We start from the raw sequence: 57,671 nt of genomic DNA, 5'->3' as shown, positions 1-57,671 counted from the left end.
ACGCGATGCAAAAACTCACGCAGTTAGCCCTGCCGCCGGTATTAACCCTCCCACAAACAACCCGCCGCTCTGACCTGGATTGGCAGGTGACGGTGCTGCCAGATGGCTTTAAGCCTGTATACAGTAACCGCCATCGTTTAATGATGACTAAGCGGGCAGTGGAAAGCCAAATGTTTAGCGACGGCCTTTTTAGTTTTTCTGTTTATTTAGCCAAAGCCGACGATGTCTCCGTGCGTAAACAGATAGTGCGCCAAGGCCGACGGACGCTGCACAGTGTTATCAATGGCAACGCCGAAATTACAGTGGTGGGGGACATTCCACCGGAGACCGCTAAACGGATTGCTGATTCGGTTCGTATTAATCGCATGCCAACATCACAGACAGAGTAAAAGGTTGCACCATGATTAAAGCACTGGCGGAGGTAACAGGGTACCAAGACGGCTGGCTGTCCCTTGCCTGTCAGCAGCAAACCAGCTGTGGCAGCTGCAAATCGCAAAGCCAGTGTGGCACTGGCATTGTGTCCAAGGCCCTACCCGGAAAAGTGAACCATGTCAGCGTTCGTTCGCCAGAACCGCTGCCGACAGGAACTCTCGTTGAAATTGGCCTCGGTGAAGCCACCTTGGTACGCTCGGCGCTCGTGGTTTATATGGTGCCATTAATGATGATGTTCGTGGGCGCCTTACTGGGACAATTTTTCTTTGCCGCGTTGGCAGGCAGCGGTGAAGGAGGTGTTATCGCACTGAGTCTAGGCTTCGGTGCCCTTGGGGTCGGTATCGCACGACGTTTAGCGAGATATGTCGGGAGTGCCGAACAGCAGCAACCTGAGCTTCTGCGTATCATGGGAGAGCCAATTTCCGAGTTGGCAGTGATAAATACCAGACACCASGATAGCGACTAGCCACTATTTTCGGTAGAATCCAGCCCAATTGATCTTAGGATCCCATTCTTATTGATAACGAGTAAGTCACACCCACTTATGAAGCATATTCGTAACTTTTCGATCATCGCCCATATTGACCACGGTAAGTCGACGCTTTCTGATCGACTCATTCACGTATGCGGCGGCCTTACTGACCGGGAAATGGCAGAGCAGGTCCTTGACTCCATGGATCTGGAACGTGAACGCGGTATCACCATCAAAGCACAAAGTGTGACACTGAACTATAAAGCCAAAGACGGCAATGAGTATCAGTTGAACTTCATCGATACGCCAGGACACGTCGACTTCTCTTATGAGGTGTCGCGCTCACTGAAGGCATGTGAAGGTGCTTTGCTGGTGGTGGATGCAGGACAAGGGGTTGAAGCACAGACGCTCGCCAACTGCTACACCGCAATGGATATGGACCTTGAAGTGGTCCCTGTCCTGAACAAAATCGATTTACCGGCCGCCGATCCAGACCGTGTGGCGCAAGAAATCGAAGATATTGTTGGTATTGAAGCCATTGAAGCCACGCGTTGTTCAGCCAAAACAGGGGTTGGAGTCGATGACGTACTCGAAGATATTGTTCGCCTTATTCCACCGCCAGAAGGTAACCCCGACGCCCCCACTCAAGCGTTGATTATCGACTCTTGGTTCGATAAATACCTTGGCGTCGTCTCGTTAGTGCGCATTCGTGAAGGCTCGCTCAAAAAAGGCGACAAAGTGAAAATCATGAGCACGGGCCAAGAATGGAACGTGGACAGCATTGGCATTTTCACGCCCAAGCGTAAAGAGCTTAATGGTTTGCAAACCGGTGAAGTAGGCTGGGTGATCTGTGGGATCAAAGATATCCTCGGCGCACCCGTGGGCGACACCATCACCCATGCCAAAAACGGCTGCGAAAAACGGATTGAAGGGTTCCAAAAAGTTAAGCCTCAGGTGTACGCGGGCTTATTCCCGATTTCATCCGATGATTATGAAAACTTCCGTGATGCCTTGGATAAGTTAAGCCTCAATGATGCGTCGCTTTTCTTTGAGCCAGAGAGCTCTGCGGCGCTTGGCTTCGGTTTCCGTTGTGGTTTCCTTGGCATGCTGCACATGGAGATTATTCAAGAGCGCCTGGAACGAGAATACGACCTTGAGCTGATCACCACAGCCCCCACGGTTGTTTACGAAGTCACGCAAAACGATGGTGAAGTCATCTATGTAGACAGCCCAGCCAAGCTGCCCCCAGTGAATGACATTCAAGCCATTGGTGAGCCTATCGCGCGTTGTAATATCTTGGTGCCCAATGAATTCGTCGGCAATGTGATCTCCTTGTGTGTTGAGAAGCGTGGTGCCCAAGTGGATATGGTTTATCACGGCAATCAAGTTGCGCTGACCTATGACATACCGATGGCGGAAGTCGTGTTGGACTTTTTCGACCGTATTAAGTCAACATCGCGCGGTTATGCCTCGTTAGATTATAACTTCGAACGTTACGATGTGTCTGACATGGTACGGGTGGATATCTTACTGAATGGCGAGCGTGTCGATGCACTGGCGATTATTACGCACCGTGCTCATGCGCAACCGCGTGGTCGCGAGCTAGTGGAAAAAATGAAAGAGTTTATTCCGCGTCAGCAGTTTGATATCGCCATCCAAGCCTCGATTGGCAATCACATTATCGCCCGTTCAACCGTCAAGCAGTTGCGTAAAAACGTCACGGCAAAATGTTACGGCGGTGATGTGAGTCGTAAGAAAAAACTATTGCAAAAACAAAAAGAAGGTAAGAAGCGCATGAAGCAGGTCGGTAATGTCGAGCTGCCGCAAGAAGCTTTCTTGGCCATTTTGCATGTGGGCAAAGATAAATAACAACGGATTCCATGATGGCCAATACGTTTTCTTTAATTTTAGTGCTGGTGACCTTGGTCACCGGCCTGGTTTGGGCGTTAGATAAATACCGCTGGGCGCCGCGTCGCCGCCAGGCTGCAGGCAAAGCACTGAAGGTCGCACAGACTGATTTGGATGCCGAACAAGTCGCGAAAGTGATGCCACAACCGAGTTGGGTTGAGAATATGGCGTCTATTTTCCCGGTGATCGCGGTGGTTTTAGTGTTGCGATCATTCATTTATGAGCCTTTCCAAATTCCGTCCGGTTCGATGATGCCAACCTTATTGGTTGGCGATTTTATTTTGGTGGAAAAATTTGCCTATGGGCTGCGTGATCCGGCTTTTCACACTGAACTGGTTGATACTGGCAAACCTGAGCGCGGTGACATTGTGGTGTTTAAATATCCGCCGCAGCCGAATATTGACTACATCAAGCGTACGGTGGGGCTACCCGGCGATACCATTGTGTATGAAGATAAGCGCTTGTGTATTCAGCCTAAAGGCGAAGCGCAGTGCCAGCCTGTCGCGATAGATAACATTCAGCCTAGTGAATTTGCACAAGGTGGTGTGAATCTGGTGCAAGCGCAAGAGCAGCTGGGTGAGCAAGCGCATCAGATCCTTGTCCATCCGAATAAGCGCGATCGAATCAGTGCCTATCAGCCACGTCCGGGCGTCAATCGTTGGGTGGTGCCGGAAGGGCATTACTTTATGATGGGTGATAACCGCGATAACAGTGCGGATAGCCGCTTTTGGGGCTTTGTGCCTGAGCGCAACTTAGTCGGCAAAGCGGTGGCTATTTGGGTCAGCTTCGAATTCGAGCGCAACAGTGACAGCTGGCTACCATCGTGGATACCGACAGGGATACGCTTTAACCGTATTGGTGGAATTGATTAATTCTGGACTATGATGACAAAACTAACAGATAAATTGCAGCGAGAGATCGGCTATCAGTTCAGCAGTGCTGCATTGCTTGAACTGGCGTTGACGCACCGTAGTGCCAATGGCACACATAATGAGCGTCTCGAATTTTTGGGTGACTCAATTCTTAGCTTCGTGATTGCCGAGGATCTTTAYCATCGCTTTCCGAAAGTGGATGAAGGGGATATGAGTCGGATGCGCGCGACCTTAGTGCGCGGTAATACACTAGCCGAAATTGGGCGGGAGTTTTCTCTGGGCGAAGTCATGCGCCTTGGCCCAGGAGAACTTAAAAGTGGCGGTTTTCGCCGCGATTCGATTTTGGCTGACGCTGTAGAAGCATTGATTGGCGCCATCTTTTTAGACAGTGATATCAACCGGGTACGAGATATTATCTTGCAATGGTATCAGCAGCGACTCGAAACCATTGAACCGGGTGTCAGCCAAAAAGATCCGAAAACCCGTTTGCAAGAGCTCTTGCAGGGAAAACGTAAACCGTTACCGTCTTATACGGTGATGAAAGTGAAGGGTGAAGCACACAACCAAGAGTTTACGGTAGAGTGCCAGATATCAGGACTGGAGCGTTCTGTGATTGGAAAAGGCAGTAGTCGTCGCAAGGCAGAGCAAGCGGCTGCAGAACTCGCACTACAGAAGTTGACATAATGACTGACACACAGCGCTGCGGCTTTATTGCCATTGTTGGCCGCCCGAACGTAGGAAAATCAACATTGCTGAACCGCTTGGTAGGGCAAAAGTTGTCGATTACCTCGCGTAAACCCCAAACCACGCGTCACCGAATCATGGGCGTGGATACCCGGGATAACTACCAGGCGGTGTATGTCGATACGCCTGGGCTACACATTGAAGAAAAGCGCGCCATTAACCGTCTTATGAATCGGGCTGCAAACAGCTCGTTAACCGACGTTGAATTAGTATTGTTTCTCGTGGATGGTACACATTGGACCAATGACGATGAAATGGTGCTTAATAAGCTAGCGCGTTCAGAGTTGCCGACGGTTTTGTTGGTCAACAAAGTGGATAACGTTAAAGAGAAGACGGAGCTGTTTCCGCATCTACAAGCGTTGTCAGAGAAGATGTCGTTTGTCGACGTGATCCCGGTTTCAGCGAAAAACGGGACCAATATTGATGTGGTCGAGCAGCGTGTTCGTGATGCGTTGCCGGCGTCTGAATTCTACTTCCCTGAAGAATATGTTACCGACCGCTCTCAGCGTTTTATGGCCTCAGAAATTATCCGTGAAAAGCTGATGCGTTTTACCGGTGAAGAGCTGCCTTATTCAGTGACGGTTGAAATTGAACGTTTTGACTACAACCCTGAAACCGATGGCTTTCATATTAATGGTTTGATTTTAGTTGAGCGTACCGGCCAGAAGAAAATGGTCATTGGTAAAGGCGGCGAAAAGATCAAACGCATTGGCCGTGAGGCACGCTTAGACATGGAAGATCTCTTCGAACGTAAGGTCTATCTTGAGCTTTGGGTGAAAGTGAAATCCGGCTGGGCTGATGACGAACGCGCGTTGCGCAGTTTAGGCTATATCGACGATCTTTAATTGGCCCGAACATCGGGTCCATGCACTCAGGAGAGGGTGAGTGGACGGCTTTCAACGTGGTTTTGTGCTGCATTCTCGCCCCTATAGTGAATCGAGTCTGCTCTTAGATGTGTTCTCTGAGTTCGAGGGGCGTATCACGCTTCTCGCCAAGGGAGCACGTCGTCCCCGTTCGGCCATAAGAGGCGCACTGCAGCCTTTTACTCCCTTGCTGCTCAAGTGGGGGGGACGCGGTGAATTACGTACATTGCGCAGTGCTGAGGCCACAGGCCTCGCGCTGCCTTTATCAGGCAATGCTCTGTATTCCGGCTTTTACCTCAATGAGTTAGTTATGCGTGTGCTTGAGCCTCATACGCCTTACCCAGCGTTATTTTTCGATTATGTCACCGCCTTAACCCAGCTTGCCCGCTATCACAACCCAGAGCCTGCATTACGCTGCTTTGAGCTTGCGCTGTTAGAAGCACTAGGCTATGGCGTTGATTTTCTTCATTGTGCTGGTAGCGGCGACCCGATCAACGATACTATGACGTATCTATATCGTGAGCAGCAAGGCTTTGTCGCGTCGATCATGAAAAGCCAACATCGGCAATTTACTGGCGCTGATCTACGAGCGTTGGCGACACGACATTTTGAAACGGTGGCACAGCTGCGCGCCGCCAAGCGTTTTACACGTATGGCGCTCAAACCTTATCTTGGTCCTAAGCCGCTAAAAAGCAGAGAATTGTTTAGAAGGAAATAATCATGGATAAAATTTACCTCGGTGTGAACATTGATCACGTTGCGACGATACGTAATGCACGTGGTACCGCGTATCCGGATCCGGTTCATGCGGCGGAGTTAGCTGAGCGTGCTGGAGCGGCAGGGATCACCGTGCATCTTCGTGAAGATCGTCGCCACATCACTGATCGCGATGTCCGTTTACTCAAAGAAACGCTACAAACGCGTATGAATCTGGAAATGGCGGTGACCGATGAAATGGTTGAGATTGCGCTCGAGATTCAACCTGAATTTGTTTGTTTGGTCCCGGAAAAACGTGAAGAGCTCACCACCGAAGGGGGCTTGGATGTCGCGGGCCAGCTGGATAAAGTGAAAGCGGCAACCCAGCGTCTAAGCGAAGCTGGGATTAAGGTTTCCCTTTTTATTGATGCTGATCGCAATCAAATTGAAGCGGCTCACCAATGTGGTGCGCCCTTTATTGAGCTGCATACGGGCCACTACGCGGATGCAACCAATGACAACGATCGTCAATCGGAGCTTAAAAAGATCTCCGCAGCGGCAAGCTCTGCTGTCGATTTGGGGATCAAAGTGAATGCGGGCCATGGCCTGACGTATCATAACGTCACTCCCATCGCGGCGATGCCTGAAATGCATGAGCTGAATATTGGTCATGCAATCATAGGTCGTGCAATGTTTGATGGCTTGCAAAAAGCGGTGGCGGATATGAAAGCGATTATGGAAGCGGCGCGTCGCTAAATGGCCATTGTTGGAATTGGTACAGACATTGTTGAGATTGCGCGTGTTGAAAAAGCGTTTGCACGCCAATCGCGCTTTGCCGATCGGATCCTAACCGATAGTGAGCGGGACCATATGGCAACACATCATGCGCCTGCTCGTTACTTGGCCAAGCGCTTTGCTGCGAAAGAAGCCGCGGCGAAAGCGCTAGGAACCGGGATTGCCGACGGTGTCACGTTTCATGATTTTACCATTACGAATCAGACTTCCGGCCAGCCAGCCCTAAGCCTTTCTGGCCGTGCTGCCCAATTGGCACGCGAGCGTGGCGTTGCGCACTGTTGGCTGACCTTATCGGATGAAAAGGCCTACGCGGTCGCGTATGTTATCTTAGAAACGGGTTAACAGCCCTGCGCGTTATCGAGATATTGCGGTGCCAGTTGCTCAATATGTGCAATCTCATCTTGGAGCTCTAACAGCTCAGGTTCGACAGCTGCGATATCTGCCCCGGCTTTTAATTGCGTTTCTAACTCGTGACACAGGCTTTTCAGTTGAGGCACACCGCTATAAGCACAGCTACCGTGGAGCTTGTGGATGGCTTGCCATAAGCTATCGGTCTCTGACTCTCCCGCCAACGCACTAGCGACCACCTTCTTCACTGACGTAAAAGAGGCGAGTAACATTTCTAGCATTTCTTTGGCGAGATCGGCCTTGCCTGCTGCTTGGTTGAGCGCCCGCTGCCAATCCAGATGACGCGCACTGTGATCCTGGTTAGCCGAATAAGTGGGTAACGGTGCGGCTTGATGAGGTGCTACCGTGTCATCAAAATGCAGCCAACGACTCAGGGTGCTTTCTAACATGGCCTCTTCAATGGGTTTGGTGAGGTAATCGTCCATCCCGGCATCAATAAGGCGCTCACGCTCACCAGGCATCGCATGAGCGGTTACCGCTACAATCGGCGTTTGCTGGTTGAGTCCCGCTTTACGGATTTCTTGGCTAGCGGTGACACCGTCCATTTCAGGCATTTGAATATCCATCAAAATGATATCAAAGGCGTATTGGTGTGCCAGTGACAGGGCTTTGACGCCATCATCTGCGGTCACGACTTTCTCTACCCGCTCAGCCAACAAGGCCGTGATCAGTTTCAAGTTCGCGGGATTATCATCGACAGTCATCACGGTGTAGGGCGCTTTTTGCGTGGTGTTAGGTTGAGGTAGCGGCAAAGGCGCCGGCTCGGGTGAACCAAGCAGTGTTTCCAATAGTTTACGCTGCGGGATCGGCTTGGCGACACACGCTCGTACACCGGCTTTCAAAAGATGCTCGGATGCTTCGAGTTCGGTGGTGGGTAAGCAAACCACCACTGACTGCGCTTGCTGCTCACAGAGACTGACTGCATCTTGCATCTCACTGAGCGCAGGCATGCTCCCAGCATCAAAACAAAGGAGAGCAAAATGATACTGACGGTCAGTGAGCACATGGGTGCCGGACGCGGTATCAACGTTTAGGCCCACCTGGCTCAGTCGTTTGCGCAAAATCTCTCTGGTACGCGCATTGGGCTCCACAATCAGAATATCGCGCCCGACCAAAGGCTCGATGTCGAGTGGCTGCGATACCGGTAAATCAGTTTGTGTCAGCTGCAGCGTAAACCAGAATGATGAACCTTGGTGAAGGCGACTGGTAAAGCCAATATCGCCGCCCATTTGTTGGACTAATTTTTGCGTGATCACAAGCCCGAGCCCAGTACCGCCATAACGGCGCGAGATACTGGCATCTGCCTGTCTAAACGCTTGGAAAAGCTGCGCTTGTTGACGTTCAGAGATCCCAATGCCGGTGTCTTTGACCATCAAYTGCAGTTCGACGGTTTCATCGTGTAGCTGTTTAAGATCGACACTGACATCAATATTACCTCGCTCGGTAAATTTCGCCGCGTTGCCAATCAAATTGATTAAAACTTGTTGGATACGAAGCGGATCGCCAACCGCTCCCGCAGGAATCCGAGCATCGGTGCGCAGGGTTAGCTCTAGCCCTTTCTCATGCGCCATAGGCGCGAGTAGGCGCATCACTTCGTCGAGCATCTCTTGCACGTCGAACGGAATGTTTTCTAACAGCAACTTACCCGCTTCCAGCTTAGAGAAATCTAAGATGTCATTGATGATCGTCAGCAGGTTATTGGCGGATTTTTCAATGGTGAGAAGGTAATCTCGTTGACTACTACTGAGCTCGGTTTTTAGCATTTGTCGCGTAAAGCCAATCACCCCGTTGAGCGGTGTACGCAGCTCATGGGACATATTGGCGAGAAACTCGGATTTAACCCGTGCCGCTTCTTGCGCGTTTTTCTTGGCAATGTCTAACTCAACGTTTTGGATCTCGAGCTGCTCTAAGGTTTCGCGTAGATCACTGGTCGCCTGATCAATACTTTGTTGCATTTCCAAATGGTATTCGGACAATGAGATTGCCATTGCATTGATGCCATTTTTTAAGGTATCCAGCTCGCCGAGCAGCTCACCTTCAATCCGCACGTCAAGATGGCCTCGTCGAATTCTATCGACCAAGGTCACCATGTTGCCGATTGGATGAGTCACATCGGCAATCAAACGGTAAGCGAAAAAGCAGGAGAGAATCCCGCCCAGCGCGACCATAACCAGCGCTGTGATCATTTCCTGGTACTGTTTCAACCGTACTGAGCTAAGGTCCAACTCCATCGCAATATACCCCAAAGGGCGCTCGACATTGAGTCCGGGGGTAAAGCGTCCAATTTCTAAAATCGGTGCACGCAAAATCAAGGTATCTTGCTGTTGGCTAACCTGTAATTGTGTGGGAATAGGTTGGCCACTATCGACGGAGAGCATGGCTAAATTGCGGTGGTAATTCGAGGTCACAAACAGCTCGTTACGACGATCGAACACGGCAATACTTCGCACAAACTGAGAATGCTGGCGGTGAGCAAAGCCGATGAGCCGGCGCACGTTTTCACGACTATCATTTTTCAATCCCACTTCGCTGGCAATGGCGAGCGGTTCTATAATCGCAGAACCGGTTACCGTGAGTTGCTGCTCAAGGTCTTGATAGCGGGTGCTGGTGAAAAATGCACTGAGTAATAGCCCAACGATGAGTGTCGGTGCAATAGTGAGTACAGAAACACGAGTGCGGAGGCCATATTTGGTCATGCTAGATAAACTATGGGAAAATAATCACGACAATTAGCGCCAGTGTACATGATTCAATCACAAAATAGTCAGCGAACTATCACAACTCCCACTGGCAGGATCTCTTGACTGGCTTGGCAACAAGCTTTAAACACTGGAATACGACATGGCGCGCTTTTTTAAGCCCGAAAAAAATAAAAAGGTTGAGCAAAAGCATCAGCTGATAACCATTAAACGCTTAGACCATCATGGCGATGGCGTTGGCTTTTTGGATAAAAAACCGGTGTTTGTCCCAGGTACCTTGCCGGAAGAGCAAGCCTTGGTACAGCTGACCGAACAAAAGCGGCAATATGCGCGCGGCCAATTAATTAAACTCGATAGCCACGCCACACAACGTGTTGAGCCAGGGTGCCCGGTTTATCAGCAGTGCGGTGGTTGCAGCTTGCAGCATCTAAGCCATGAAGGGCAGGTTACGCATAAACAGCAAACGTTGAATGAGCTGATGCAAAAATTTGCTGGGGAAGAGGCAACACTCTCGGCACCTATTACAGATAGGCCATGGCAGTATCGGCGTCGTGCACGCATCAGTCTTCAGGTTGATAAAAAGGGGGCATTGGCAATGGGGTTTCGTGCTCGCCAACGCAGTGCGATTATCAATGTTAGCCATTGTCCGGTCCTGAGTGAGTCATTGAATACTTTGCTTGCGCACTTGCGTCCGTGTTTGGATGGCCTGCGTGGTCGACGTATTTTGGGTCATCTTGATCTGATTGAGGCTGACAACACCACGGTAGTGTCGTTGCGTACCACCAAGGTATTGCACAGTGATGACCGTCAAGCATTGTGCCACTGGGCAGAAACTCAAGGCTGCACCTTTTATCTTCATCAAGGCGATGGCGCACCTGAACGTCTTATCGGCGCCGCGCCAGATTACCAAGTGGCGGGATGTCGCCTTGCGTTTCAACCGAATGACTTTATTCAGGTCAACCCGACGGTCAATCAGGACATGGTGTCACAGGCACTGGATTGGCTAGCGCTAGAGAAAGATGATCGTGTCTTGGATCTCTTTTGTGGATTGGGTAACTTTAGTGTCCCCGCTGCCAAACTGGTTGGGCACGTTGTCGGGGTGGAAGGCGTGCAAGCCATGGTGAATCAGGCGGCAGATAATGCGAAGATAAATGGTTGTGATAACACCGGTTTTTATCAAGCTGATTTAAATAGCGACGCGTTAGAGGGAGAGTGGACCCATTTCGATTTTACCAAAATCTTACTCGATCCGGCACGCGCAGGGGCTGCGGGTGTTATAGACTTTGTGGCACAATCGAGGGCTTCACATATTGTTTATGTGTCCTGTAATCCTGCCACCCTGGCGCGCGATGCCCGCGTGCTGCTTGATAATGGTTATGCACTTGTCAAATTAGGGATGCTGGATATGTTTCCACAAACAGGACACATGGAATCGATGGCCTTGTTTAAGCCGGTGACGAACAAGCGGGCATAAGCGTTTAGTGGCTTGTCGTTATCGACATGCCTCTCTTGTCAGTAAGAGAGTTAAGGATAGGAACAGTTATGGTTGCGGTACGAGAAGCCCACCTACACGAAGATGAAACATTTGAGCTTAACACCTGGGTTAAGCGACTCGGGCAAGACGCATCGACGACACAAGCCTTGTTAGACGGCTACCAATATTGTCGAGCATTGAGTGACGATGAATCAGCACTCAGCCAGCCTTTGTGGCGAGGCCGAGAGATGATCGAAATCCTCGTGACACTAAGCATGGATGCCGACACCTTGCTGGCCGCGCTATTATTTCCGATGGTCGACGCCGAACTGGTCACCCTGGAGACACTGGCGGACGACTATTCGATGTCGATAGTCAACCTGATTCGCGGTGTGCAGCAGACCGCTGCGATTCGGCATTTAAATACCCAAGCCGACGATGAGGCCACGTCCTCGCAAGTTGATAATGTGCGCCGTATGTTGCTCTCTATGGTGGAAGACTTTCGTTGCGTGGTGATTAAACTCGCCGAGCGTATTTGCCATTTACGTGAAGCGAAAGATGCGCCAGAGTCTGTGCGTCAGCAAGCAGCGAAAGAGAGCGCTAACATTTATGCGCCTTTGGCTAACCGATTGGGAATTGGTCAGCTAAAGTGGGAGCTTGAAGATTACGCGTTCCGTTACCAACATGCGCAAACCTATAAACAAATCGCCAAGCAGCTGGCCGAGCGACGCATTGACCGTGAAAACTATATCAGTGCCTTTGTCGAAGGGCTCCAGCAGGAAATGGAAGCGTCGCATATTAATGCACAGGTATATGGACGCCCGAAGCATATTTATAGTATCTGGCGCAAAATGCAGAAGAAAAACCTGGAGTTTGATGAGTTGTTTGATGTGCGCGCTGTGCGCATCATTGCGGATCAACTTCAGGATTGTTACGCCGCATTAGGTGCCGTCCATACCCAGTTCCGTCATCTGCCCAAAGAATTCGATGATTATGTTGCCAACCCCAAGCCGAACGGTTATCAGTCAATTCACACTGTGGTGTTGGGGCCGGAAGGCAAGCCCGTTGAGATTCAAATTCGCACCAAACAAATGCACGATGATGCAGAGCTAGGTGTAGCGGCCCATTGGAAATATAAAGAAGGCTCAGCCAGTGGCCGCAGTGGCTACGATGAAAAAATCACCTGGCTGCGTAAGCTATTGGCATGGCAAGAAGAAATGTCTGATTCGGGCGAAATGCTTGATGAGTTGCGTAGCCAAGTGTTCGACGATCGGGTGTATGCGTTCACCCCGCGCGGCGATGTCGTCGACTTACCTATAGGGGCAACGCCACTTGATTTTGCCTACCACATCCATTCAGAAGTGGGTCATCGTTGCATTGGTGCCAAAGTAGAAGGGCGAATTGTTCNGGCTGATTCGGGCGAAATGCTTGATGAGTTGCGTAGCCAAGTGTTCGACGATCGGGTGTATGCGTTCACCCCGCGCGGCGATGTCGTCGACTTACCTATAGGGGCAATGCCACTTGATTTTGCCTACCACATCCATTCAGAAGTGGGTCATCGTTGCATTGGTGCCAAAGTAGAAGGGCGAATTGTTCCGTTCACCTATCACCTACAAATGGGCGACCAGGTTGAAATCATCACGCAAAAAGAGCCTAACCCGTCGCGAGATTGGCTCAATCCCAGCCATGGATTTGTTAACTCAAGTCGTGCGCGCGCCAAAATAAATGCTTGGTTCCGCAAGCAAGACAAAGACAAGAACATTGCTGCCGGTAAAGAAATCTTGGATACCGAGCTACAAAAAATTGGCGGCATCAGTAAAGATGCCAATTTGGCGCTAAAACGCTTTAACGTTAACACGCTGGACGAGCTTTATGCCGGCGTGGGCAGTGGTGATTTGCGCATTAATCAGGTAGTGAACCATATTAATGGCCTGATTAATAAACCGAGCCTGGAAGAAGAAGAGCAGCAGTTGTTAGAAAAACTGCAGCAAAGCGAACAAAAACCGAGCACCGGCAAAGCCCASCGCGATGCCGTGGTTGTCGAAGGTGTTGATAACCTGATGACGCATCTCGCGCGCTGCTGCCAGCCGTTGCCGGGTGATGACATTAAAGGATTTGTTACCCAAGGGCGTGGTATTTCGGTCCATCGTGCAGATTGCGAGCAGCTCAATGAGCTTAGCCATCATGCACCGGAGCGGATTATCGCCACGGTGTGGGGGAAAGGCCATATTGGTCAATACCATGTACGCATTCGCCTTTCGGCAAACGAACGAACCGGGCTGGTCAAAGATATCAATAACGTGTTAAGCAATGAGAAAGCACGGGTAGCCGGGATGCAAAGCCGGGTTGATTATAAAAAGCAAATGTCGATCATGGACTTTGATCTCGAAATCTCTGATTTAGATACCTTAAGCCGCGTTGTAAACCGGCTTGAACAAGTGAAAGATGTGGTCGAAGCGAAACGCCTCCGCTAATACATTCGCCCTGTTTCGACAGGGCGTTTTTTTCATGAAGGAACCTTCTTATGGCGTCAATTGACAACTTACTGACGATCATGGCGACCTTACGCGACCCTAATCATGGTTGTGACTGGGACAAGGCACAAACCTTTGCCTCTATCGTGCCTCATACCTTAGAAGAGGCGTACGAAGTGGCTGACGCCATCGAGCGTGAAAACTGGTCGGACCTAAAAGATGAGTTGGGCGACCTTCTTTTTCAAATTGTGTTCTACAGTCAATTAGGGCGCGAACAACATCGATTTGATTTTGACGATGTCGTCAGTGCGGTGTGCGATAAGCTCACGCGTCGTCACCCTCACGTATTCGGTCCTAAAGATGCGGACGGGAAGCCATTAAGCTCGCCTGATTGGGAAGGTATTAAGGCGCAAGAGCGCGCAGAGAAAATGCCCTCAACCCAATCCTGCAGTCTATTAGATGGCGTGACTCAGGGGTTGCCCGCGTTAACTCGCGCCCACAAGCTACAAAAACGATGTGCAAGGGCAGGGTTTGATTGGCCAACCGTGGCGCCGGTTATCGCGAAAGTGCGAGAAGAGCTGGAAGAGGTCGAACATGAATTGGCACAGACACCGGTTGACGCAAGCCGTGTGGAAGACGAAGTTGGCGATCTTTTGTTTGCTGTCGTCAATGTCGCGCGCCACCTAGGCACGGATGCTGAGCAGGCGTTGCGCGCAGCCAATCAGAAATTTGAACGTCGCTTTCGTGGCGTTGAAAATCAATTACGTGATAATGGAAAAAATATTCAACAATGTCAGCTGGATGAACTAGAATCGGCGTGGCAAGCGGTTAAAAAAGACGAGTAAGGCAATATCCTGTAATTGGCATAATTGATTTGTGACAATTAAAAACACCAGGGTGTGTGGTAGCTTTCACATTGTGGGAGTCAGTGGGGTCTGGTATCATAATATCCCGTCCAGAACTTCATTTATTTCCTCTAAATCCAACTCTCAGGTTTAGCATGACGACGAACTACATTTTTGTTACGGGCGGTGTTGTATCCTCCCTCGGTAAGGGTATTGCTGCAGCCTCATTAGCAGCCATTCTTGAAGCGCGTGGCCTTAACGTCACCATCATGAAACTCGACCCTTATATTAACGTGGATCCAGGGACAATGAGCCCTACCCAGCACGGAGAAGTATTCGTCACGGAAGACGGCGCAGAGACCGACCTTGATCTCGGTCACTATGAGCGCTTCATTCGCACTAAAATGACCAAGCGTAATAACTTTACCTCTGGCCGTGTTTATGCGGATGTACTGCGCAAAGAGCGCCGTGGAGACTACCTGGGGGCGACCATTCAGGTGATCCCACATATTACCAACTCGATCAAAGATCGCATCGTCGCAGGCGGTGAAGGTCACGATATTGTGATCGTCGAGATCGGCGGAACGGTCGGTGATATTGAATCATTACCATTTTTGGAAGCGATTCGTCAGTTGACGGTAGACGTGGGCCGCGAACATGCCATGTTCATGCATCTGACATTAGTGCCTTACTTGGCTGCGGCAGGCGAAGTAAAAACCAAGCCGACCCAGCACTCAGTAAAAGAGCTTCTGTCGATTGGTATTCAGCCGGATGTGCTGGTATGCCGTAGTGAGCGTCCAATTCCTGCCAATGAACGCGCTAAGATTGCGCTGTTCTGTAATGTGGCGGAAAAAGCGGTGATCACCATGAAAGACGTCGACTCTATCTACAAGATCCCATCGTTGATCCGTTCGCAAGGGTTGGACGATTTGGTCTGCAAGCGCTTTGGCATTGAAGCCGTAGAAGCTGACTTGTCTGAATGGGAGCAAGTGAGCTACGAAGAAGCCAACCCAATGGGTGAAGTCACCATTGGTATGGTCGGTAAGTACATTGAATTGCCGGATGCGTACAAGTCCGTCAATGAAGCGTTAAAACATGGTGGGTTGAAAAATCGCCTGACCGTCAACATCAAGTACGTGGATTCACAAGATCTTGAAACCCGCGGCAGTGAAATGCTGAAGGACTTGGACGCGATTCTCGTCCCTGGTGGATTTGGTGACCGCGGCATTGAAGGTAAGATCCTTGCGGCACAATATGCACGTGAAAACAATGTGCCGTATCTTGGTATTTGTCTTGGTATGCAGGTGGCGTTGATTGAATACGCACGTAATGTCGCCGGCATGGAAGGCGCTAACTCGACTGAGTTTAGCCAAGCAAGCCCTTATCCTGTCGTTGGCCTGATCACTGAGTGGGTCGATGAAGAAGGCAAAGTGGAAGAGCGTAGCGAGACGTCAGATCTTGGTGGCACCATGCGCCTAGGCGCGCAGCTTTGCCACTTAGCTGAAGGTTCGAAAGCGCATCAGCTCTACGGCAATACCCAAATCCATGAGCGCCATCGCCACCGTTATGAAGTGAATAATCTGCTACGTCCTAAGCTAGAAAAAGCAGGATTGTCAGTTTCTGGTCTTTCTGCCGATAAAAAGCTGGTAGAGATCATTGAAAACCCAGCACATCCTTGGTTCGTGGCGTGCCAGTTCCACCCGGAATTCACTTCAACGCCGCGTGATGGCCATCCACTGTTTGCTGGATTTGTTGCTGCGGCAGGCAAAAAACAGCGCGGTGAGCTATAAACGACATTCGAGCGGTAGCCCAGAAGGCGGCCGCTCATTATTTTTAAAAACAATGACAGACGAGAGGAATCACAATGTCTAAGATCGTTAAAGTTCTAGGTCGTGAAATTATTGATTCACGCGGTAACCCTACCGTTGAAGCGGAAGTTCACCTAGAAGGTGGTTTCGTTGGTATGGCAGCAGCTCCTTCTGGTGCATCTACGGGTTCTCGCGAAGCACTAGAACTGCGTGACGGTGATAAGTCACGTTTCATGGGTAAAGGCGTACTGAAAGCGATTGAAGCTGTGAATGGCCCAATCGCAGAAGCATTGCTGGGTAAAGACGCTAAAGCGCAAGCGGATATCGACCAAGTGATGATCGATCTCGACGGTACCGAGAACAAATCTCAGTTCGGTGCTAACGCTATCCTCGCGGTTTCTTTGGCGAACGCCAAAGCGGCAGCAGCGGCAAAAGGCATGCCTTTGTTCGAGCATATCGCTGAGCTAAACGGTACTGCAGGTCAGTTCTCTATGCCTCTGCCAATGATGAATATCCTGAATGGTGGTGAGCACGCGGATAACAACGTTGATATCCAAGAGTTCATGATCCAGCCAGTCGGTGCTAAGACGCTAAAAGAAGCGCTGCGTATCGGTGCAGAAGTATTCCACAACCTTGCCAAAGTACTGAAAGCCAAAGGCCTAAGCACTGCTGTTGGTGACGAAGGTGGTTTTGCGCCTAACCTAGAGTCAAACGCAGCAGCACTCGCTGCGATTAAAGAAGCGGTTGAGCAAGCAGGCTACGAGCTGGGTAAAGACATTACTTTAGCAATGGACTGTGCAGCGTCTGAGTTCTATGACAAAGAGCAAGGCATCTACAACATGAAAGGTGAAGGTAAAACCTTCTCTTCAGAAGAGTTTAACCACTATCTTGCTAAGCTGGCTGAAGAGTACCCAATCGTGTCTATCGAAGACGGCCTCGACGAGTCTGATTGGGACGGCTTTAAGCACCAAACCGAACTGCTGGGTGACAAGCTTCAGCTGGTCGGTGATGACCTGTTCGTAACTAACACTAAGATCCTGAAAGAAGGCATCGACAAAGGTGTGGCGAACTCTATCTTGATCAAATTCAACCAGATCGGTTCGTTGACTGAGACGCTGGCTGCAATCAAGATGGCGAAAGACGCTGGTTACACGGCGGTTATCTCTCACCGTTCAGGCGAAACTGAAGACGCAACCATCGCTGACTTAGCGGTGGGTACTGCAGCAGGCCAAATCAAAACCGGTTCGATGAGCCGTTCAGATCGCGTTGCTAAGTACAACCAGCTTATCCGCATCGAAGATGCGCTGGGTGAAAAAGCACCGTTTAACGGTCTAAAAGAAGTGAAAGGCCAATAATCGGCACTTAGACACTTTTATTAGAAAAGCCGCGCCGTTTAACGGCGCGGCTTTTTTTCGTTTAGGAAAACCATGACACCAGCGACCTGATCCGCTAGCCTATGCGACTAGAATTCTATTGTGCAAATACGTCGAGCCGATATAGGAAGGAGTAAGGTATGAGGCTGCTATCGGTTGCGCTGTTTCTCACGCTTGTTTGGCTACAATACGATTTATGGTTAGGCAAAAATGGCGTGACAGATTACTGGCAAATTGAAGCCAATGTCGCCGTGCAGCAGCAGGCCAATCAAAAACTCGTGACGCGTAATCAACAAATGTACGCGGAGATTGCGGATTTAAAACGCGGTCAAGAAGCGATTGAAGAGCGCGCACGTAACGAGCTTGGCATGATCAAACCCGACGAAACATTTTTCCGATTGGTCGATACAAGACAATAACCGATTACCGCCTGCAGGCGGTACTAACAAAGAAGATAACTTGTGGTCGAACAAACCTCTTTGCAGCCTGGCGCTTTGCGGTCGGGTATCAGTGCCGTGGTCCCTGCCGCCGGGGTGGGACGGCGAATGCAGGCTCACTGTCCTAAACAATACCTTACTTTAGCAGGCAAAACGCTGCTTCAACATACCGTTGAGCGCTTGCTGGCACACCCTGCGATTAGTTCGGTGGTGATTGCGATTAGCGCTAACGACGGTTACTTTGTGCAAACTGGCCTTGGTGAGCATGCCGATGTGCAGGTTGTGACCGGGGGGCTAACTCGCGCAACCTCTGTACAAGCTGGATTAGCAGCGGTGACAACTCAGTGGGTCATGGTGCATGATGCGGCACGACCGTGTGTGACGCATGCAGACATTGATGCGCTGATCGCGCACGCGCAATCTCATCAAGACGGAGCCTTATTGGCGGCGCCAGTGAGAGACACGATGAAGCGCGCGAATGACGATGGACAAGTGGCACATACGGTTGAGCGCGAAGCGCTTTGGCATGCCCTGACGCCACAAATGTTTTTAACTCAAACACTAAAACGCGCACTGGAAATAGCCGGTGATCAGGTCACCGATGAAGCTTCCGCGATTGAAGCGATCGGCGGACATCCGATTTTGGTGCCTGCGAGTGCTAGCAATATTAAGGTCACCCATCCAGAGGATCAGTGGCTTGCAGCGTTTTACCTTTCACAACAAGAAGGCCAAGCATGATGCGAATTGGACACGGCTTTGACGTGCATAAATTTGGGGGCGATGGCCCGGTTATTATCGGTGGGGTGGCAGTGCCTTATGAGCAAGGACTGATCGCGCATTCAGACGGTGATGTTGCCCTCCATGCGTTATGTGATGCTTTACTGGGCGCGATTGCCGCCGGCGATATTGGCCAGCATTATCCAGATACCTGTGAAGAATGGGCTGGGGCCGATAGCCGGATGTTACTGCGAGACGTTTACACCAAAGTACGAGCGAAAGGCTATCAGCTCGGGAATGCGGATATCACCATTATTGCCCAAGCACCTAAAATGGGCCCGCATATTCAAGCGATGCGCGCGGCGATCGCAAAAGACTTGTGCGTGGAAACGGGCGCGGTCAACGTCAAAGCGACGACGTCAGAGCGTCTTGGTTTTACTGGCCGTAAAGAAGGCATCGCGTGCGAAGCCGTTGTCTTATTGAATAAAGAGGCTCTATGACAGACTTACTGGCACCTTTAGCGTACTTACATGGTCAGCCGACACAGTCCGGGACCTTAAAAGCCTCTCCAGACGATTTTATTGTCTCAGAATCCCTCGGTTTTACGCCATCTGGTCAAGGCGAGCACTTTTTAGTCCGAATTAAAAAGCGGGGTGAAAACACGCAATACGTGGCTAACGAGCTGGCAAAAGCCTGTGGTGTTACCTCGCGCCAAGTCAGCTGGGCCGGTTTAAAAGATCGCCATGCGGTAACAGAGCAATGGTTCAGCGTTCACCTGCCAGGAAAAGATGATCCGGATTTAGCGGCGTTTGTCGAGACCCATCCGGGTGTTGTCAGTATCGAGGGCACCGCACGGCATCAACATAAACTACGTCCGGGTGATTTGATTGGTAATCAGTTTACGCTCTGTATTCGTCAGCTTACCGATCCGCAAGCATTGCTCCCTCGTCTTGAAGCCATTGCTAAAGAGGGCGTCCCTAATTATTTTGGCGCTCAGCGATTTGGTCGCGAGGGCAACAATGTGGCGATAGCTCGTGCTTGGGGGCGTGGAGAGCGCAAAGTCCGGGATAAGAGTAAACGTAGTTTTTATCTCTCAGCTGCGCGTGCGTTGTTGTTTAATCAAGTGGTTTCTGCGCGATTAAAGGCTGGCTTGTTTGACCAGACACTGGCTGGTGATTTATGTATGGACGAGCAAAAACAAACGTATACGGTCGAGGCCGGTCTTCAAAAGCCAACCATTACTGCACCGATGACGGGTGATAATGCTTTACCGACCACCGCTGACGCCGAGCAGTTTGAGTTAAATGTGGTAGAACAAGAGCCAGATTTATTGGCGGTGATTCGCGATAATCGCATGCGTCATGACCGTCGCCTAATACGTTTACTGCCTCAGGCCATGACGTGGTCGCACGATACTGATACCTTGACCGTCAGTTTCTTTTTACCTGCGGGGGCATTTGCGACAGCAGTGATGAGAGAAGTTGTGATTGCAAATGAACAAGGAGAGCGTGATGCGCATATTGATTAGTAACGATGACGGCTACCATGCGCAAGGGATCCAAACATTGACCGAGGTGTTATCGAGTATTGCTGATGTCGTAGTCGCCGCGCCGGATCGTAACTGCTCAGGGGCCTCCAACTCGTTAACGTTGGAAAATCCATTACGGGTACGTGAACTGGGTCCCCAACGTTATGCGGTTCAAGGCACCCCGACGGATTCGGTCCATTTAGCCCTGCGGGAGCTGTTGCCGTGGGAGCCCGATTTTGTGATTACAGGGATCAATCATGGGGCGAATTTGGGTGATGACGTACTGTACTCGGGGACGGTCGCTGCGGCAACAGAAGGCTTTTTCCTCGGCGCGCCAGCAATCGCAGTCTCACTTTGTGGTCATCAACACTTTGACACTGCGGCACATGTGGTTAAACAGTTTTTAGCGAAAAACCAGCGTCATGAGGCGCCGAACCATCGTTTGATCAATATTAATGTGCCGGATGTGCCTCTTGACCGTCTTGCGGGTTGGAAAGTGACCCGTCTTGGCGCCCGCCACCACGCAGAAGATGTGATAAAACAAGGCGATCCGCGAGGTAAACCGATATACTGGATTGGCGCGCCGGGTAAAACACAAGACGCAGGACCAGGAACCGACTTCCACGCGATTTCTGAGCAGTTTGTCTCTATCACACNCGCTCATGATACGCTAGGTGTGTTTTCGCAATGGCTGACTGAGTAGTCCCCTCGCGTGCCATACTGGGCTAGCCGCAATGAGGCGGCAGCCTTATTTATCGATTCAAACTCAGTGATAAAGGAAGCAGACGTTGAGTCAAGCGCAATCACTTATTCAATTTTTGCAACAACAAGGTGTGACAAACACTGACGTTTTAGATGCCATGCAAGCCGTGCCCAGACATTTATTTGTCTCTGAAGCCATGACCCACCAGGCCTACGGAAACAATGCGTTACCGATTGGTTGGGGACAAACCATTTCACAACCTTATATTGTGGCTAAGATGACATCGCTACTCAATTTGCAACGAGATAGTCGCATTTTGGAAATTGGCACTGGGTCCGGTTATCAAACCGCCATCCTCGCGAACTTGGTCGATCATGTTTATTCTGTCGAACGGATTAAACAATTACAAATGCTGGCCAAACGGCGCCTTAAACAGCTGGATATTTATAACGTTTCCACCAAGCATGGAGATGGTTGGCAAGGTTGGCCGAGTAAAGGACCGTATGATGCTATTATGGTCACCGCGGCAGCCGCCAACATTCCGGAGGCTTTGTGTGAACAACTTAATGATGGCGGTGTGATGTTGATTCCCATTGGTGATGCTGAGCAAACGCTGATGAAAGTCACGCGTGACGGAACGAGATTCGACACCGAGATGGTTGAATCGGTTAAATTTGTTCCCCTTGTTGCGGGCGAATTGGCATAAACTGCCTGAGCGATGGAGCTGTGTTTTAAAATAGATGAAAATCGCGCTTTTTCTGTCACTATTAGTTTTTTTATCTGGTTGTTCCTGGCGAGGACCGGCACCGGTATCCAGTGTGACGCCCGATTACACCAGTGTGGATAGAGGCAGCTACCGCGGTAGCTATTATGAAGTGAAAAAAGGCGACACGCTTTACTACATCGCTTACATCACGGATCGCGATATTGACGATATCATCGAGCATAATAATTTACAGCCTCCTTACACCATTTATCCCGGGCAGACACTGGCATTGTGGAAGCCCGCTTATCAGCGTCCCGATGTGGCTAAATCGCCCACTAGGGACCAATCTTCCTCATCTWCTTCTGCTGCCGAGGTCGTCGCCAATGGCGCTTCTGTGGCCGCTGCCACAAAAGCCACTGCAAGTGCTGCGTCGGTAGCAGCATCTTCTAGAAAAGGCGCCGATCCTGGCAAATTCGAGGGGAAAAAGAAGTCAAAAACCGCGACTCAACGCACAAAAGACGTTGAATCGGACCCTTCAGCGGGGTACAGTCAAGTAAAAGAAAAAAGTAAAAAAGTTGTTAATAAGCGGACCGCTAGCGTATCTAACCAACAGATTACCTGGCAATGGCCAGCAAAAGGCCGAATGGTGTCCCGATTTTCTAGTACAGAGCGAGGCAATAAGGGCATAGATATTGCTGGGCAACGAGGACAACGTATTCAGGCAGCGGCAGATGGAAAAGTCGTTTACGCCGGAAGCGCGCTTCGAGGTTACGGTAAATTAATAATAGTGAAACACAATGATGATTATCTGAGTGCGTACGCGCACAACGATTCGTTTTATGTTTCAGAAGGCCAAGCTGTCACGAAGGGGCAAAAAATAGCTTCAATGGGCAGTTCTGGTGCAAACAGTGTTCGGTTGCATTTTGAAATTCGCTACAAAGGAAAATCGGTCAATCCGTTGCATTATCTGCCAAAGCGTTAGCACAGGGGCAAAACCAAAGTGATAACGCTGCAGCCACCGATGTGACGGGGCCGGTTAAAGCAGAAACACATTCTGCTTTGCTGCTACGTCATAAGGGAGGCGCTATGAGCCAAACAAATACCGCAAAAAAACTGGACGGCTTGAATCAAGACGTGGAATTGGACACCGTTGAGGCGCAAGCCCCAGAGGTGGCCGAAGAAGTCGAAGAGGCTGTTCAGCAACAAGCAGCCACGTCCAAAGCCTCTGATGCCACCCAACTTTACCTAAGTGAAATCGGCTTCTCACCACTTCTTACTGCCGAAGAAGAGGTGCTTTACGCACGTYGAGCGCTACGGGGTGATGAGGTTGCGCGTAAACGTATGATTGAGAGTAACTTGCGATTGGTGGTTAAAATCTCGCGTCGTTACTCGAATCGGGGGCTAGCGTTATTGGATCTGGTTGAAGAAGGGAACCTTGGCCTGATCCGTGCCGTAGAAAAGTTTGACCCAGAGCGCGGCTTCCGTTTTTCAACCTATGCAACCTGGTGGATTCGCCAAACCATTGAGCGTGCCATTATGAACCAGACGCGTACCATTCGTSTGCCTATTCATGTCGTCAAAGAGTTGAATGTGTATCTGCGTACTGCCCGTGAATTAGCGCAAAAGCTAGATCATGAGCCGACAGCGGAAGATATTGCCGCGCAGCTTGATAAGCCGGTTGAAGATGTAAATCGTATGCTCCGCCTCAATGAACGTATTGGCTCCGTGGACAACCCGATTGGTGGTGACTCAGAAAAAGCGCTGTTGGATATCATCCCTGACGAAAAGCAGGATGGCCCTGAATACACCACGCAAGACGATGATATGAAGAAATCGATTGTGCAATGGCTGCAGGAGCTGAATCCGAAGCAACGCGAAGTGTTGTCGCGCCGGTTTGGTCTTCTCGGGCATGAAGCCTCTACGCTGGAAGATGTTGGGCGTGAAATTGGCCTAACCCGTGAGCGGGTTCGTCAAATTCAAGTGGAAGGCCTACGTCGTTTACGCGACATGCTGACCCRTCAAGGGCTAAGTATTGAGTCGCTCTTTAATGTCGAACAATAGACAATACTACCCAAATCATAGAGCAACATTAAAACGGGACAGCAAAGGCTGTCCCGTTTTTTGTTGTGCGGTCATCGATGCTTTGGTGATGATTAACGCGCGATAATCAATGCGAATGGCTTCACCTGGCGTGATTAACGTGATTGCTGCAATGCTTTAAGGGCATAAAGTGCATCTAAGGCCTGACGCGGGGTCATTTCATCTGGATTGAGTGCATCAATTGCATGATCTAATTCACTGGGCTCGGGGAGCAAAGGCAATTGCGTCGGTGTTATTTTACCGACCGACTGTTCGGTATTTGCCGTGTGCTGGCCGCTTTGCTCGAGTTGGGCCAACTTATGTTTGGCGCGGCGAATGACGGGTTTGGGAACCCCGGCCAGGCTTGCGACTGCTAAACCATAAGATTTACTGGCTGCTCCCTCTTGTACCGCGTGCATAAAGGCGATTTCATCGCCATGCTCCATCGCATCTAGATGAACGTTGACCAAGCCTTCCATTTGTCCTGGCAGTTCGGTGAGCTCAAAGTAATGTGTGGCAAATAGGGTCATGGCATGGATTTTTTCTGCCAGCCACTCGGCACTGGCCCATGCTAAGGACAAGCCATCATAAGTACTGGTGCCGCGTCCAATTTCATCCATTAACACCAAGCTGTTGGCCGTGGCATTGTGAAGAATGTTCGCGGTTTCTGTCATCTCTACCATAAATGTCGAACGCCCTGAGGCAAGGTCATCGGACGCGCCAATACGGGTAAAGATACGATCAACAGGTCCAATGGTGGCGTGCTCGGCGGGCACATAGGCACCGATATGACTTAGCAAGGTGATCAAGGCTGTTTGACGCATATAGGTAGATTTACCCCCCATATTCGGACCGGTAATGATCAGCATGCGGCGTTCAGGATTTAATGTGATCGGGTTGGGGATAAACGGATCCGTCATGACCTGCTCAACCACCGGGTGTCGACCCGCTTCGATATCGATCCCCGGTTGTTCGGTCAATGTTGGGCGATGATAGTTGAGGCTATCAGCACGCTCCGCGAGGTTACACAATACATCTAACGCGGATAACGCCTCTGACGCTTGCTGTAATCGCGCCAAATGTGGCAGTAACTGATCAAACAATTCGTCCCATAAGCGTTTTTCGAGCGCCAACGCATTAGACCGAGAGCTTAATACTTTGTCTTCATGCTCTTTTAATTCTGGGATGATGTAGCGCTCGGCATTTTTAAGCGTTTGACGGCGAATATAGTGCGCAGGTACCCGATCACTTTGCGCGCGGCTGATTTGAATATAAAAACCATGTACTTGGTTATAACCCACTTTCAGCGTGTCGATGCCATGTTGCTCGCGCTCGCGGGTTTCTAGTTCTTCTAAGTAACGTGATGCGCCTTCGGACAAGTCGCGCCACTCATCCAGTTCCGCGCTGTACCCTGGCGCAATCACGCCGCCATCACGGATCACTACCGGTGGATTGTCGACGACGGCCCGCGTGAGTAGATCGTGTAACTCCGGCATCGGAGTGGTGGCTTTTTGGTGATCGGAGAAGGCACTGTGGTCAAGCTCGGTGAGCAATGTTTGCACCTCAGGTAGCTGCGCCAATGCAGTACGTAGCCTTGCCATATCACGCGGGCGCGCTGAACGCATGGCCAAGCGAGCAAGGACACGTTCAATGTCTCCCACCGGCTTGAGGGCGTCGCTAAGATCCGTGTACAAGCTATTGTCTAGCAGGGTGCCAATGGCATCTAAGCGCTGATTGAGCACTTGGCGATCGCGCAAGGGTTGATGTAACCAGCGTTTGAGTAAACGGCTGCCCATCGGTGTCGTGGTTTGGTCTAGCACCTCGGCCAGCGTGTTATCGGTGCCACCGGCGAGATTTTGGGTGATTTCTAAATTACGTCGTGTTGCAGCATCAAGCACGACAGAGCTATCTTGCTGATCTTTAACAATGGCACGAATGTGAGGCAGTGCCGTACGCTGCGTTTCTTTAGCGTATTGTAATACACAGCCTGCCGCGCTTAGCCCAAGAGAGCAGTCCTCGACGCCAAAGCCAACTAAATCGCGCGTACCAAACTGGCCGGTCAATTGGCTGCGTGCCGTGTCTAAATCAAACTCCCATATTGGACGGCGTCTTGCACCACGGCTCACCGATAAGAGGTCGGGGTAGGGGAAGTCCTCTGGATACAAGAGTTCGACAGGCTGAGTACGCTGCAATTCCGCCTGCATCTGCTCATAGGTTGTCGGCTCAGTCAGAACGAATCGCCCAGAGGTGATATCTAAAGTTGCAAAGCCAAACTGGTCGTTATCGCACGTCAATGCGGCCACTAGGTTGTCGACGCGTTCACTCAGCAATGCCTCATCAGAGACGGTACCCGGTGTCACGATGCGTACCACCTGGCGCTCAACCGGGCCTTTACTGGTGGCAGGATCACCAATTTGCTCGCAAATGGCAACGGGTTCACCCAATTGCACCAACTTGGCTAAATAGCCCTCCACGGCATGATAGGGCACGCCTGCCATGGGGATCGGTTCACCGCCTGAACTGCCGCGTTTGGTCAACGAAATATCTAATAATTGAGAGGCGCGTTTGGCATCGTCGTAAAAGAGTTCGTAAAAATCTCCCATACGATAAAAGAGCAGCTCTTCAGGATGCTGCGCTTTAAGTTTGAGATACTGTTGCATCATGGGAGTGTGCTTTTCGAGCGCTTGTACTGTCACGACTAGACCTGCAAAATGGAACGTTAAGGGCGTTAGAATACGTGATCGGACCGCAAGGGGTAAAGTTGTGGTGCAGGTTTCTCAACCCAATAAAAAGGAGTGCGCAGTGGACCCTTTATTCTCATTGGCAAAGCGTTTGGGTGATGCCCTATTGGATACAGAATTAACCGTGACTACCGCGGAGTCATGCACCGGCGGTGGTATTGCCTATTGCCTGACCGATGTGCCAGGCAGCTCGCAGTGGTTTCAGCAGGCATGGGTTACCTATAGCAACACCGCAAAGCAAGCATTAGTTCATGTCCCCACGGATTTACTGGCCCAGTATGGCGCAGTGAGCGAGCCTGTGGTCAGCGCGATGGCGGAAGGTGCATTGGCCGAGGCTAACGCAGGATTAGCGATTGCGGTCAGTGGTGTTGCAGGACCGAGTGGTGGTAGCGATGATAAACCGATCGGTACTGTTTGGTTTGCTTGGGCGTGGCACAATGGTGAAACGGATAGTGAAGTATGTCATTTTGATGGTGATCGGCGCGCCGTGCGTGGGCTAGACACTGTATAAATGGACAGTATACTTAGCCCCATTAACGATAGCTTTTATCTCATAGAGATAGCGTTTTATTTCCTGGAGACCGAAATGGACGATAACAAAGAAAAGGCGCTCGCAGCCGCACTCGGGCAAATCGAAAAGCAATTTGGCAAAGGCTCAATCATGCGTCTGGGTGATGACCGTACCATGGACATCGAAACCGTATCGACCGGCTCTTTGTCTCTGGATATTGCGCTAGGCGCCGGTGGCCTACCATTTGGTCGTATCATCGAAATCTATGGACCTGAGTCATCAGGTAAAACGACATTGACCCTAGAAGCCATCGCTGAAGCACAAAAAAAGGGCAAGACTTGTGCGTTTATTGACGCGGAACACGCACTCGACCCAATCTATGCGCGCAAGCTGGGTGTCGATATTGATAACCTGTTGGTGTCTCAGCCCGATACTGGCGAACAAGCTTTAGAAATTGCTGATGCGCTGACGCGTTCCGGGGCCGTTGATATGATTGTTATCGATTCGGTCGCAGCCTTGACGCCGAAAGCTGAGATTGAAGGCGAAATGGGCGACTCCCACATGGGTCTGCAAGCGCGTATGCTGTCACAAGCAATGCGTAAGCTGACCGCCAACATCAAAAACAGCAATACCATGATGGTCTTTATCAACCAAATTCGGATGAAGATTGGTGTGATGTTTGGTAACCCAGAAACGACCACAGGCGGTAATGCATTGAAGTTCTATGCATCGGTCCGTTTAGATATTCGCCGCATTGGTGCGATTAAAGAAGGCGATGAAGTGGTGGGTAACGAAACCCGCGTCAAAGTGGTAAAAAACAAAGTCGCCGCACCGTTTAAACAAGCAGAGTTCCAAATTCTTTATGGTCAGGGTATTAACTTGCAGGGCGAGCTGGTGGATCTGGGTGTGAAACATAAGCTGGTGGAAAAAGCCGGTGCCTGGTACAGCTATAAAGGTGACAAAATTGGCCAAGGTAAAGCCAATGCATGTAAATACCTGAAAGAAAACCCCCATATTGCTGAAGAAATTGACACCACCTTGCGAGAGATGTTGCTGCAGCCAGGCCTGAACAACGAAGCTGTAGACGCCAACGTTGAGGCAGATACTGAGGACGAGAAGCTGTAATGGCGGCATCGTGCCAAGAAATAGCGGTGGGCCTGTTGGCTCGCCGCGATCACTCTGTCCACGAGCTAACACAAAAATTGTCTCAACGCGGGTTTGATGACGACGCAATTACCCTCACTATTAATGACTGCTTAGAACGAGGCTGGTTAGATGACGCGCGCTTTGCTACCAGCCTGTTGCGTCAGGGAATAAACAAACATCATGGCTGGTTGCGTATCTGCCAAGATGCGAAACGTAAAGGCGTTGATATTGAGCTACTCGCCCGCGCAGAGCAAGACGCTGAAGTGGATTGGTACCTAGTCGCCAAAGAAACAGCGATACGTAAGTATGCTGACCTAGATGGCCGTCTTCCTCCTGTTGAACACAAGGTGAAAGCGAAACGCATGCGTTTTTTACAATCGCGCGGTTTTAACTTTGATCAAATCCAATACGCGCTGAATGACGACGATATCGACCCGCATTTCTAAACCAATCCTACTCTGTCTCTTTTCCCCACGCGATCGGTTGTTTACAATGGCGTAAACAATACGATGCTCCCATCGCGTCATTACCATAACCGGTTGCTAACGCAATATTCGATTATCAGGATTAGCCAATGTATATGAGCACTGATGAGATCCGTACAGCGTTTCTCAAGTTCTTTGAAAGCAAAGGGCACCAGATTGTGCCTAGCTCATCGCTCGTCCCTGCCGACGACCCAACACTGTTGTTCACTAATGCAGGCATGAACCAATTTAAGGACACCTTCTTAGGGGCCGAGAAGCGAGACTACACACGTGCGACCTCAGCACAACGTTGTGTGCGCGCCGGCGGTAAACATAACGACCTTGAAAATGTAGGCTTTACCGCTCGTCATCACACCTTTTTTGAAATGCTCGGTAACTTTAGTTTTGGTGACTACTTCAAAAAAGACGCGATTGCTTATGCGTGGGCGTTTTTGACCGAGACGATCGGTTTGCCAAAAGAAAAACTGTTGGTGACCATTTACCACACTGATGACGAAGCGTTTGATCTTTGGCATAACACCATCGGTGTACCGGCGGATCGCATTGTGCGTATCGGCGATAAAGAAGGCGGAAAGCCGTATGAGTCAGACAACTTCTGGCAAATGGGGGATACCGGACCTTGTGGGCCTTGCAGTGAAATTTTCTACGACCACGGTGAGCATATCTGGGGAGGACCTCCAGGTACGCCTGAAGAAGACGGTGATCGCTTCATTGAGATCTGGAACATCGTTTTCATGCAGTTCAATCGACAAGCTGATGGCACCATGGAGAACCTCCCTAAACCGTCAGTTGACACGGGAATGGGGATTGAGCGTATCGCCGCGATTAAGCAAGGCGTGCACTCCAACTATGAAATTGATGTTTTCCAGCAATTAATTAAGCAAGTGGCTGACATCATCGGAGTTGAAGACCTGACCAATCAGTCTTTGCGTGTGGTCGCTGATCATATCCGATCTTGTGCGTATTTGATTGTCGATGGTGTGATGCCTTCTAACGAAGGGCGCGGCTACGTGTTACGTCGAATTATTCGTCGTGCGGTGCGTCATGGTAATAAGTTAGGCAGCAAAGACACCTTCTTCTACAAGTTGGTGGGGCCGTTGGCCACCATCATGGGCACGGCCGGCGAAGATCTGCGTGCGCAGCAAACCATGGTTGAAAAAGTCCTAAAAATTGAAGAAGACAACTTTAGTCGTACTCTTGAACGCGGCATGTTAATGCTAGAAGAAGCGTTAGATCGGTTACACAGGCACAGAGGCGAAAGGTCAGATCACTGAGATTTTCGTGGAGGGTGAATCGGTCGACCATCTGGCATCGGGCGATCACGCGGTGGTTATCCTCGACCACACCCCTTTCTATGCCGAAGCCGGTGGTCAGTGTGGCGATACAGGCATCATTGATACCGAGCAAGGGCGTTTCACGGTAACGGATACCCAGAAGATCGGGCAGGCGATTGCTCATTATGGTGCTTTATCCGACGGACAGTTAAGTGTTGGCGCGCAGGCAACCGCGCAAGTCGATGCCAAGCGTCGTCATGCGGTGGCCATGAACCACTCAGCCACGCACCTGTTACATGCAGCGCTCCGTGACGTGCTCGGCGATCACATTGCGCAAAAAGGGTCCTTGGTGCGCGCTGATGGTTTGCGCTTTGATTTTTCTCACTTAGAGCCTGTGACTGCCGATGAGCTAAAAGCGGTAGAGCGTATCGTTAATGAGCAAATTCGCGCTAACAATGCAGTACAAACGGGAGTCATGGATATCGACGCTGCGAAACAAAAAGGCGCGATGGCATTGTTTGGTGAGAAATACGACGACGAAGTGCGCGTATTGAGTATGGGCGACTTCTCCATCGAGCTTTGCGGTGGCACGCATGCCAATCGTACCGGCGACATTGGTATGTTCAAAATCGTTTCAGAGGCAGGTATTGCAGCTGGAGTGCGTCGTATCGAGGCCATTACAGGTCAAGCGGCGATAGATAATGTGTACCAAACCCAAGCCGACTACGAGGCCAAATTGGATGAAGTGCATGGCAAAGCTAAAGGGTTGGAGAAGCAAATCCAACAACTGAAGCAAAAGCTCGCAGCACAAGAAAGCGCTGGATTGATTAACCAAGTGCGCGAAATCAATGGCACTAAGGTACTGATCAGCCAACTCGATGGGGCAGATAACAAGGCACTGCGTAGTATGGTTGATGATCTCAAAAACCAAATGGGGAGCGGGATTGTGCTTCTCGGCAATGTCGCCAATGATAAAGTAGGCCTGATTGCGGGTGTGACCAAAGATCTCACCGGTACAGTGAAAGCGGGTGAGCTGGTCAATGTTGTCGCGCAACAAGTCGGTGGTAAAGGCGGTGGTCGCCCTGATATGGCGCAAGCGGGTGGTAGCGATGTAAGCGCATTACCCAGTGCGTTAGCCGCTGTCGATGCTTGGCTTGCCGAACGGTTATAATTCGCTAAAAAGCATTTAAGAAAAGTCAAGAAGGTCGCCATGCGCGGCCTTTTTTTGTGATCTAGATTAATAATTGCACTTTTTTTTTGATTCTGTATAGTGCAACGCCTTAGGCGATGTGTCGGTGCTGAGCGGTGATATCGCTTACATTTTATCGCTTTGCTGACCAGTGCAACACTGATTTCTCTTACTCTGTTGTCTCAGATCACGCGCCTTTATGGCTAACGGTATGATGATAAAACAGTAAATTTCTCTGCCCTTTTCTGGATATGGTGTGATAATTCGGCCATAGTGTGAAGTGCGGGTAACAAAACCTCCCGCATTGGCATCACGAGCAGGGAAATAATCCAACGATTGCAGATAGCGAGCCGATACGCTGGCGGGTTATCTGGCTCAGAAACTAATTGAATAAATAAAAGATTGATACTCAAGGAGTAGAAGCATGCTGATTTTGACTCGCCGTGTTGGCGAAACCTTGATGATTGGTGATGAAGTCACCGTCACTGTGTTGGGTGTAAAAGGTAACCAAGTACGTATTGGTGTGAATGCACCGAAAGATGTCTCTGTACACCGCGAAGAGATCTACATGCGTATTCAAGCCGAAAAAGGCGCGCCAGCCGGTAGTCAAAACGACTACTAACAAAGCAAAAGAGGTCGACCAGGGTCGGCCTTTTTTATGGTTGGTTTTCCCATAAAATCAAAATGAAACGGCGATAAAACCAACAATAAAAACACCTGGTGGGTGATAATTGTCCATTTGTTAGTAACAAGGCGACTTTTCCCCGAAAAGTGTTTGACATATATCTGGCTCAAAGTAATATGTGCACCCGCAGCGACGGTGAGGTGGCCGAGTGGCTGAAGGCGCTCCCCTGCTAAGGGAGTATACGGTTTGTAGCCGTATCGAGGGTTCGAATCCCTCCCTCACCGCCATGTTGTTGCAAGCAAGATAGATGCGCGTCCGTAGCTCAGCTGGATAGAGTACCTGGCTACGAACCAGGCGGTCGGAGGTTCGAATCCTCCCGGACGCGCCATTTTGCATTACCTCTTCCTTCTCCTTATTTCCATTTCGCTATCTTTTCATTGTCACCCAAATCGACTTTTCTGTTTATTATTTTCGCTATCGCTATCGCTATCGCTATTGGACAGCGTGTTGTGATACTGGAAAAACGCTTTTTCCAAAAATGGCATAGTGCGCCTCTATTAATAGCCAAACCGTCAAAACCCTCTATGTACCAGGACGTTTCATCGCGCGATTAACGGACTTGGACGAGATAAATACGCCTTTACGAGTGGCGGTTGTTCGCGTGCGATGAGTGCATCATGACCCGTGTTGTCAGGTAACAAAAACACAACACGAGATTGTCATTTATGCGAATTGTTAGTATTTTGAACGCCGATGATGAAATGGCCACCAAGATAAATGAATAATAACGGGCCATCCGCGCATCATTGCCAGTAAGAGTGAGTAACAAGGAAGACAACCATGGATTTAGGCCCGCTTTTAGAACAAGCACTGACGCTGATGCTGACCGGTATGGTTGTGGTGTTTGTGTTTGTCCAGCAGTACCGCCAACGCCATCGTTGAGTGGTAAGGCACATATAAAAAGGAGTTTGTTATGTCTACGCCGTTAGCTATTACCGATGTGGTATTGCGTGATGCCCATCAGTCGTTGTTTGCCACACGTCTGCGTTTGGACGATATGTTGCCGATTGCCGCCGAGCTCGATCAGATTGGGTTCTGGTCATTAGAAACATGGGGTGGCGCGACCTTTGATGCCTGTATTCGCTATTTGGGTGAAGACCCTTGGGTACGGTTGCGAGAGCTTAAAAAAGCCATGCCTAATACCCCGATGCAAATGCTTTTACGTGGGCAGAATCTTTTGGGTTACCGCCACTACGCCGATGATGTGGTATACAAGTTCGTTGAACGTGCTCATGCCAACGGTATGGATGTATTCCGCATCTTTGATGCCATGAATGATGTGCGTAACTTTCAAGCCGCTGTGGGTGCGGCAGTGGACGTAGGTGCCCACGCTCAGGGAACGATTTCTTACACCACTAGCCCTGTGCATACCATGGATACCTGGACCGATTTAGCCAAGCAGTTGGAAGATCTTGGCTGTCACTCTCTGTGCATCAAAGATATGTCCGGCCTGCTTAAACCTTATGAAGCGTATGAGCTCGTGAGCCGCATAAAATCGACCTGTGATATTCCCCTGTCGCTGCATTGTCATGCGACCACAGGGTTATCAACAGCAACGGCGGTTAAAGCAGTAGAAGCGGGGTTAGATGTCCTGGATACGGCCATTTCCTCAATGAGCCAAACTTATGGGCATACCCCGACTGAAACCGTTGTTGCGATGCTTGAAGGCACCGAGCGTGAAACTCATCTTGACCTGAATAAACTTGAATCGATTGCGGCTTACTTCCGTACCGTGCGGAAAAAATACGCCCAATTTGAAGGGCAGTTAAAAGGCGTCGACTCACGTATTTTGATCGCGCAAGTGCCCGGCGGTATGTTGACCAACATGGAAAGCCAGCTTAAAGAACAAGGCGCGGCTGACAAAATGGATGAGGTCTTAGACGAGATCCCGCGGGTGCGTGAAGACTTAGGATATATCCCCTTAGTTACGCCGACCTCACAAATTGTCGGATCGCAATCGGTCATTAATGTATTGACCGGCGAGCGTTATAAGAGCATTACTAAAGAGACTGCTGCGCTGTTAAAAGGCGAATACGGAAAAGCCCCCGCACCGGTCAATGCAAAATTACAAGCGCGCGTGCTTGACGGTGAACAAGCGATTACCTGCCGTCCGGCGGATAAATTAGCCCCCGAAATGGAAAACTTGACGCAGGCATTAACCGATAAAGCGTCGACAGAAGGTGTGAGTTTGGCGGAAGAGACGATTGACGATGTCCTCACTTACGCCTTGTTCCCACAAGTGGGTTGGAAATTCCTCCAAAATCGTGGCAATCCTGATGCGTTTGAACCGGTACCCACCGGAGACTCCACGCCGCCAGCAACGCCCGCGGCGAGCCCAGCGAGCCAAGTTGAGGTTGAAACTTACAGCGTGCGCGTTAATGGCCAGGTGTATCAAGTGGATGTCGGTCCCGATGGCGCACTAGGCGCGATCCAAACTGCTAACGATGTCGACAATGCGCCTATAGCACCGCGTGCCCCGGTGTCACAGCCGGCATCTACCCACGCAGAGCCAGTCACCGCACCGTTAGCGGGTAATATCTTTAAAGTCATGGTGACCGCCGGTGAGCATATACAAGAAGGTGACGTTCTGATCATCCTAGAAGCGATGAAAATGGAAACCGAAGTCAGGGCTGCGCATGCTGGCACTGTCCAAGATGTACAAGTAAAAGAAGGCGACGCCGTGACTGTCGGCATGCCGCTTTTACATTTAGGATAAGAGGGCAGCATGGAAGGATTAATGATCCTGTGGTCGGAAACTGGACTGGCGAATTTCCAGTGGCCACAGCTGGTGATGATGGCCGTCGGTTGTCTGCTGCTCTTTCTTGCGATCCGACGTGGGTTTGAGCCTYTGCTTCTGTTGCCCATCGGGTTTGGGGCAATCTTGGCGAATATTCCCAACGCGGGTTTTAACGAGCCGGGCGGTTTGTTGTATTACGTCTACCATGTCGGGATTGATACGGGGGTTTTCCCGTTATTGATCTTTATGGGAGTGGGGGCGATGACCGACTTTGGTGCCTTGATTGCTAACCCGCGTACCTTGCTTTTAGGGGCGGCGGCGCAATTTGGCATTTTTGCTACCTTGTTCGGTGCTATCTTGCTCAACTTGGTCCCAGGCATGGAATTTAGCCTTCAAGATGCAGCATCAATTGCGATTATTGGTGGTGCGGATGGGCCGACGGCCATCTTCTTGGCTAGCCGACTATCGCCGGATCTTCTTGGCGCGATTGCAGTCGCAGCCTATAGTTACATGGCGTTGGTGCCAATTATTCAACCGCCGATCATGAAGTTGTTCACCTCGCCACAAGAGCGCCAAATTGAAATGAAACAGCTGCGTCATGTCTCGAAAACGGAGAAAGTGCTGTTTCCTTTAGCGGTCTTGATGATGACGATCTTATTCTTACCCTCCGCAACGCCCTTGGTTGGTATGTTTTGTCTGGGCAATCTGATGCGTGAGTGTGGCGTCGTCGATCGGTTATCGAGTACTGCGCAGAATGAGTTGATCAACATTGTGACCATTTTCTTGGGGCTTGCCGTTGGTTCCAAGCTAGAAGCGGATAAGTTTCTTCAGTTTGAAACCTTGGGGATCTTGGTGCTCGGAGCGGTCGCGTTCAGCATCGGCACCGGAACGGGCGTCTTAATGGCGAAGCTGCTTAACCGGTTTAGCCGCGATCCTATCAACCCACTGATTGGCGCGGCCGGCGTCTCTGCCGTGCCAATGGCTGCGCGCGTGGTGAATAAGGTTGGACTGGATGCCAATCCACATAACTTCCTGCTGATGCATGCGATGGGACCGAATGTGGCTGGCGTGCTTGGCTCGGCTGTCGCAGCGGGGATATTGCTGGCGTTAGTCGGATAGCCGTGCGATGTGAATGTAGAGACAAACCGTAGCAAAAACAAAACACGTGAACAGTGAAAAGAAAACAGCGGCAGGCATTGAGTCTGTCGCTGTTTTTGTTAAGACTAGGGGTTTACGCGTTGCGATGACCCTGTGCTTTTTTATTATCTGCGCTATCAAATTTATTACCTGCGCCATGAAAGCATAATGGCATGCGAAAGGAGTCAATATGTCGAATAACTTGTCTCTTGCGATTACCGAATTCGGTGCGCCAGAGGTTCTCTCCCCAGTAAACCGTGCTATCCCCTCACCGTCGGAAGAGCAGGTGTTAATTCAGGTAAAAGCCGCGGGCGTGAACCCAATCGATGCTAAAACCCGTGCCGGACTGGGTTGGGCGGCGGAACATAACCAAGATAAGCTGCCTTGGGTACCCGGTTACGATGTGGCCGGTGTGGTGGTGGCAAACGGCACCAACGAAAGTAAGTTTGATGTGGGGGATCGCGTGGCAGGAATGATTGGCTTCCCGACCGAGGGAGGGGGATATAGCCAGTATGTGGCTGCCGACGCCGGACTGCTTTCCACGGTACCACCAAGTGTCCCAATGGTGGATGCTGCCGCGGTACCACTTGCCGGGCTCACGGCGTGGCAAGCGCTCGAGCATGTCAAACTCGCCCGTGACGAAAAAATACTGATTTTGGCGGGGGCCGGGGGAGTGGGCCACCTTGCGGTGCAATTAGCAGTAAGAACGGGGGCTGAGGTGTATGCGACAGCATCGCCGGGCAACCATGAATTTTTGCGCCAGCTGGATGCGAAACCGATAGACTATCACCAGGCACATTGGGCGACAGCGCAGGGCGAGTTTGATGTACTGATTGATTTGGTCGGTGGCGATACGGGCATTGAAGCACTTGCGAGCCTAAAAACCGGTGGACGTGTGGTCACGGTGCCGACCAATACACGTGATATGATCACCGCTGCTGCGGCCGAGCGAGGATTAAAAGCCACGGGGATGCTGGTTGAGCCCAACACCTGGCAAACTCAGCGCTTGCTTGACATGCTTGATCAAGGCGAGCTTCATATTGATATTGCCGCTGTCTACCCTCTAGAACAAGGGGCGCAAGCCCATAAAGCGCTCGAGTCTGGTCATACACGCGGTAAGCGAGTATTAGAAATGCCGTCGTCGTAACAACCATGGACGACTGGTCGGCGTTGGCGACACTGTTTGTCACCAGCTTTTTGAGTGCCACTTTGTTGCCAGGTGGTTCAGAAGCGAATTTGGTTTACTTATTAACTCAGCAACAGTTTGCTGATGGCGTAATTGTAGCTATTGCGACCGTCGGAAACACCCTTGGAGGCATGACCAACTATGCCATCGGCCGTTGGATTCCGGATTATCAGCCGCACCAACGCTGGCATCGTCGTGCGCACTTGGGACTACAACGTTATGGTTATGCGGCTTTATTATTGAGTTGGGTCCCCATCATTGGCGACCCTTTGTGCGTGGTCGCCGGTTGGCTACGTTTGCGTCAATCATGGTGTTGGGCGGTTATCTTTATCGCCAAAGCATCGCGTTACATGGTTATTGTTTGGTCATTTAATTGGGTCACTGGGTAGGAATCATCATATGCAACGCTTATTGTTCGTCGCTGTTCTCGTTTTATCCGTTCTGACAGGGTGTCAGCGACTGGAAACATCGCCTCCTGCAACGCCAAAGGGGGTGACCTGGATAAAAACAGTCTCGCCACCACCGGGCAGTGCCCAAGTGCCTTATCAACAGTTTACGCTCGATAACGGGCTGACTGTTTTGCTGCACCAAGACCACTCCGATCCCTTAGTCAGTGTCGACATGCGCTATCATGTTGGCTCTGCGCGTGAGGAGCCTGGCAAATCCGGCTTTGCGCACTTTTTCGAACATATGATGTTTGAAGGCTCAGAGCACGTTGACGATCATGGTAAGCGTATCAAAGAAGTCGGTGGCTATAACAATGGCTCGACCAACCGCGATACTACCCAGTATTATCAAACGGTGCCGGCTAATGAATTAGAACGTGTACTTTGGTTAGAATCCGATCGCATGGGTTTTCTGTTGGATGCCGTGTCGCAGCGTAAGTTTGAAGTGCAGCGTGATACGGTGAAAAACGAGCGAGCCTTTCGGATAGACAATGTTCCCTATGGCCGCGTTAACGAAACCATTAATCAAGCGCTATACCCCGAAGGTCATCCTTATTCATGGCCGGTGATTGGTTACGTGGAAGATTTAGACCGCGTTGATGTCGATGACCTCAAGCAATTCTTCTTACGTTGGTACGGTCCCAACAATGCCACCTTGACCATTGGTGGGGATATTGATGTACAACAAACCTTAGCGTGGGTGAAAAAGTACTTTGGTGACATCCCGCAAGGGCCAACTATCCCCGCGGCAGACCCTCAGCCTGTCACTCTGGAAGCCGATCGATTTGTCACTTTAGAAGATAAAGTGTCGCAGCCTGTTTTGATCATGAGCTTCCCCACCAGTACGCCTGAGACAGACACCAGTACGCGTCTGAGTGTCCTGGCCAATGTGTTGGGACAAGGGCGAGATAGTGTCCTTTACCAATCATTGGTGCAAACGGGAAAACTGCTTAGTGCAGGCGCATCGCATCAGTGCGGTGAGCTTGCATGCACCTTCGAGATCTATGGTGTCGGCAGTCAAGATCAGTCGTTAGCTGAGGTGCGCACGCTACTGCGCCAGAGCATGGCGACATTTGCGGCGCAAGGCGTTGACCAAGACGACATTAGCCAAATCAAAGCCATGGTAGAAGCGGATAACATTTTTGCCCTACAAAGCGTCGATGGCAAAGTAGAACAACTGGCCAGTGACTATACGTTACATGGCGACGCAAGCATACTGACACAACGCCTAGCCCGTTTGGATGCTGTAACGCCTCAAAAGGTGATGGACAGTTATCAACAGTGGGTAAGCAATCAACCTGCGGTTAACCTCAGTGTGGTGCCTGAAGGGCGTCAAGATTTGGTCGCTCATCCGGCAAACTTTGTCTATCAGCGCCCTGATTATCGCCACGTCGCTAGCCAAAATAATGCGGATACACTGGCGTTACGCAACACGCCTGAACGCTTTGACCGCAGCCTGATCCCGCCCCCGAATGGAAGCGTGACTGTCCATGTTCCTACTATTTATCGCGCGGAGCTCGACAATGGTATTCACCTGGCAGGCACCGTCAGTCGCGAGACCCCCACGGTGACCTTGCAACTTCGCTTGCCGGCAGGTGTGTTGATGGAGCCGAATGATAAGCGTGGTATCGCCGAGCTCACGGCTAGTATGATCACAGAAGGCGGCGCGGGAATGTCGGCCGCGGAATTAACCCAAGCGCTAGATAAGCTTGGCAGTCAGATGAGTGTTAATCCAGAGGCTTATCATACGACATTGACCGTGACATCCTTGAAAAAGCATCTGGGAGAGACGCTTCAATTAGTGAATAAGGTGATCAGTGCACCGACGTTTGCGGAGCAAGATTTTGAGCGGCTCAAAAAACAAGCATTAGAGGGAATGGCGTCACGCGCCGACGATGCGGGCTGGTTGGCAGATCAGGCTATTAGCCAATTGCTTTATCAAGATGCAACCTTCCGTGCCCCGCAAGGTGGTGTGGCAGAAGACGTTGCCGCACTCACCCTTGCCGACGTTAAACGCTTTTATCAACAGCATTATGTGTTGAAAGAAAGTCAGCTTGTCGTGGTGGGTGATTTGTCCCGTGAGCATGCGATCAATCTCGCTAACCGGATTCAACCTTGGCAACCGACTCCTGAGGGGCATGCTCAAGTTGCAAGGCCCGTGCCTCGAGACGAAAAAAGTCCACAAATTTGGTTAGTGGATAAACCACAAGCGCCACAAACCAGTATTCGTATGATACGTCATGGCATGCCTTACGACGCAACCGGCCCCATGTTTAAAACCCGCTTAGCTAACTTTAATCTCGGCGGAAACTTTAATGCCCGCATCAACCAAAACTTACGCCAAGATAAAGGTTACACCTACGGCGCCCACAGTGCTGTGTATGGTGGTCGTCAAACTGGGACCATTGAAGTCGGTGCCGATGTGCGTGCGGATGCCAGTGCCGAGGCCATTAAAGAGCTTTGGAAAGAAATGGCCCACGCGCACGAAAATGGATTTACTGAGCAAGAGCTTGCCTATTTACGTCAATCGAGCGGCCAGCAGGATGCACTCAATTATGAAACACCGTGGGAAAAAGCGGGCTTGATTGCGCACATTGAGGCGTTTAATTTGGATGATGACTATCGTGAAGCCCAAAAAGCCATGCTGTATTCACTGACACGCCAACAACTAAATGCCCAAGCATCGCGCTGGTTCGATCCTAACGACTACCAAATCATCGTGGTTGGCGATGCAGAGCGTTTGGAAGGGGATCTGCGTCAACTTGGCTTGCCAGTCAATAGGCTGGCGTTAGATTACCGTTAATACCGGTTGGATAAACTTACCCCGCTGCGTGATGGCTTTTGAGCAATAGCTTGTTTATATTGACCACCACGCAGCATACAAATAAGAGATACATTTTGACTGATTTCACCCAGCGGTTAGCGCGTTTAGCGCAAAACCCAGACGCATTAAAGGGGATAGCCCGAGGGCTCGAGCGTGAAGCACTTCGTATTACACCGAATGGTCACTTAGCGCAAACTGCGCACCCAGACGCACTTGGCGCCGCATTGACGCATCGTTGGATTACCACCGATTTCGCCGAGTCGTTATTGGAATTTATTACCCCAGTCAACACCTCGGTGAAAGGGATGTTAGACGAGTTGCAGGATATTCATCRTTTTACCTATCAACAGATGGATGATGAACAGCTCTGGCCGATGTCAATGCCTTGTGTGGTCGCATCGGAAGACGATATTACTTTGGCGCAATATGGCAGCTCGAATATTGGTCGGATGAAAACGCTTTATCGGCAGGGACTCAAACACCGCTATGGCAGTGTGATGCAAGTGATCTCGGGCGTGCATTTTAATATCTCACTCCCTGAGGCGTTTTGGCAGCACCTGTATCACTCAGAGACTGTTAGCCAAGCTGCGGTGACACAAGGCTATTTTGATTTGATCCGTAATTACTACCGCCATGGTTGGATGATCCCTTACCTGTTTGGTGCATCACCGGCTTTGTGTGGATCCTTTATCAAACATACTGACAGTCCGCTGGCGTTTGAGCACATGCCATCGGGAACCTGTTACTTGCCGTATGCAACGTCCCTGCGTTTGAGTGATTTAGGCTATACCAACAACGCCCAAGCCGACTTGAAAATAGGCTTTAATACATTAGAGCAATATTTAGAAGGATTACGTCGCGCTATTCGTACCCCTTCGCAGCAATTTGCACAGTTGGGGATTCGTGACGGTGAAACCTATCGACAACTCAATACCAATATGCTGCAAATTGAGAATGAGCTTTATGCTCCGATTCGACCAAAGCGTAATGCGGAAAGCGGCGAAAAGCCGACCGAAGCACTAAGCCGCGGCGGAGTAGAGTACATAGAAGTCCGCTCACTAGATGTGAATCCTTACAGCCCTATTGGCATTGAAGAAGATCAAGTGCATTTTCTCGATTTATTTGTGTCTTGGTGTGCGTTATCGCCCTCCGACCCCATGTCCGATCCGGAACTGAATTGCTGGCGGGATAACTGGAATAAAATTGTACTTGAAGGGCGAAAACCCGGCTTAACCTTAACCACAGGATGCAATGGCGGTACCTTAACTCAGGCCGAGTGGGGACGTCAGGTGATGGCAGAGCTGAAACAATTAGCCAAAGTGATGGACCAGACCGTTGGTGATAGCCGCTATGAGCGCGTATGCGACAAAATGATTGCGTGTTTTGATAACCCCGAACTAACCTTATCAGGGCGTGTGCTGGCAGACGTGATTGCACAAGGCGGAATTGGTGGTGTTGGCCTAAGCTTGGCGAGTGAGCACAAGGATGAGCAGGACGCGTATTCTCAACCGATTAGGGATAATCACCGCCATGATATTGTTACCCGGGTGCGCGACGCCGCCACCGGATAACCCCAGCAATGTCTGTGCGATTTTCGAGCAAAATCCTGACTGGTTTGAGGCGGCCGTCGAGATGGAAGACAGCTGGGGGACGCCTATTCAGGTCGCGATGGCATTTGTGAAGCAAGAAAGCGCGTTCGTTCACGATGCTTTGCCTCCACGTGACTATGTATTAGGCATTTTACCCTGGGGGCGAGTGAGCAGCGCATATGGTTATGCGCAAGCACAAGATCCCGCGTGGTCAGACTATCAAAAAGCCACAGACAATGGCGGCTCTCGCACCGACTTTGCCGATGCGTTACAGTTTATAGGCTGGTACACAGCAGAAACGCATCGTCAGCTTGGGGTGTCGCAATGGGATGTTTACCGGCAATATTTAGCTTACCATGAAGGAAGAGGCGGATTTCAACGTGGCTCATTTGAGCGAAAACCTGGGCTCAAACGGGTGGCGCGTAAAGTCGAACAACAAGCAAAGGACTACGGTTGGCAGCTAAAAGGGTGCCGGCAACGACTAGAAGACAATCTGAGCTGGTGGCCATTTTAAGGCCGCAGTGATGAATGAAGGAGGAAAGATGCCACTACTAGATAGCTTCACGGTTGACCATACCCGCATGAATGCACCGGCGGTACGGGTCGCAAAAACCATGCAAACGCCCAGCGGTGACACCATCACTGTGTTTGATTTGCGTTTTTGTCGTCCCAATGAACAGCACTTAACCGAAAAAGGAATCCATACCTTGGAGCACCTTTTCGCTGGCTTTATGCGCAATCATCTGAATAGTGACAAGGTGGAGATCATCGATATCTCGCCGATGGGCTGCCGCACCGGTTTTTATATGAGCTTGATTGGCGAGCCCCAAGAGTCGGAGGTTGCTAAAGCATGGGAGCTTGCGATGGAAGATGTCCTTATTGTTCCTTCGCAAGATAAAATTCCGGAGCTTAACGAATATCAATGTGGTACTTATGAGATGCATTCGTTGAATGAAGCCAAAGATATTGCTCGTGCAATTATAGATGCAGGTGTGACCGTCAACAAAAATGATGATCTATCGCTGCCCGAATCGATGTTGCAAACGTTGCGCGTCGATTAAAACGCGACCAGTCATCCCTCTGCGGTAACACTGCCTTCTGTGTTACCGCCCCCCCTCCCGATTTGAGTGTTCTTTTCATTATTTTTGTCTCAATAGCTAGATAAACCCAAGAGAAGTGTAGGCGTCGTTGCAGCTTTTTTGCCTGTTCAAGCACGCTTCTGCATTTTGTCGCTGCGTATTCGCCTGGGTTTCGCTAAGCTGACAACTGAAATCGACCATCAAAAAAGGCTGTGAAACCCAAAGTGAGTTTACGCACAAGACATCATATTCGCCCCATCAGTATGTATCATTACCTGCTAGGTATCATGTTGTTGGTGACGGTGCCGAGTGCGCAAGCGTCGTTAAATGGCTATTGGTCATATGACGAGTTTCTTGCACGGTATCCTGAGCAAAAAGCGCTGACGGCAACACTCGATAAACAAGTGCAAGCCGATCCGGCGCCAATGCAACGTGCGTTGGCACCGATAAAAATTTCAGTGGTCGTGCCGGGTCAACAAATCTCTGATTATTGGCAGCGTAATGTGCGAGCGTTCGAACGTCGCTTACAAGCGCTTAATATTCCTTATCAGTTAAAAGAAGTCACAACACGACCGAACAACGACATACGAGAACAAAGTGCGTCTTTGTATGCGGCGCTGCGTGACGGTGCCGACTATCTTGTGTTTACCTTAAACAGTGTTCGTCACCGTAAGTTTATTAATCATGTGCTATCACAGAAAAAAACCAAGCTCATATTGCAAAATATCACCACACCGGTAAAAGCTTGGCAAGGTAATCAGCCTTTTCTCTACGTGGGGTTTGACCATCAGCGCGGCAGTCAGCTACTGGCTGATTATTATCAAACGCGTTATCCGAAAGGGGCGAATTACTCGGTGTTGTTTTTTTCTCAAGGTTATGTGAGTGATGCACGTGGGGACACTTTTATTGAAACCATGAGTCGCCATGGTGATAGTCAATTGGTCTCGGCTTATTACACCAAAGGTGACCAACATTCTGGTTATCAGGCAGCCAAAGCGATGTTAAACAATAATCCGCAACTCGACTTTATTTATGCTTGCGCGACAGATGTGGCGTTTGGGGCAATCAAAGCGCTTGAAGAGTTGGGAAGAGAGGAAGTTGGTGTTAACGGCTGGGGAGGCGGGTCCGCTGAATTGGATGCTGTCATGTCAGGACAACTAGACGCAACCGTGATGCGTATGAACGATGATACCGGGGTGGCGATGGCTGAAGCCATCAAACGCGACCTACAACAAAAAGCTGTGCCCGTTGTGTACTCAGGTCGGTTTAACGTCGTCACTCAATATGATGATCCGGATCGAATAGAAAAACTTAAGCAACATGCATTTAGATACTCGGATTAGATCATGCCCACCTTTGGTTCACCTAAATTATCACTCTCGCAATTACTGACTCGCTTGATTGTGGTCTTCTTCTTATGTGTGACCGCGGGCGTTTACATACAAAGTTACCAGTTGACCTTAGCGGGGATTAATCAAGAGATTAGCCGTACTTTGGCACAAACTTCTCGTCTATTGCAAAACGTCTTTGATAGTCGCTTAACGGCACTGCAAATTCACCAAAATACCAATGCTGCAAGTATGACACTTCAGTCACTGGTCGCCAGTGAAGACAGTGACGCACTTGATGACTATTTTATCGAACAAGAGCAACAAGATGTTGCAAATACCCCTGACTTTCGTTTTATCGCTAAAGACGACCGTGTGTTATGGCATGATGGCAGTAGCTTGTTTCACGGTATTGATAATGAGGGGTTGGATCAGCTGCGTTTGCAATTACGAAGTATTAATCGTTGGACCTTAACCACTGTCACCACGGATACAGAGCAAGGTTATTTACTGATGCGGAAAACGCCGATCGTTTTTCAATCAAACGGTAAACTCGGCGGATATTTGTATGTGGTCGTGATGCTGAATGGCAACTTTTCGTTTGTGAAAAGTTTGCAGCGTGCCAGTGACACTCAGGCGGTATGGCTATCGGCAGACAATGCAACCTTAGCATCTACTCTTAGTGGTAACGATAACATAGGCAAGGCGTTAACGTTGCCGAGCGAGGAGAGCAGTCAAGCGTTTCGGCACTATTTAGTGAGCCAATCCAAGCTTCGCATCGGCGGTGAGTCGACCAAAATTTCATTGTTATCGGCGCAACGTAATGACAATGTTGTCACATTACAGCGGCAAATGGGCATCAACTTATTGCTCACTACCCTAATTATTATTATCGCTGCTTTTTGGGTCAATCGTTTTGTGAAAACCCGGGTTGCGGATTCGCTCGATAGGCTAATGCGATATAGCCAAGGGGCGCGATCACGTCAACGTACCTTGCCGTTTGCCGGATCCGATATTGAAGAGTTTAATCACATCGGCAAAACTCTAGAGTCGACTTTTCATGCGCTGCACGAGAAAGAGCGCTCCCTACAAGATTTATTTGATTACGCGCTATCACCGATTATTGTTTGGGACACGGACTTTGCTATCACCCGTATCAATCCAGCAGCCAAGTTAAAGCTGAACTATGACGAACAAATCCATGCCTCAAGCTGGTTGTATGATCAGTTTATGTATGCCATCTCTCCTCATCTAAAGCGCGCGGTTAATGGGACCATCCTCAAAGGGGTCAATATTGAGATTGACCGTCGCGTTTACCGATGGAATCTTGCACCTTTAATGGTTGATAACCAAGTCAAAGCGGTGATCGGCCAAGGTCAAGAAATTACATCTCTTATCGAAGCCGAGCAACAAAGCCAGCGAGCCAAAGAAGCAGCGGAAGCCTCCGCGCGCGCTAAATCAGAGTTCTTAGCCAAGATGAGCCATGAAATACGCACGCCGCTTAACGGCATTTTGGGGATCACGCAAATATTAAATGATAGAGCCGAGGATAAGGCACAAAAAGACCTACTTGGTAGTTTATACCAAAGTGGTGAGCACTTACTCACAGTACTCAATGATATCCTCGATTTGTCTAAGATTGAACAAGGTAAAATGACCATCGAGTATGGGGAGTTTTATCTCCAAGATATCATTCGCACGGTGGAGAATATTTACACACCGCTTTGTGAAAGCAAGTCTATCTTATTGAATATCGATGCACCGATTGCGGCTGATACCATGGTGCGCTCGGATCAGTCCCGCCTCACACAAATCTTATTCAACCTAATGAGTAATGCGATAAAATTTACTCATGCAGGGCAGGTTGGGCTGACGGTCACCCTAGCGCAACGTGAAGTAGAAAAAACAGACGAGAATGAAAATTCGTCAGATCAATCTACATTGCGTCAATCTACATTGCGTCTCGTAGTGAGTGATACCGGGATAGGAATGAACCAGCAGGCGCTTGAGTCTTTGTTCGATCCCTTTGTACAAGCGGATTCCAGTGTGACGCGGACTTATGGTGGTAGCGGCCTGGGCCTGTCGATTGTTAAAAGTCTATTAGACTTACTGGAAGGTGACATTGATGTGACCAGTGAGCCAGATAAAGGCAGCCGCTTTGTGGTCGAGGTGCCGCTCACCTTGGTGGACAATAAACCGGCCAAGGCGCCAGAAAACGTGCCTTTCGATCCTGTGTCGCTCGGCATCAAGCGCGTCTTATTGGTTGAGGATAATAAGATTAATGCTATGGTCGCCCAAGCATTTTGCCATAAATATCATATTGAGGTGGAGTGGGTGAAAGATGGAGAACAAGCATTAGCGCGCCTTCAGCAAGTGCAGTATGACTTGGTGTTGATGGATAACCATATGCCCAATCTTGGTGGTGTGGAAGCAACGCAGGCCATACGGCAAACGCTCGGGTTAAGTGTCCCCATCTACGCTTGCACGGCCGATGCGTATGGCAGCGTGCATGACGCTTTTTACCAAGCAGGCGCGGATTACATCATCGTCAAACCGATTAAAGAAGCCAGCTTTATCGAGGCGCTCCGCCACTTAAAACTCCGCCACTTAAAACATGGCGCACACGCTGACTCATGAGTGTGAGAGTTAACGTTGTGCGCTGCATGGTCTAAACACTAATATTGGCGTCGGGTTGGTCTGTAGGGAGGACTTTGACTTGCTTGATCATATTGTCGGCAACATCGACAATTTCAATATGGTGACCATCAATTTCAATGCTCAAGCGGCTTTTAGGGATATCCTCCAAGTGCTCGAGAATTAAACCATTGAGGGTACGGGGGCCGTCAGTGGGTAAGGTCCAGTTAAGACTCTTATTCAAATCGCGAATATTGGCGCTACCTTCAATCAAATAGCCACCATCGGTCAATGACGTAATCTCTTCGGCCAAGCTCGGTGATAAAGAGGTGGTAAACTCACCCACGATCTCTTCGAGAATGTCTTCTAACGTCACCAGGCCAATCATGTCGCCGTATTCGTCTACCACTAAGCCGATACGTTGCTTATTACGCTGAAATTTAAGCATTTGTACGTTCAGTGGCGTGCCTTCCGGAATAAAATAGACTTCATCGGCGGCGCGAAGCAGCGTCTCTTTATTAAATTCGTTTTTCTCAACCATCAGGCGATAGGCTTTGCGGACGCGCAGCATCCCAACCACCTCGTCGATGGTATCGCGATATAACACCATTCTTCCATGCGGGGCATGCGTGAATTGGCGCATGATGGACTTCCAGTCATCATTGATATTAATCCCAGTGATCTCATTGCGTGGCACCATGATGTCATCCACGGTCACCTCTTCAAGCTCTAGAATTGATAGCAACATATGCTGGTGACGACGGGGGATCAAACTACCGGCTTCGTTGACAATGGTTCGCAGCTCTTCGGTGCTTAGATTATCTTTGCCGTCGGCTTTAGCGCCTATTCCTAACAAGCGCAAAAAACCATTGGTGATAAAGTTCACCAGGCTAACAAGCGGATAAAACACCTTCATTAGGATGGTGAGCAAATGGCTGCTAATAAACGATACGCGCTCTGGATAAAGAGCAGCCAGCGTTTTGGGCGTGACTTCGGCAAACACCAGGATCACCATCGTTAACACACCGGTTGCGATCGCAATCCCTGCGTCGCCATACAAACGTAACCCGAGGACGGTCGCGATTGAAGAGGCAAGAATATTTACCAGGTTATTACCGATCAGAATAAGCCCAATCAATCGGTCTGGCCGAGTAAGCAGTTTTTCGACCCGCTTAGCGCCACTGTGGCCTGATTTAGAGAGGTGGCGCAACCGGTACCGATTAAGTGCCATCATGCCTGTCTCAGACCCGGAAAAATAACCGGAAATGACGATAAGCAATACCAAAAGGGAAATCAATATTCCCGTCGATATGTCGTCCAACGAACTGTTCCTTACGTTTGTTTTAAAATCAGAGCGTGTGCTCGAGGGTTTACGCTAAATGCGCGTAATCAATAGCCTGCAATCAATATCTCACGAACAAACCGGCTACCAAAGTAGGCCAGAGTAAGGAGAAACGCGCCCACGATACTAAACCAGACCACCCGACGTCCACGCCAGCCGGACTGATAATGCCCCCAAAGGAGCACACCATAGACTCCCCAAGCGGCCATCGAGAGGAAGGCTTTGTGCGCTTTTCCTTGCGCGAACATGTCATCGACAAAGACAAAACCAGAGATTAGAGTGAGTGTTAATAATACTTGTCCGACTAAAATGATGTTGAAAAGCTGACGCTCCACCATCATTAAAGGAGGAACATTATGATTAATCACCTGGCGCTTTTTGTGTTTGAGCTGATAATCCAGCCAAGCCAATTGCAATGCGTACAGGGTAGCAATCATCAATGTTGAGTATGAAAACAGAGCCAGAGAAATGTGTAATAGCACCTCTGGGTGTGATTCAAGATGCGTAATAAAGGCACCGGGCAGCAGGGTCGCGCTCGCAAGGTTTAGTCCTGCAAAGGCGTAAACCACCGGCAGCAAGAACCATAGCCGCAATCGGAAAATTAGCCCGGTCGTCATCATCGCAATGATAAAACTCACCAAGGAGGCGACGTTGAGCATGCTAAGATTCTGCCCACTTCCTGATAAAATCAGATCTTTGAGCAGATAAGCATGTAACGCCAGCGCAGCCAGTGCGGTGAAAAAGACCGGCTTCGCACTAATTTGATTGTTGCTGGACAAGCCGGGGATGATCTGCAAAATGGCGGCCAGATAAAGCAGTGATGCCAACAAGGCTGTCAGAATTTCCATCGTCACCGATCAGTCAGTTAATCAATAAGAATGAAGGTGTGAGTATACCTTGCCTCAATCTCTGTCGCTATCGATACATGCAAGTGATGGGGGGATTGCGGTATAATCTCAGTAATTTCGCGACAGCGATTGCACCCAGATGAAAAATCATGGGCCAATAGGACGAGTGGGCGAGTAACGCATGTTTGAAAACTTATCAGAACGTTTATCCCGGACGCTCAAAAATGTGAGCGGCCGTGGACGATTAACGGAAGACAATATCAAAGAAACCCTGCGCGAAGTGCGTATGGCGCTACTGGAAGCCGATGTCGCGCTCCCTGTGGTTCGTGATTTTGTTAAACGCGTCAAAGAACGCGCCGTTGGCATTGAAGTCTCTAAAAGCCTGACCCCAGGGCAAGAGTTTATCAAGATTGTTCAAGCTGAGCTTGAAGCGGTGATGGGCGACGCCAATGAAAAATTGGATCTTGCGGCGCAGCCGCCCGCAGTGATTTTGATGGCGGGCTTGCAAGGGGCGGGTAAAACCACCAGTGTGGGTAAGCTGGGTAAGATGCTTACCGAGCAAGAAAAGAAAAAAGTGTTAGTGGTGTCTGCCGATGTGTATCGCCCGGCGGCGATCAAACAGTTGGAGACCTTGGCTAGCGAAGTGGGGGTTGACTTTTTCCCGTCCAGCACTGACCAAAATCCAGTCGATATTGCTCAATCCGCGGTTGAGCACGGCAAGCTAAAATTTTATGACGTAGTGATCGTCGATACGGCGGGTCGTTTGCATGTCGATGACGCCATGATGGGCGAAATCAAAGACGTTCACCGCGCGATCAACCCTGTTGAAACCCTGTTCGTAGTAGACGCCATGACAGGCCAAGATGCGGCGAACACCGCCAAAGCCTTTAACGATGCATTGGCATTGACGGGTGTGGTTCTGACCAAGGTTGATGGTGACGCCCGAGGTGGTGCCGCACTGTCGGTGCGTCATATCACCGGTAAACCGATTAAGTTCTTGGGTGTGGGTGAAAAAACAGACGCACTTGAGCCTTTCCATCCTGACCGGGTGGCATCCCGTATCTTGGGGATGGGCGACATGCTGTCGCTTATCGAAGATCTCGAGCGTAATGTCGATCAAGACAAAGCCGAGAAAATGGCCAAGAAGTTCAAGCAGAAGAAAGGCTTCGACTTGGCCGATTTTCGTGATCAGCTTGAGCAGATGAAGGGCATGGGTGGCATGATGGGCATGATGGATAAGCTGCCTGGCATGTCCAATGTGCCTGATAACGTGAAAGATAACGTTGATGATAAAATGTTCTTGCAGATGGAAGCGATCATTAACTCGATGACACCGCGTGAGCGCCAGCGTCCAGAAATCATCAAAGGGTCACGCAAAAAGCGGATTGCCGCCGGTTCAGGCACCCAGGTGCAAGACGTCAACCGCTTGCTTAAGCAGTTCACCCAAATGCAGAAGATGATGAAGAAAATGCAAAAAGGTGGCATGCGCAATATGATGCGCCAAATGAAGGGCATGATGCCACCCGGTGGTGGTCCCGGCGGCCCTGGCGGATTCATGGGTTAATCCGATTCGATATTTTGCTTGTTAGCCCAGTGCTAGCAGGCTTGATAACTCGCTGTGAGGCTGGGGACAGCTGGTGGAAATTTGACTAAACCAGTTGCATTCACAGCAATAAAGAGTAAAATTCCCGAGCTTTATTTTGGCACGAGGCCCCGCATTGCTTACGCGAAACGGGGCCAATTTTATTAAGTAATGCAAATGAGGACGATATGGTAACCATTCGTTTGGCACGTCATGGCGCGAAAAAACGCCCATTTTATCAAATCGTTGTAGCTGACAGCCGCCAGGCGCGCGACGGTCGCTTCATCGAAAAAATTGGTTTCTTCAACCCTGTTGCTCAAGGCCAGGAAGAGAAACTACGCCTTGACCTGGATCGCGTAAACCACTGGGTTAGCGAAGGCGCAACGGTTTCTGACCGTGTTGCTAAGCTAGTCAAAGACGCAGCGCAAGCGGCGTAATTGATCAGTGTCAGGGTTAAAAGAAGAAATGAGTGAGCAAGAGACGATTGTCGTTGGCAAGCTAGGCTCGTCGTACGGCATACGAGGCTGGCTCAAGATTTTTTCTTACACTGAAGATGCTGAAAGCATTTTTGCCTACTCACCCTGGTTTATCCAGGTGCGCGGGCAGTGGCAACGTTTCGAGGTTGAAGACTGGAAACGCCACAATAAAGGGTATGTCGCCAAACTTACGGGGCTGGATCAGCGCGAAGACGCGCAGATGCTGACCAACGCTGAGATTGCAGTCAGTGCACAAGCGCTTCCTGCTTTATCAGATCAAGAGTTTTATTGGCGTGAGCTGTTTGGTATGGACGTGGTGAATGCAAAAGGCTATCACCTCGGCACTGTGACTGACATGCTTGAAACAGGCTCGAACGACGTGCTTGTCGTTAAAGCCAACCTGAAAGATGCTTTTGGTAAAAAGGAACGCTTAATTCCGTTCCTTGAAGAGCAGGTCATCAAGTCGATTGATCGCACTGCTCAACGGATCGAAGTTGACTGGGATCCTGGTTTTTAAACTCCAACAGTAAGCGAGCGGAAATATGTGGGTTGGCATTATCAGCCTGTTTCCAGAAATGTTCCGAGCGGTCACTGATTTTGGAGTCACGGGCCAAGCGGTAAAAAAAGGGCTGTTAAACGTCGAAACGTGGAATCCGCGTGATTTCACCCACGACAAACACCGTACGGTCGATGACCGACCTTACGGCGGTGGCCCGGGCATGTTAATGATGGTAGAGCCTTTGCGCGATGCGATTCATGCCGCTAAACAAGCCGCAGGCGATAAAGCGAAAGTGGTTTACCTCTCTCCGCAAGGGCGCAAGCTCGATCAAGCGGGGGTCGAGTCGCTGGCGAGCAATGATAAACTTATTTTGATTTGTGGCCGGTATGAAGGGGTAGACGAGCGCATTATTCAAACTCACGTTGACGAAGAATGGTCAGTGGGAGATTTTGTGCTTAGTGGGGGCGAGCTGCCCGCGATGACGTTAGTCGATGCTGTTGCTCGGTTTGTACCGGGTGTGCTAGGCGATATGGCGTCAGCAGAGGAAGATTCCTTTGCCAATGGGTTGTTAGACTGTCCACACTACACGCGTCCTGAAGTGTTAGATGGGTTGGTGGTACCAGAGGTGCTAAAATCCGGTAATCATAAGGACATTCGTCGCTGGCGATTAAAACAATCGCTAGGTCGCACTTGGTTACGACGACCAGAGCTCCTGGAAAACCTAGCTCTGACTGAYGAACAGGAATCACTACTTGCCGAGTTCATCAAAGAACATCGTGCAAGTGCCGAATCAAATTGAGTTTCAGTTTATTCTAGGGTTATAAATAATGAGTAACATCATCAAGCAGCTCGAAGACGAGCAAATGAAAAAAGACCTGCCTGAGTTTCAAGCAGGTGACACTGTCCTGGTACAGCTTAAAGTAAAAGAAGGTAACCGTGAGCGTCTGCAGCCATATGAAGGTGTGGTTATCGCTAAGCGCAATCGTGGTCTACACTCTGCATTTACCGTACGTAAAATGTCTAGCGGTGAAGGTGTAGAGCGTACTTTCCAAGCCCATTCGCCAGTTATCGACAGCATTACTGTTAAACGTCGCGGTGCAGTACGTCGTGCCAAACTGTACTACCTGCGTGAGCGTTCTGGTAAGTCAGCTCGAATCAAAGAGCGTCTTAACAAGAAGTAATCGCCCCTATGGCGTTTATTGCTCAAAAGCCCGTCCTGTAGGACGGGCTTTTTTAATGGCCAATCGGCTCATTCACACCTCACCCTTCACCGCCCTCACCACTTAATCCTGTTTACAACCGTTTATCTGCACCGGCGACCACTCGCCGTTAAAGCGCGTGTATTCGACAACGCAATCGGCAAAATGGCATCTGTCCCCTACTAAAAGATTGGCAGCAGCGCTGCTAACGACACGGAGAGCAATTATGTCCTGGTTTTTACTTTGCGTAGTGACCTTGATTGTCGGCTACTTTACCTACGGCACTTTCATTACCAAAATTTTTGGGCCAAAACCGCAAAAAGCGACCCCGGCCATGAGCATGAACGATGGTGTCGACTTTGTGCCACTGTCAGATAAGAAAGTATATCTGATTCAACTGCTTAATATTGCAGGCCTCGGTCCGATTTTTGGCCCAATACTCGGTGCGTTATATGGCCCTGTTGCCATGCTATGGATTGTGTTTGGCTGCATTTTTGCCGGCGCCGTGCATGATTATTTCTCTGGTATGCTCAGTGTGCGTGCCAATGGCGCATCTGTCCCTTCTGTCGTGGGCGAGCATCTCGGTAACTTCGCTAAACATTTTATGAACTTCTTTGCGGTGTTACTCTTGATGCTGGTGGGCGTGGTGTTTGTGCTCGGTCCAGCCAAGTTGTTAGGTAGTCTGTCAGAAATGAGCGTGGCGCTGTGGGTGGGCATTATCTTTGCCTACTATGTATTGGCCACCGTGGTGCCGATAGACAAAATTATTGGCCGTTTTTATCCTATATTTGGCGCTTTGCTTGTCTTTATGTCGGTGGGCTTGATTATCGGCTTGGCCGTGAGCGATCACAGCTTCTACAGCCAAGGGCTCGATTTTGCCACCAACTTCCATCCGACCGATCTGCCACTATGGCCATTACTGTTTATCACCATCGCTTGTGGTGCGGTATCAGGCTTCCACGCCACCCAATCGCCATTAATGGCGCGTTGTATGCAGAATGAAAAGTCAGGCCGGTTTATCTTTTATGGCGCCATGATTGGTGAAGGTGTGATTGCGCTTATCTGGTGTAGTCTGGGCTTAAGCTTCTATGAATCGAGTGACGCGCTTAATCAAACGCTCGCTAACGGTGGCCCGGCAGCGGTGGTGCATGAGGTTTCCACCTCGCTACTTGGCACGGTCGGCGGCATTATGGCGGTATTAGGGGTGATTGTGTTGCCGATCACTTCTGGCGACACTGCTTTCCGTTCTGCGCGTCTGATTATCGCCGACTTTCTGAATATTCAGCAAAAACCGATGGTGAAGCGCCTGATGATTGCGATCCCCATGTTTGTGGTCGGCTTTTTGATCACCAAAGCGGAGTTTGGCGTGATTTGGCGTTACTTCGGCTGGGCTAACCAAACTACCGCGATGATCATGTTGTGGGCCGCGGCAGCCTATCTTATTAAGCGTGATAAGCTGCACTGGGTATGCACCATTCCTGCGATGTTTATGACCGCGGTAACTGTCACTTATTTGGCCAATGCTGAAATCGGTTTTAGCTTACCGATGAATATCGCTACCATGATTGGTGTCGGGGCAACCGTTGTCGCCACAATTGGGTTCTTTATCGGTTATAAACCCAATTCGCAGTTAATCGCCAATGAAAAGCAGTTATAGGTAAGGCGTTATAGCTGATGGGTCTGCGCTCAGCTATATGACTGGTCTTCAAGCAATATTCAGTCAAATACGCTAAGATCTAAGCCTCAGTATTTACTGAGGCTTTTTTATGAGGGTAGGACAGGGCATGAAACAGACGTTTTTTTTATTATTCGCCGTTTTACTTTTGGCCGGGTGCGCTGCTTCTACCACCCAAGGCTTGGTTGACGATCAAAATTGGTATGGCTTGGGGGAGCAAGATGGTCAGCGTGGTTTGCCACAGCGATCCGTGAAAGATTTACAAACCCTGGCAAGTAAAGCGACTGGGCCGATGAATGCAAATTATCTCGACTACGAGCAAGGCTACATCCATGGTATTGATGATTACTGCGATCCTGCTCATGCCTATCAGCTTGGGCTAGACGGAAATCCGTATATGGGCGTATGTGAAAGTCGGCCAGGATCTCAGCGTTTTAGAATGGAATGGCAGCGTGGTCATCACGATTCTCAAAGCCAATCTAATAGCCTATTTTATTGAGCACTGGCGTATAAGTCTGGGTTAGTTAAGCCCCAATTGATTTTTTAACGCTTTTAAGTAACGTCGGCTCACCGGCACAACATGCGCTGAGGAGGTAATCACCTCAGCAAGGCCATTGTCGAGTAAGCGGATTTCGCGGATAGCGGCGGGGTGAATCAAGTATTGGCGATGACAGCGTATTAAGGGGGTTTTGTCCTCCAAGACCTTGAGTGATAGGTGCGTGGTAGACTCGCCTTTTGCGGTGAGCAGTGCGACGCCACTTAAGGCGGTCCGCGCAACTTCGACCTCTTGATGTGGGATCAATGTAATCCGACTGTGTCCCGCACAGGGAAGCAAATCCAACGTTGGTGTCATTGCTCGGTAGTCGTTTTTCTGGCGTAGCTCACGAGTGAGTTTTTCCAAGGATTTTTTTAATCGCACGGTTTCAACGGGCTTTAACAGGTAGTCGAACGCATTTTCTTCAAATGCTTGTACCGCATATTCATCATAGGCGGTGACAAATACCACCTTGGGCATGGTATCGGGATCGAGCATGGCTAACAGCTCTAATCCCGTCACTCGCGGCATTTGAATATCTAAAAACACCACGTCTGGACGGGTTTGATTGATGGCTTTCAGTGCGTCAATGGCATTGTTGCATTGCCCTATGATGTCAACACCGCCTACCGCTAGCAACTCGTCTTCCAACGCCTCGCGGGCGTGCAGCTCATCATCAACAATCAATGCCTTAATCATGCCTCTCTCTCCTTATTGGGCGTTTGATACGTGAAGGGCAAAGTGACGGTTGCCCGTGTCCATATATCAGGCTGACAGGTCATTTTTAGCGCATATTGGCCGCCAAACAACCCTCGTACACGCTTATCAACAATACGCATGCCGAGTCCTGAGTGTTGTGCTGCGGGTTGGTAAAGCCCGGCATTGTCTTCCACTTGTAAATACAGGCATTCGCCTTCTTGCCAGCCACGAATAATAATTTTGCCGTCTGCCATCAATTGGCTGATCCCATGTTTCACCGCATTCTCGACCAAAGGCTGTAAGGTAAAACTTGGGATCACCGCGTGTAAGATAGCGGGATCAATCTGCTTCTCCACACTCATGCGATCGGCAAAACGGGCATGTTCGAGCTCTAAATAGGCATCAAGGTGATTCAGCTCTTGCTCAAGCGAGACGGTCTCGCGGTTTTGCTTAAGGTTACTGCGAAAAAAAGTCGATAGATGTTGGATCAATTGGCGTGCCCGCTCTGGCTCGCGTTTGACCACCGCACTAATCGTATTTAAGGCATTGAACAAAAAGTGCGGATTGACTTGGGCGCGTAATAAGTTTAATTCGGCCTGGGTGAGCAAACTTTGTTGACGCTGATAACGGCCGGTTAAAATCTGGTTCGAGAGCAATCGGGCGATCCCTTCGCCCATGGTGACATTAATGGCCGAAAAGAGCTTACGTTTTGGCTCATAAAGCTTCACCGTCCCCAGTACATAGCCATCGCCTCCGCGTAGTGGGATCACCAGTACTGATCCCAACTTGCAATAAGGAGAAAGTGAGCAGCAATAGGGGATATCCGCACCATCAATATAGATCAGCTGATCATCGGCAATCGCGCGACGGGTGTAATCAGAGGCAATTGGCGTACCGGGGAGATGGTGGTCATCGCCAATACCGGTAAACGCAAGGATCTTTTCTCTATCGGTAATCGCCACCGCCCCAACGCCGGTTTCTTGCTGAATAATGGCAGCGACTTGTTCACTGCTTTGTTGATTAAACCCGCTGCTTAAAAGGCCGACCGATCGTTCAGCAATTTTGAGTGCTTTGCTGGAAAATGCCGCTGAATAGCGCTCGAACAGGGTTTTCCGGTCGACAATTATGCTCATAAACATCGCCGCGCCAATAGAGTTAGCAATCACCATGGGGGCGGCAATCGCGCTAACCAGTTCATACGCGCGGCTAAAGGGTTCAGCGACCGCGAGGATAATCGCCATCTGCACTAACTCGGCAACGAAGGTTACCCCTAACACGACTGTGGGAGAGAATAAACGGCTGGTTTGATTGCGCGACACCAAATAGCGATGCATTACACCACCAATCAAGCCCTCTGCCGTGGTCGAAATGGCGCAAGCCAAGTCAGTAAAGCCGCCTAAACTGTAGCGATGTAAACCGCCGGTTAGCCCGACCAAAAAGCCCACAAATGGGCCGCCTAGTAATCCGCCCATGACCGCGCCGATCGCACGGGTGTTGGCAATTGCATCTTGAATCCCCAAGCCAAAATAGGTACCGAGAATGCAAAAGCCAGAGAAAAGAAAATAACAAACAACTTTATGCGACAGTCGCCCCGAAATACTCAGCAGTGGCATAAATGCCGGTGTTTTACTGAGCAAATAGGCGATAACCAGATAGACGCTCATTTGCTGAAGAAGTGAGAGAATCAGTGCCATAACGACCCACACAAAAAAACCAATGCGCTATAGTAACGGTTGCCGTTGTAAGACTCTATTGTAATCTCTAGTGTAAATTATTACTTACAGAGTAAATA

At 49.9% G+C, this 57,671-nt stretch carries 49 protein-coding genes, 2 tRNA genes and 1 pseudogene (1 of these 52 running past the window's edge); 46 read left to right on the top strand and 6 right to left on the bottom strand.

Annotated elements, in window-relative coordinates:
* From rseB to acpS, 9 genes are all read left to right on the top strand, one after another.
* Positions 1–389, top strand: the 3' end of a protein-coding gene (gene rseB, locus BZG79_RS01480; protein WP_077459793.1) for a sigma-E factor regulatory protein RseB. The gene continues 580 nt to the left of window position 1, outside the view; the window shows 389 of its 969 coding nt (coding positions 581–969); the start codon falls outside the window, past its left edge; the stop codon is at positions 387–389.
* Between the two features lie 11 nt (positions 390–400).
* Positions 401–898 carry a SoxR reducing system RseC family protein gene (locus tag BZG79_RS01475; RefSeq protein ID WP_077773576.1) on the top strand — a complete coding sequence of 166 codons (498 nt, stop codon included), beginning with the start codon at positions 401–403 and terminating at the stop codon, positions 896–898.
* A 78-nt stretch (positions 899–976) separates the two neighbouring features.
* A complete protein-coding gene (gene lepA / locus BZG79_RS01470) occupies positions 977–2,773 on the top strand; it encodes a translation elongation factor 4 (protein WP_021022101.1) in 1,797 nt (598 codons plus the stop codon).
* A gap of 14 nt (positions 2,774–2,787) precedes the next feature.
* Positions 2,788–3,684 (top strand): signal peptidase I, encoded by an 897-nt coding sequence (lepB, locus tag BZG79_RS01465; protein WP_021022100.1) that lies wholly within the window; start codon positions 2,788–2,790, stop codon positions 3,682–3,684.
* A gap of 12 nt (positions 3,685–3,696) precedes the next feature.
* The gene (gene rnc, locus BZG79_RS01460) at positions 3,697–4,368 is read left to right on the top strand and encodes a ribonuclease III (protein ID WP_028569567.1); all 672 of its coding nucleotides are present in this window, start codon (positions 3,697–3,699) and stop codon (positions 4,366–4,368) included.
* On the top strand, positions 4,368–5,273 hold the full coding sequence (era, locus tag BZG79_RS01455) for a GTPase Era (protein ID WP_077678778.1): 906 nt from the start codon (positions 4,368–4,370) through the stop codon (positions 5,271–5,273). The genes rnc and era overlap by 1 nt, the downstream gene beginning before the upstream one ends.
* A 40-nt stretch (positions 5,274–5,313) precedes the next feature.
* Positions 5,314–6,009 (top strand): DNA repair protein RecO, encoded by a 696-nt coding sequence (gene recO / locus BZG79_RS01450; RefSeq protein WP_021022097.1) that lies wholly within the window; start codon positions 5,314–5,316, stop codon positions 6,007–6,009.
* A 2-nt stretch (positions 6,010–6,011) separates the two neighbouring features.
* Positions 6,012–6,743, top strand: coding sequence for a pyridoxine 5'-phosphate synthase (pdxJ, locus tag BZG79_RS01445; RefSeq protein WP_021022096.1), 732 nt, complete (start codon positions 6,012–6,014; stop codon positions 6,741–6,743).
* Positions 6,744–7,124, top strand: a complete 381-nt coding sequence (acpS, locus tag BZG79_RS01440; RefSeq protein WP_077678776.1) for a holo-ACP synthase — start codon at positions 6,744–6,746, stop codon at positions 7,122–7,124.
* Here the strand turns inward: acpS and barA are convergent.
* Positions 7,121–9,886 carry a two-component sensor histidine kinase BarA gene (gene barA, locus BZG79_RS01435; protein ID WP_077669331.1) on the bottom strand — a complete coding sequence of 922 codons (2,766 nt, stop codon included), beginning with the start codon at positions 9,884–9,886 and terminating at the stop codon, positions 7,121–7,123. The genes acpS and barA overlap by 4 nt on opposite strands.
* Positions 9,887–10,031: 145 nt before the next feature.
* Here barA and rlmD point away from each other — a divergent pair, with 145 nt between their 5' ends.
* From rlmD to rpoS, 13 genes are all read left to right on the top strand, one after another.
* On the top strand, positions 10,032–11,363 hold the full coding sequence (rlmD, locus tag BZG79_RS01430) for a 23S rRNA (uracil(1939)-C(5))-methyltransferase RlmD (protein WP_077773575.1): 1,332 nt from the start codon (positions 10,032–10,034) through the stop codon (positions 11,361–11,363).
* Between the two features lie 68 nt (positions 11,364–11,431).
* Entirely contained in the window at positions 11,432–13,837 is a 2,406-nt protein-coding gene (gene relA / locus BZG79_RS16595) for a GTP diphosphokinase (RefSeq protein WP_077773574.1), read from the top strand.
* Positions 13,838–13,887: 50 nt separating this feature from the next.
* On the top strand, positions 13,888–14,682 hold the full coding sequence (gene mazG, locus BZG79_RS01420) for a nucleoside triphosphate pyrophosphohydrolase (RefSeq protein WP_077773573.1): 795 nt from the start codon (positions 13,888–13,890) through the stop codon (positions 14,680–14,682).
* A gap of 155 nt (positions 14,683–14,837) precedes the next feature.
* Positions 14,838–16,472 carry a CTP synthase gene (locus BZG79_RS01415; protein ID WP_077660066.1) on the top strand — a complete coding sequence of 545 codons (1,635 nt, stop codon included), beginning with the start codon at positions 14,838–14,840 and terminating at the stop codon, positions 16,470–16,472.
* Positions 16,473–16,546: 74 nt separating this feature from the next.
* The gene (gene eno, locus BZG79_RS01410; RefSeq protein ID WP_077459783.1) at positions 16,547–17,845 is read left to right on the top strand and encodes a phosphopyruvate hydratase; all 1,299 of its coding nucleotides are present in this window, start codon (positions 16,547–16,549) and stop codon (positions 17,843–17,845) included.
* A 158-nt stretch (positions 17,846–18,003) separates the two neighbouring features.
* On the top strand, positions 18,004–18,282 hold the full coding sequence (gene ftsB / locus BZG79_RS01405) for a cell division protein FtsB (protein WP_021022088.1): 279 nt from the start codon (positions 18,004–18,006) through the stop codon (positions 18,280–18,282).
* A 42-nt stretch (positions 18,283–18,324) separates the two neighbouring features.
* Positions 18,325–19,038: a 2-C-methyl-D-erythritol 4-phosphate cytidylyltransferase gene (gene ispD, locus BZG79_RS01400; protein ID WP_277917900.1), complete on the top strand. Its 714-nt coding sequence runs from the start codon at positions 18,325–18,327 to the stop codon at positions 19,036–19,038.
* Complete coding sequence (ispF, locus tag BZG79_RS01395; RefSeq protein WP_077459782.1) at positions 19,038–19,517, top strand: 2-C-methyl-D-erythritol 2,4-cyclodiphosphate synthase; 480 nt, start codon at positions 19,038–19,040, stop codon at positions 19,515–19,517. Before ispD ends, ispF begins: the two co-directional genes overlap by 1 nt.
* Positions 19,514–20,545, top strand: coding sequence for a tRNA pseudouridine(13) synthase TruD (gene truD, locus BZG79_RS01390; protein ID WP_077646657.1), 1,032 nt, complete (start codon positions 19,514–19,516; stop codon positions 20,543–20,545). Before ispF ends, truD begins: the two co-directional genes overlap by 4 nt.
* Positions 20,529–21,248: a 5'/3'-nucleotidase SurE gene (gene surE, locus BZG79_RS01385; protein ID WP_077773572.1), complete on the top strand. Its 720-nt coding sequence runs from the start codon at positions 20,529–20,531 to the stop codon at positions 21,246–21,248. Before truD ends, surE begins: the two co-directional genes overlap by 17 nt.
* 85 nt (positions 21,249–21,333) lie before the next feature.
* A complete protein-coding gene (locus tag BZG79_RS01380; protein WP_077459779.1) occupies positions 21,334–21,954 on the top strand; it encodes a protein-L-isoaspartate(D-aspartate) O-methyltransferase in 621 nt (206 codons plus the stop codon).
* Positions 21,955–21,988: 34 nt separating this feature from the next.
* On the top strand, positions 21,989–22,936 hold the full coding sequence (locus tag BZG79_RS01375; protein ID WP_077773571.1) for a peptidoglycan DD-metalloendopeptidase family protein: 948 nt from the start codon (positions 21,989–21,991) through the stop codon (positions 22,934–22,936).
* A 104-nt stretch (positions 22,937–23,040) separates the two neighbouring features.
* Positions 23,041–24,015 carry an RNA polymerase sigma factor RpoS gene (rpoS, locus tag BZG79_RS01370; protein ID WP_077773570.1) on the top strand — a complete coding sequence of 325 codons (975 nt, stop codon included), beginning with the start codon at positions 23,041–23,043 and terminating at the stop codon, positions 24,013–24,015.
* A 134-nt stretch (positions 24,016–24,149) separates the two neighbouring features.
* Here rpoS and mutS read toward each other — a convergent pair whose 3' ends face one another.
* Positions 24,150–26,729 carry a DNA mismatch repair protein MutS gene (gene mutS / locus BZG79_RS01365; protein ID WP_077773569.1) on the bottom strand — a complete coding sequence of 860 codons (2,580 nt, stop codon included), beginning with the start codon at positions 26,727–26,729 and terminating at the stop codon, positions 24,150–24,152.
* 106 nt (positions 26,730–26,835) lie between these two features.
* On the opposite strand from mutS, the gene BZG79_RS01360 reads away from it, so the two are divergent.
* From BZG79_RS01360 to BZG79_RS01280, 17 genes and pseudogenes are all read left to right on the top strand, one after another.
* A complete protein-coding gene (locus tag BZG79_RS01360) occupies positions 26,836–27,285 on the top strand; it encodes a nicotinamide-nucleotide amidohydrolase family protein (RefSeq protein ID WP_077773568.1) in 450 nt (149 codons plus the stop codon).
* A gap of 75 nt (positions 27,286–27,360) precedes the next feature.
* A complete protein-coding gene (gene recA / locus BZG79_RS01355) occupies positions 27,361–28,410 on the top strand; it encodes a recombinase RecA (RefSeq protein ID WP_021022081.1) in 1,050 nt (349 codons plus the stop codon).
* Positions 28,410–28,877 (top strand): regulatory protein RecX, encoded by a 468-nt coding sequence (locus BZG79_RS01350; protein ID WP_021022080.1) that lies wholly within the window; start codon positions 28,410–28,412, stop codon positions 28,875–28,877. Before recA ends, BZG79_RS01350 begins: the two co-directional genes overlap by 1 nt.
* A 128-nt stretch (positions 28,878–29,005) precedes the next feature.
* Positions 29,006–31,361, top strand: a pseudogene (gene alaS / locus BZG79_RS01345) (alanine--tRNA ligase).
* Between the two features lie 442 nt (positions 31,362–31,803).
* Positions 31,804–32,001, top strand: coding sequence for a carbon storage regulator CsrA (gene csrA / locus BZG79_RS01340; protein ID WP_021022078.1), 198 nt, complete (start codon positions 31,804–31,806; stop codon positions 31,999–32,001).
* Between the two features lie 197 nt (positions 32,002–32,198).
* Positions 32,199–32,291, top strand: a tRNA-Ser gene (locus BZG79_RS01335).
* A gap of 24 nt (positions 32,292–32,315) precedes the next feature.
* Positions 32,316–32,392, top strand: a tRNA-Arg gene (locus tag BZG79_RS01330).
* 585 nt (positions 32,393–32,977) lie between these two features.
* Complete coding sequence (gene oadA / locus BZG79_RS01325; protein ID WP_077773567.1) at positions 32,978–34,780, top strand: sodium-extruding oxaloacetate decarboxylase subunit alpha; 1,803 nt, start codon at positions 32,978–32,980, stop codon at positions 34,778–34,780.
* A gap of 9 nt (positions 34,781–34,789) precedes the next feature.
* Positions 34,790–35,920 (top strand): sodium ion-translocating decarboxylase subunit beta, encoded by a 1,131-nt coding sequence (locus BZG79_RS01320; protein ID WP_021022074.1) that lies wholly within the window; start codon positions 34,790–34,792, stop codon positions 35,918–35,920.
* Between the two features lie 208 nt (positions 35,921–36,128).
* The gene (locus tag BZG79_RS01315) at positions 36,129–37,085 is read left to right on the top strand and encodes an NADP-dependent oxidoreductase (RefSeq protein ID WP_077459773.1); all 957 of its coding nucleotides are present in this window, start codon (positions 36,129–36,131) and stop codon (positions 37,083–37,085) included.
* Between the two features lie 5 nt (positions 37,086–37,090).
* Positions 37,091–37,513 carry a YqaA family protein gene (locus BZG79_RS01310; RefSeq protein WP_021022072.1) on the top strand — a complete coding sequence of 141 codons (423 nt, stop codon included), beginning with the start codon at positions 37,091–37,093 and terminating at the stop codon, positions 37,511–37,513.
* A gap of 10 nt (positions 37,514–37,523) precedes the next feature.
* Positions 37,524–40,373, top strand: coding sequence for a pitrilysin family protein (locus BZG79_RS01305; RefSeq protein WP_077773566.1), 2,850 nt, complete (start codon positions 37,524–37,526; stop codon positions 40,371–40,373).
* A 95-nt stretch (positions 40,374–40,468) separates the two neighbouring features.
* Entirely contained in the window at positions 40,469–41,965 is a 1,497-nt protein-coding gene (gene gshA / locus BZG79_RS01300) for a glutamate--cysteine ligase (protein ID WP_077773565.1), read from the top strand.
* Positions 41,880–42,497 (top strand): hypothetical protein, encoded by a 618-nt coding sequence (locus BZG79_RS01295; RefSeq protein WP_051109660.1) that lies wholly within the window; start codon positions 41,880–41,882, stop codon positions 42,495–42,497. Before gshA ends, BZG79_RS01295 begins: the two co-directional genes overlap by 86 nt.
* A gap of 28 nt (positions 42,498–42,525) precedes the next feature.
* The gene (gene luxS, locus BZG79_RS01290) at positions 42,526–43,044 is read left to right on the top strand and encodes an S-ribosylhomocysteine lyase (protein WP_021022068.1); all 519 of its coding nucleotides are present in this window, start codon (positions 42,526–42,528) and stop codon (positions 43,042–43,044) included.
* A 281-nt stretch (positions 43,045–43,325) separates the two neighbouring features.
* Positions 43,326–44,405 carry a substrate-binding domain-containing protein gene (locus tag BZG79_RS01285; protein ID WP_077459769.1) on the top strand — a complete coding sequence of 360 codons (1,080 nt, stop codon included), beginning with the start codon at positions 43,326–43,328 and terminating at the stop codon, positions 44,403–44,405.
* Positions 44,406–44,408: 3 nt separating this feature from the next.
* On the top strand, positions 44,409–47,027 hold the full coding sequence (locus tag BZG79_RS01280) for a LuxQ periplasmic sensor domain-containing protein (RefSeq protein ID WP_077773564.1): 2,619 nt from the start codon (positions 44,409–44,411) through the stop codon (positions 47,025–47,027).
* Between the two features lie 31 nt (positions 47,028–47,058).
* Here the strand turns inward: BZG79_RS01280 and BZG79_RS01275 are convergent, their stop codons facing one another.
* Together BZG79_RS01275 and BZG79_RS01270 are read right to left on the bottom strand one after the other, a co-directional pair.
* Positions 47,059–48,345 (bottom strand): CNNM domain-containing protein, encoded by a 1,287-nt coding sequence (locus tag BZG79_RS01275; protein WP_077646079.1) that lies wholly within the window; start codon positions 48,343–48,345, stop codon positions 47,059–47,061.
* 68 nt (positions 48,346–48,413) lie between these two features.
* Positions 48,414–49,214, bottom strand: coding sequence for an inner membrane protein YpjD (locus BZG79_RS01270; RefSeq protein WP_021022064.1), 801 nt, complete (start codon positions 49,212–49,214; stop codon positions 48,414–48,416).
* 181 nt (positions 49,215–49,395) lie between these two features.
* On the opposite strand from BZG79_RS01270, the gene ffh reads away from it, so the two are divergent.
* From ffh to BZG79_RS01235, 7 genes are all read left to right on the top strand, one after another.
* A complete protein-coding gene (ffh, locus tag BZG79_RS01265) occupies positions 49,396–50,778 on the top strand; it encodes a signal recognition particle protein (protein WP_077459766.1) in 1,383 nt (460 codons plus the stop codon).
* Between the two features lie 206 nt (positions 50,779–50,984).
* Positions 50,985–51,233 carry a 30S ribosomal protein S16 gene (gene rpsP, locus BZG79_RS01260; RefSeq protein WP_021022062.1) on the top strand — a complete coding sequence of 83 codons (249 nt, stop codon included), beginning with the start codon at positions 50,985–50,987 and terminating at the stop codon, positions 51,231–51,233.
* A 28-nt stretch (positions 51,234–51,261) separates the two neighbouring features.
* A complete protein-coding gene (gene rimM, locus BZG79_RS01255) occupies positions 51,262–51,789 on the top strand; it encodes a ribosome maturation factor RimM (protein WP_021022061.1) in 528 nt (175 codons plus the stop codon).
* Between the two features lie 25 nt (positions 51,790–51,814).
* Positions 51,815–52,570 (top strand): tRNA (guanosine(37)-N1)-methyltransferase TrmD, encoded by a 756-nt coding sequence (gene trmD / locus BZG79_RS01250; protein WP_077576447.1) that lies wholly within the window; start codon positions 51,815–51,817, stop codon positions 52,568–52,570.
* A 28-nt stretch (positions 52,571–52,598) separates the two neighbouring features.
* Positions 52,599–52,952 (top strand): 50S ribosomal protein L19, encoded by a 354-nt coding sequence (rplS, locus tag BZG79_RS01245; RefSeq protein ID WP_021022059.1) that lies wholly within the window; start codon positions 52,599–52,601, stop codon positions 52,950–52,952.
* A 244-nt stretch (positions 52,953–53,196) separates the two neighbouring features.
* Positions 53,197–54,627: a carbon starvation protein A gene (locus tag BZG79_RS01240; RefSeq protein WP_077678765.1), complete on the top strand. Its 1,431-nt coding sequence runs from the start codon at positions 53,197–53,199 to the stop codon at positions 54,625–54,627.
* A 127-nt stretch (positions 54,628–54,754) separates the two neighbouring features.
* A complete protein-coding gene (locus tag BZG79_RS01235) occupies positions 54,755–55,144 on the top strand; it encodes a DUF2799 domain-containing protein (protein ID WP_077576449.1) in 390 nt (129 codons plus the stop codon).
* 21 nt (positions 55,145–55,165) lie between these two features.
* On the opposite strand, the gene btsR is transcribed toward BZG79_RS01235, so the two are convergent.
* Both btsR and BZG79_RS01225 read right to left on the bottom strand, forming a co-directional pair.
* Positions 55,166–55,879 (bottom strand): two-component system response regulator BtsR, encoded by a 714-nt coding sequence (gene btsR / locus BZG79_RS01230; RefSeq protein ID WP_077646085.1) that lies wholly within the window; start codon positions 55,877–55,879, stop codon positions 55,166–55,168.
* Positions 55,876–57,573 (bottom strand): sensor histidine kinase, encoded by a 1,698-nt coding sequence (locus BZG79_RS01225; protein WP_077459762.1) that lies wholly within the window; start codon positions 57,571–57,573, stop codon positions 55,876–55,878. Before BZG79_RS01225 ends, btsR begins: the two co-directional genes overlap by 4 nt.
* Positions 57,574–57,671 lie beyond the last annotated feature (98 nt).

Origin of the sequence: Salinivibrio sp. MA427, from assembly GCF_001996115.1 — a bacterium.
GTDB lineage: Bacteria > Pseudomonadota > Gammaproteobacteria > Enterobacterales > Vibrionaceae > Salinivibrio > Salinivibrio costicola.
Note: the sequence above shows the minus strand (reverse complement) of the source record. Positions and strands in the feature narration are given on the sequence as shown.

Excerpts from the sequence above, each read along its gene's own strand:
- lepA (WP_021022101.1), top strand. The coding sequence starts at position 977 with ATGAAGCATATTCGTAACTTTTCGATCATCGCCCATATTGACCACGGT.
- lepB (WP_021022100.1), top strand. The coding sequence starts at position 2,788 with ATGGCCAATACGTTTTCTTTAATTTTAGTGCTGGTGACCTTGGTCACC.
- era (WP_077678778.1), top strand. The coding sequence starts at position 4,368 with ATGACTGACACACAGCGCTGCGGCTTTATTGCCATTGTTGGCCGCCCG.
- pdxJ (WP_021022096.1), top strand. The coding sequence starts at position 6,012 with ATGGATAAAATTTACCTCGGTGTGAACATTGATCACGTTGCGACGATA.
- acpS (WP_077678776.1), top strand. The coding sequence starts at position 6,744 with ATGGCCATTGTTGGAATTGGTACAGACATTGTTGAGATTGCGCGTGTT.
- rlmD (WP_077773575.1), top strand. The coding sequence starts at position 10,032 with ATGGCGCGCTTTTTTAAGCCCGAAAAAAATAAAAAGGTTGAGCAAAAG.
- mazG (WP_077773573.1), top strand. The coding sequence starts at position 13,888 with ATGGCGTCAATTGACAACTTACTGACGATCATGGCGACCTTACGCGAC.
- BZG79_RS01415 (WP_077660066.1), top strand. The coding sequence starts at position 14,838 with ATGACGACGAACTACATTTTTGTTACGGGCGGTGTTGTATCCTCCCTC.
- eno (WP_077459783.1), top strand. The coding sequence starts at position 16,547 with ATGTCTAAGATCGTTAAAGTTCTAGGTCGTGAAATTATTGATTCACGC.
- ftsB (WP_021022088.1), top strand. The coding sequence starts at position 18,004 with ATGAGGCTGCTATCGGTTGCGCTGTTTCTCACGCTTGTTTGGCTACAA.
- ispF (WP_077459782.1), top strand. The coding sequence starts at position 19,038 with ATGCGAATTGGACACGGCTTTGACGTGCATAAATTTGGGGGCGATGGC.
- truD (WP_077646657.1), top strand. The coding sequence starts at position 19,514 with ATGACAGACTTACTGGCACCTTTAGCGTACTTACATGGTCAGCCGACA.
- recA (WP_021022081.1), top strand. The coding sequence starts at position 27,361 with ATGGACGATAACAAAGAAAAGGCGCTCGCAGCCGCACTCGGGCAAATC.
- BZG79_RS01350 (WP_021022080.1), top strand. The coding sequence starts at position 28,410 with ATGGCGGCATCGTGCCAAGAAATAGCGGTGGGCCTGTTGGCTCGCCGC.
- csrA (WP_021022078.1), top strand. The coding sequence starts at position 31,804 with ATGCTGATTTTGACTCGCCGTGTTGGCGAAACCTTGATGATTGGTGAT.
- oadA (WP_077773567.1), top strand. The coding sequence starts at position 32,978 with ATGTCTACGCCGTTAGCTATTACCGATGTGGTATTGCGTGATGCCCAT.
- BZG79_RS01315 (WP_077459773.1), top strand. The coding sequence starts at position 36,129 with ATGTCGAATAACTTGTCTCTTGCGATTACCGAATTCGGTGCGCCAGAG.
- BZG79_RS01310 (WP_021022072.1), top strand. The coding sequence starts at position 37,091 with ATGGACGACTGGTCGGCGTTGGCGACACTGTTTGTCACCAGCTTTTTG.
- BZG79_RS01305 (WP_077773566.1), top strand. The coding sequence starts at position 37,524 with ATGCAACGCTTATTGTTCGTCGCTGTTCTCGTTTTATCCGTTCTGACA.
- BZG79_RS01295 (WP_051109660.1), top strand. The coding sequence starts at position 41,880 with ATGAGCAGGACGCGTATTCTCAACCGATTAGGGATAATCACCGCCATG.
- luxS (WP_021022068.1), top strand. The coding sequence starts at position 42,526 with ATGCCACTACTAGATAGCTTCACGGTTGACCATACCCGCATGAATGCA.
- BZG79_RS01285 (WP_077459769.1), top strand. The coding sequence starts at position 43,326 with ATGTATCATTACCTGCTAGGTATCATGTTGTTGGTGACGGTGCCGAGT.
- BZG79_RS01280 (WP_077773564.1), top strand. The coding sequence starts at position 44,409 with ATGCCCACCTTTGGTTCACCTAAATTATCACTCTCGCAATTACTGACT.
- BZG79_RS01270 (WP_021022064.1), bottom strand. The coding sequence starts at position 49,214 with ATGGAAATTCTGACAGCCTTGTTGGCATCACTGCTTTATCTGGCCGCC.
- ffh (WP_077459766.1), top strand. The coding sequence starts at position 49,396 with ATGTTTGAAAACTTATCAGAACGTTTATCCCGGACGCTCAAAAATGTG.
- rpsP (WP_021022062.1), top strand. The coding sequence starts at position 50,985 with ATGGTAACCATTCGTTTGGCACGTCATGGCGCGAAAAAACGCCCATTT.
- rimM (WP_021022061.1), top strand. The coding sequence starts at position 51,262 with ATGAGTGAGCAAGAGACGATTGTCGTTGGCAAGCTAGGCTCGTCGTAC.
- rplS (WP_021022059.1), top strand. The coding sequence starts at position 52,599 with ATGAGTAACATCATCAAGCAGCTCGAAGACGAGCAAATGAAAAAAGAC.
- BZG79_RS01240 (WP_077678765.1), top strand. The coding sequence starts at position 53,197 with ATGTCCTGGTTTTTACTTTGCGTAGTGACCTTGATTGTCGGCTACTTT.
- BZG79_RS01235 (WP_077576449.1), top strand. The coding sequence starts at position 54,755 with ATGAAACAGACGTTTTTTTTATTATTCGCCGTTTTACTTTTGGCCGGG.
- btsR (WP_077646085.1), bottom strand. The coding sequence starts at position 55,879 with ATGATTAAGGCATTGATTGTTGATGATGAGCTGCACGCCCGCGAGGCG.
- BZG79_RS01225 (WP_077459762.1), bottom strand. The coding sequence starts at position 57,573 with ATGGCACTGATTCTCTCACTTCTTCAGCAAATGAGCGTCTATCTGGTT.